Below are 56,272 nucleotides of genomic sequence, written 5' to 3' on the forward strand. Positions count from 1 at the left end.
CGTCACGACGAGCGCGATGAAGAAGATGGCCATCACCACGGGGGGCAGAAGCGCGGAAACGTAGTCCATACCGACAGGGTAGCGAGGGACGCCCGGCGGGTCGGGGCCGGGTGGGCCGCGACCCGCCGGGCACCCTCGGCCTCAGCCCGCTCGCCGTTCCTCGGCCGGGGGCTCGGGCCGGCGGCGCGGCGGGAAGACCTCGGAGGGCTTGGGTACGGGCCGCTCGGGCGCGGGCGCCGGTCGGGCCGGGGTGCCCGGCCGCGGCTCGGCCGACCCGTCGCCGCCGGCCGCGCCTCCGCCGACCAGGGTCAGGAGCCTGCCGCGCCGGTCGGGCGCCGCGACCGCGCGGCCGGCCAGCCGGGCCCGCACCGAACGCTCGGCGATCCGCCGGCAGCGCTCCAGGAGGGCTTCGCACACCGGGTCCGAGCGCAGCGCCCGCAGCGCGGCCAGATCGTCGGGTCCGGGCTGGTAGCCGGCCGCCAGGGCGTCCTGGAGCAGCTCGGTGTAGCCGGGCAGCGAGCCGGGGAGCGCGTCACGGTAGCGGTCGAGGTCGGCGAGCAGGAAGGCGCGCAGCCGCTCCCCCTCGCGGACGGCCTCGTCCACGGAGTCGGCCAGGCGCAGGCAGTCCCGGATGTCCTCATCCTGGACGGCGCTGGGGTGGAGGGCGATGGCGAGGGCGCGTCGGAGCACACGCAGCTCGTCCGCACCGAACGCCATGCCGCCGCGGGATCCGTATGGCGTGGGCATGCGGTGACGATACGTCCTAAAGGGACAAAATCCGTTTAACAGGCCGATGTCGGGCGCGTTGACGGGACCTGCGGGTCCCGCACGCCCGGCACCGGCCGGAGTCCTCGGGAATTCGGGGACTCAGGAGCGCGCCACGTTGCGCTCGTACACCAGGCGCAGGCCGATCAGGGTCAGCCACGGCTCGTGCTCGTCGATCTCCTCGGCCTCGCCGAGGACCGTGGGGGCCAGGCCGCCGGTCGCGATGACCGTCACGTCGTCCGGATCGCCGTCGGGGCCGACCAGTTCGCGCTTCATGCGCCGCACGACGCCGTCGACCTGGCCCGCGAACCCGTACACGATGCCGGCCTGCATCGCCTCGACGGTGTTCTTGCCGATCACCGAGCGGGGCCGGGCCACCTCGATCTTGCGGAGCTGGGCGCCCCGGATGCCGAGGGCGTCGACGGAGATCTCGATGCCGGGGGCGATGACGCCGCCGACGTACTCGCCGCGCGCGCTGACCGCGTCGAAGGTCGTGCCCGTGCCGAAGTCGACGACGATCGCGGGGCCGCCGTAGAGGTCGACGGCGGCGACCGAGTTGACGATGCGGTCGGCGCCGACCTCCTTGGGGTTGTCGGTCAGGACCGGCACGCCCGTCTTGATGCCCGGCTCCACCAGGACCGCCGGGACGTCGCCGTAGTAGCGGCGGGTCACCTCGCGCAGCTCGTGCAGGACCGAGGGGACGGTCGCGCAGATCGCGATGCCCTCGATGCCGTCGCCGAGTTCCGCGCCGAGCAGCGGGTGGGTGCCCATCAGGCCGTTGAGCAGCACGGCCAGCTCGTCCGCGGTGCGGCGGGCGTCGGTGGAGATCCGCCAGTGCTCGACGACCTCCTCGCCGTCGAACAGGCCGAGGACGGTGTGGGTGTTGCCGACGTCGATGGTGAGCAGCATCAGGCCGAGCCCTCTCGGCCGGCCTCGCGCAGGTCGAGGCCGATGTCCAGGATCGGCGAGGAGTGCGTGAGGGCGCCCACCGCCAGGTAGTCGACACCCGTCGCCGCGTACTCGGCGGCGTTCGCCAGGGTGAGGCGGCCGGAGGATTCGAGCATCGCGCGGCCCGCGACCAGGGCGACCGCCTCGGCCGTCTCGGCCGGCGTGAAGTTGTCGAGCAGGATCAGGTCGGCCCCGGCGTCCAGGACCTCGGTGACCTGGTCCAGGGTGTCGACCTCGACCTCGACGGCGAGGTCGGGGAAGCGGTCGCGCACCGCCTTGAAGGCCTCGGCCACCCCGCCGGCCGCGATCACGTGGTTGTCCTTGACCAGGGCCGCGTCCGACAGGGACATGCGGTGGTTGACGCCCCCGCCGCAGCGCACCGCGTACTTCTCCAGGGCGCGCAGGCCCGGGGTGGTCTTGCGGGTGTCGCGGACCTTGGCGCCGGTGCCTTCGAGGGCGTCCGCCCAGGCGCGGGTGGCGGTGGCGATGCCGGACAGGCGGCAGAGCAGGTTGAGCGCGCTGCGCTCGCCGGTCAGCAGGTCGCGGGTGCGGGTGGTGACGCTGAGCAGCTTCTGGCCCGCGGCCACCCGGTCGCCGTCGGCGACGTGCCGCTCGACCTCGAACTCCTCGGTGCACACGATGGACAGGATCGCCTCGGCGACCCGCAGACCCGCGACCGTGCCGGCCTCGCGGGCGGTGAAGTCGCCGGTGGCGACGGCGTCCTGGGGGACGGTGGCGGCCGATGTGACGTCGAAGCCGCCGTCCAGGTCCTCCTCGATGGCGAGGTGGGCGATGTCCTCGACCTGGACGGGGTCGAGGCCGGACTCGGCGAGCAGCGCGGCGAGCGCGGGGTCGAGCCCGCACTCGTACACCTCCTCGCCGCCGCAGCCGCAGTCGTCGCCGCAGCCGCCGCCCTGGACGGGCGCACCGATCTGGATCAGGGGGACGTCCACCGGCTGGGGACGGAGTTCCTCGGGCGTGCTCACGGTTACGGCTCCAGGGGGGTGGCTGCGACGGTCGGGGGGAAGGTGGCGCTGGTGGTGGGGCGGATGTCCAGGGACCGCCCGGGGGTGATGCGGACGACGAGGTGGCGGCGCCAGGCCGCGTCGTCGCGGTCCGGCCGGTCCTCGCGCCAGTGGCAGCCGCGGGTCTCCTCGCGGGCGGCCGCCGCGGCGACCAGGACCCGGGCGACCAGCAGCAGATTGGTGGTCTCCCACGCCTCGACGCCCGGCACGGCGGCCTTGCGCTCGTCGGCGTGGATCTCCTCCAGGCGCGCGGCCGCCTCGGCGAGGCTCGCGGCCGATCGCAGCACCCCGGCGCCGTTGGTCATGATCCGCTGGATCCGGATCCGGGCCGCCGGGTCGAGCAGCGGTACGGGACCGTCGAGCAGGTCGGCCGCAACAGCCTTGCCCTGTACGGGAGTTGGGGTGGGCCCGCCCGGGTCCGCCAGGATGTCCGCCGCGATGTTCTCGGCGAAGACCAAGCCCTCCAGAAGGGAGTTGGAGGCGAGCCGGTTGGCGCCGTGCACCCCGGTGCAGGCGACCTCGCCGCACGCGTACAGGCCCGGCACGGTGGTGCGGCCGCGCAGGTCGGTGCGGATGCCGCCGGAGGCGTAGTGCGCGGCGGGGGCGACCGGGATCGGCTCGGTCACCGGGTCGATGCCGTGCGAGCGGCAGGCGGCCAGGATCGTCGGGAAGCGCTGCTCCCACATCCCGGCGCCGAAGTGCCGGGCGTCCAGGTACATGTGCTCGGCGCCCTGTGCCTGCATCTGGCGGGTGATGGCCTTGGCGACGATGTCGCGCGGGGCGAGCTCGGCCAGCTCGTGCTGCCCGAGCATGAAACGGGTGCCGGCCGCGTCCACCAGGTGGGCGCCCTCTCCGCGCACCGCCTCGGAGACCAGCGGCTGCTGGCCCTCCGAGTCGGCGCCGAGGAAGAGGACCGTGGGGTGGAACTGGACGAATTCGAGGTCGGAGATCTCGGCACCGGCGCGCAGCGCGAGGGCCACGCCGTCGCCGGTGGACACCGACGGGTTGGTGGTCGCCGAGAACACCTGGCCCATGCCGCCGGTCGCGAGGACCACCGCGGGGGCGTGGACCGCGCCGACGCCGTCGTGCTGGCCCTCGCCCATGACGTGCAGGGTGATGCCGGCGGTGCGGCCGTGCCCGTCCTTGAGGAGGTCGAGGACCAGGGCGTTCTCGATGGTGCGCACCGCCTGGGTGCGGACCGCCTCGACGAGCGCGCGGGAGATCTCGGCGCCCGTCGCGTCGCCGCCCGCGTGCGCGATGCGCCGGCGGTGGTGGCCGCCCTCGCGGGTCAGCGAGATCGCGCCCGAGTCGTCGGTGTCGAAGTGGGCGCCGGTGGCGATCAACCGCCGTACCGCGTCCGGGCCTTCGGTGACCAGGAGGCGTACCGCGTCCTCGTCGCACAGGCCCGCGCCGGCGACCAGGGTGTCGTCCAGGTGCTGTTCGGGGGTGTCGCCCTCGCCGAGGGCGGCCGCTATGCCGCCCTGCGCCCAGCGCGTGGAGCCGTCGTCCAGGCGGGCCTTGGTGACGACGACCGTGGCCAGGCCGGCCGCGGTGCAGCGCAGCGCGGCGGTCAGACCCGCGACGCCGGAGCCGACGACCACGACGTCCGCGTCGATGGCCCAGCCCGGGGCGGGGGCGTCGAGTCGTATTCCGGTTCCGGTACTGGTCATTCCGGTGCTCCGAACGTGAGCGGGATGTTGTCGATGAGGCGGGTGGTGCCGACGCGGGCGGCGACCGCGAGGATCGCGGTGCCGTCGAAGCCCCCGGGCGCCTCCCGGCCGTGCCCTCCCGGGGGACGCTCCCCGGACCCGTCCTCGTCGGGGCGGCCGATCTCCTGGAACGTCGCCGGGTCGACGAGCGCCAAGTAGTCGACCACGACCGGCGGTTCGGCCTTCGCGGCGGCGTCGAGCACGCCTTGGGCGACGGCCTTGATGGCGGCGGGCGACGGCGCGGCCGCCGCGACCGCGTGCGCGTCGGCGGCGGCGCGGGCCTCGCCGATCGCGGTGAGCGCGTCGGCCCGGCCGGCGGCCGCGCCCCCGGCGGTGGCCCGCGCGTGCAGGGCGTGCTCGGCGGCCAGCCGGTCGCGGGCCGCGAACAGGGCGCGCGACAGGGCACGGGCCGCGGTCCGTTCGGCCGGTTCGAGGTAGCGGTTGCGGCTGGACAGGGCGAGCCCGTCGTCCTCGCGGACCGTCGGTACGCCGACGATCTCGACCGGGAAGTTCAGATCGCGCACCATGCGCCGGATCAGCGCCAGCTGCTGGGCGTCCTTCTGCCCGTACAGGGCGACGTCCGGCGCGCTGAGGTGGAGCAGCTTGGCGACGACGGTCAGCATGCCGTCGAAGTGCCCTGGCCGGGCCGCGCCTTCGAGGAGCTCGCCCATGGGGCCCGCGGTGACGCGCACCTGGGGCTCTCCGCCGGGGTAGACCTCGTCCACGGAGGGCGCGAACACGGCGTCGGCGCCGGCCCGTTCGGCGATCGCGCGGTCCGCGTCCAGGGTGCGCGGATAGCGGTCCAGGTCCTCGCCCGCGCCGAACTGGAGGGGGTTGACGAAGACGGTGACCACGACCTGCCCCTCGGGCCCGGCCAGCTCGCGCGCGGTGCGGATCAACGTGGCGTGGCCCTCGTGCAGCGCGCCCATGGTCATCACGACGGCACGGCGGCCGGTGTGCTCCAGGGCCGCGAGCTCGGCGGCCGTACGCACCAGGGCGGTCATCGTTCGTCTCCTTCGGCGAGCACCCCGAGCAGGTCCTCGGCAAGCTCGGGCTTGAGCAGGCCGTGGGCGAGCGCCCGGTCCGCGGTCGTACGGGCCATCGCGAGGTATCCGGCGACCGTGCCCGGCGCGTGCTTGCGCAGCTCGGCCACGTGGGCGGCGACCGTGCCCGCGTCGCCGCGCGCGACCGGGCCGGTCAGGGCCGCGTCGCCCGAGCGCAGGGCGTTGTCGAGAGCCGCGCCGAGCAGCGGGCCGAGCATCCGGTCGGGGTGGGCGACACCGGCCCGGCCGAGCAGCTCCATCGACTGGGCGACCAGCGTGACCAGGTGGTTCGCGCCGAGCGCGAGGGCCGCGTGGTAGAGCGGGCGGTCGCCCTCCGCGATCCACTCGGGCTCGCCGCCCATCTCGATGACCAGGGCCTCCGCGGCGAGCCGCAGCTCCTCGGGGGCGGTCACACCGAACGAGCAGCCCGCGAGCCGCTGGACGTCCACGGCCGTGCCGGTGAACGTCATCGCCGGGTGCAGGGCGAGCGGCAGCGCGCCGGCCCGCCTGGCCGGGTCGAGGACGGCCGTTCCGTACCGCCCGGAGGTGTGCACCAGGAGCTGGCCGGGGCGGATCGCGCCCGTCTCGGCGAGGCCCTCGACCAGGCCCGGCAGGGCGTCGTCGGGGACGGTCAGGAGGACGAGCTCGGCGCGCGCGAAGACCTCGGCCGGCGGCACGAGCGGCACGTCGGGCAGCAGGGCGGCGGCCCTGCGCACCGAGGCGTCGGAGACGCCGGAGACCGCGACCGGGCGGTGTCCGGCCAGCTGGAGGGCCGCGGCGAGGGCGGGGCCGACCCGGCCCGCGCCGACGACGCCCACGGCGAGGCGGGCGGGGCGGTCCGCCGGGCTGTGTTCGTGGCGGTGCTCTGATGGTGCGTTCACGCGGTGGGGCCTTCCGTTCCAGTCCGCGAGGGGTACCGGACGCCGAACCAAATCAAACGGCCCGCTCATGCTACGCCCCGGCCCCGGAAACCCCTTTGGTTGTCCACAGGGTGTGGGCGATCATCGGCCCATGCCAGACACCGAGCCGAATCCCCGCCCCGACTCCCCTTCCCCGGCCCCCGGAGCGGGGCCGGAGGAAACCCCGGAACAGGCCCAGCAGCACCGCCTGGCCGTCTTCAGGAGCGCCGGGCGGACCCTGGCGCACCACACGGTCGACCACACCATGGCGGAACGACTGACGGCCCTCCTCGCGGACGGGGCCGAGGTCTACGACCTGGACGCGTTCGCCGACATCTACGGCGACGGCCCGGTCGCCGAGCTGGAGCGGCGCACCGCCGAGGAGCTCGGCTTCCCGGCGGCCGTCTTCTTCCCCACCGGCACGATGGCTCAGCAGGTCGCGCTGCGCTGCTGGGCCGCGCGCACCGGCGACACGACGGTCGCCCTGCACCCGCTCGCCCACCCCGAGGTGCACGAGCGCCAGGCCTTCGGACAGCTCAGCGGCCTGCGCACGGTCCACCCGACCGCCGAGCCCCGGCTGCCCACCGCCGATGAGGTGCGCGACTTCGAGGAGCCCTTCGGCACCCTGATGCTGGAGCTTCCGCTGCGCGACGCGGGCTATGTGCTGCCGACCTGGGACGAGCTGGTCGCCGTGGTGGAGGCCGCCCGTGAGCGGGACGCGGTGGTGCACTTCGACGGGGCCAGGCTGTGGGAGACCACCGCCCACTTCGGCCGCCCGCTGCGGGAGATCGCGGGCCTCGCGGACAGCGTGTACGTGTCCTTCTACAAGACCCTCGGCGGCCTCTCGGGCGCGGTCCTGGTGGGCCCGGAGTCGCTGATCGCGCAGGCCCGCGCCTGGCGGCACCGCTACGGCGGCCAGCTCTTCCAGCAGTTCCCCGCCGCCCTCTCCGGCCTGCTCGGCCTGCGCCGCGAGCTGCCCGGGCTGCCGTCGTACGTGGCCCATGCCAAGGTCGTGGCGGGTGCGATCGCGGCCGGCCTGGCCGAGGCGGGCGTGCCGTGGTTCCGGGTGCACCCCGAGCCGCCGCACACCCACCAGTTCCAGGTGTGGCTGCCCTACGACGCCGAGGTGCTCAGCGCCGCGGCCCTCCGGCAGGCCGAGGCGGGCACATGCCTGTTCCGGCGCTGGTTCGCGAGCCCCTCGGGCCCGGCGGGCCTCGCCGTCACCGAGGTCACCGTCAACGCGCCGGGCCTCGCGTGGACCGCCGCGGACGTACGGGCCGCGGTGGCCGACTTCGTACGGCTGCTGCCGTAGCCCCTGCCGCCCCGCACGGCCTCACGGGCAGGCGGGCGGGCGGCGGCCGTGCCGCGGGGCGTGCAGGTGGGCCAGGGCCGCCCGCAGCCGGCCGGTGGCGAGGCGGCCCGCGAGAACCGCCTCGAAGCGGCGGTAGTCCCGTATCGCGCGCACGGTCGCCACGTCGTGGGTGCCGGGTACCGGAGGCGCGGGCTCGCCGAGGCGGGCCGCGCGGTAGCTGTCGATCATGTGCTGCTGCATCGCGTCCATGCCTCCACGGTGAGCCCGTTCGGGCGCCGCGTCGCGCCGATTGACGAGCCGCGTCAAATGGCGCCCGACCAGCGCCGTCGATTGACCGGGACCGTCAATCGACGGCCGCTGTGCCGGTGCGCCGGTGCACCATGGGCGCATGAGCGTGACCATCGACATCACGGGCCTGCCGCCCGAGCGCATCGGCTTCGCCGTCTCCCCGCTGGCGGAGCTCGGCCTGGTCCTGCACGCGCTCTCCGAGCCGGGGCACCACCCGGGCCTGCACGGCTGGGCGACGGCGACCGCGGCGGCCCTCAAGCCCGACCTGGCCGACCGGCTGCACGAGGCAGAGTTCCTGTGGCGCAACACCTTCTCCGATGTGTTCATGCCGTTCGCCGGCATACCCGGCCACGACGGCACCCCCGGCGCCACGCTCGCCGAGGACCTCGACCTGCTCGACCGGCTCACCGACGAGCGCTTCACCTCCGCCGCCCTGGAGTTCACCTGCTCCAGCCTGTACGGGGTCAAGACGCTCTCCGCGCTGCACGATCCGGCGATGCGGATGCGCGCCCTCGAGATGGCGGCCACCCGCGGACCCCACCAAGTGGACTTCACCAAGCGCCTGTTGGACGATCCCGCGTCCGTACGGGCCTGGCTGCGGCGCCTCTTGGAGGACTGCGAGCAGGCCTTCTTCGCGGACACCTGGCAGCGGGTCCGGGTCCAACTGGCCGCCGACGCACGGCACAAGGCGGAGCTGCTGCGCCGCAAGGGCCTCGACGAGGCGATCGGTGCGGTCTCGGCCGCGCTCGGCGTCGACAGGGGCGGCACCCGGATCAGCATCGACAAGCTGACCGAGGGCCGCACCACCGCCACCGACCCGGAGCCCGGCGCCGGGCTCACCTTCGTGCCCACCTCGTTCGGCTGGCCGCACCTGATGGTGCTGCACGCGCCGGGCTGGCGGCCGGTGATCCACTACCCGGTGCACGGCCCCGAACTGCCCTCGCCCGCCTCGGTGGAGACGCTCAAGCTGCGCATGGAGGCGCTGGCCCACCCGATGCGGATGCGCCTGTGCCGCAATCTGGCCCGCTCCCCGTACACCACGAGCGAGCTCGCCGACGCGCACGGGATCACCGCGCCGGAGGTCTCCCGCCATCTGGCCCTCCTGAAGAAGGCCGGGCTCATCACCACCCGGCGCCGCGGCCGGTACGTACTGCACCAGCTGGACCTCACGGTGGTGGCCCGCCTCGGCAGCGACTTCCTGGAGGGCGTGCTGCGCTGAGCCTGCGGGCGCGCTTCCCCGGTCGGCCGGGCGCCGACGGCCGGGTCAGCCCGCGCCGGGCGCCGACGGCCGGGTCAGCCCGCGCCGCCCGCCCGCACCAGGCCGGTCTCGTACGCCAGGACCACCACCTGGACCCGGTCGCGCAGCTCCAGCTTGGTCAGGATGCGGCCCACATGGGTCTTCACCGTGGCTTCCGACAGGACGAGCCGGGCCGCGATCTCGCCGTTGGACAGGCCCTGCGCGACCAGCAGCATGACCTCGCGCTCGCGCTCGGTCAGCCGCTCCAGTTGCTTGTGCTCGGGCTCCTTGCCGCTGGTCGGGAGCATCGGGGCGAACCGGTCGAGCAGCCGCCGGGTCGTCGAGGGCGCCACCACCGCGTCACCGCTGTGGACCGAGCGGATCGCGGCGAGCAGCTCGCCCGGCGGCACGTCCTTCAGCATGAAGCCGCTGGCCCCCGCCTTCAGGCCGGAGAAGGCGTACTCGTCCAGGTCGAAGGTGGTCAGGATCAGCACCTTCGGCGGATTCGGCGCCTCGCAGATGCGCCGGGTCGCCTCCACCCCGTCCAGCCTCGGCATGCGCACATCCATCAGGACCACGTCGACGGCGGTCGCGCGCAGGATGTCGATCGCCTCCGCGCCGTCGCCCGCCTCCGCGACGACCTCCATGTCCGGCTGGGCGGCGAGCACCATCCGGAAGCCGGTGCGCAGCAGCACCTGGTCGTCGACGAGCATCACGCGGATCGTCATCGTTCCCTCTCCATCACGCCGTACAAGCCGGCACACGAGCACGTACAGGACATCAGTGGGCCGGCTTGAGCGGCAGCAGGGCGCTGATGCGGAAGCCGCCGCCGGGGCGCGGCCCCGCGTCAAGCGTGCCCCCGACCATGCCGATCCGCTCCCGCATGCCGATCAGGCCGTGGCCCTGGCCGTCCGCGCCGCCGTCCTCGTACATCTCGTGGGCGGCGCCCCGGCCGTCGTCCTCGACGAGCAGGCCGAGGCCGTCGTCGAAGTACACGAGCCGCACGCTCGCCCCCGCGTCCGGCCCGCCGTGCTTGCGCGTGTTGGTGAGGGCTTCCTGCACGATGCGGTACGCCGTTAGCTCGACGCCGCTGGGCAGCGGGCGCGGGGTGCCCTCGACCTTGAAGTCGACGGTGAGACCCGCCCCGCGGACCGTCTCCACCAGGTCCTCGATCTGCTGGACGTCGGGCTGCGGGACGTACTCCCCCGCCTCCTGGTGCTCGCCGGTGCGCAGTACGCCGAGCAGCCGGCGCATCTCGGCGAGCGCCTGACGGCCCGTCATGGAGATGGTCTCCAGGGCTGTCCTCGCCTGGTCCGGCGAGGTGTCCATGACATAGGCGGCGCCGTCGGCCTGGACCACCATCACCGAGACGTTGTGCGCCACCACGTCGTGCAGCTCGCGGGCGATCCGGGCCCGCTCGGCCGCGACCGCCACCTTGGCCTGCGCCTCGCGCTCCCGCTCCAGGCGCGAGGCCCGCTCCTCCAGCTGCGCGAAGTACGCCTTGCGGGTACGCATCGAGTCGCCGAGCACCCAGGCGAGCAGGAACGGGACCGTCATGATGACAACGAAGAAGGCCGTCTGCTGCCCGCTGCTCTCCGCTCCCGCCGCCGTCCAGCGCACCTGGGCGAGGGGGGCCGCGAGCAGGCTGCCGACCAGGGCGACCCGCGAGGCCCAGCGCTCGCCCGCGGAGGCCACGGTGTAGACGAGGACCAGCATCGCGAAGTCCTGGACCTCCGGCCGGACGTTCAGGGCCAGCTGCGCCAGGCCCACGGCGATGACGAGGAGCAGCATCCGCTCGGGCATCCGGCGGCGCAGCGCCACGGCCACGCCCATCCCGAGCGAGACCAGGACCTGGAGGCTCCAGGCCGGCTCCTCCGCGTGGTGCGGCCCCGACAGGATCTGCAGGCAGGAGAACCCGAACAGGACGACGGCCCAGAAGGCGTCGACCCCGGTCGGGTTCCTGCGGATGAAGTCGTAGAGGCGCTGCACGTAACCCAGCGTAGGGAAAGCGGACAGGTGCAGGGGTCAGCCGCCGGGGCGATCCTGATCCCGGCGGCATACTCCGCAAGGTGGAGACTTGGGCGCGTGACGGATGAGACGTGTCAGCACTCCGGCGACGACAGCCGGCCGGGACCGGCGGATCCGGCGGGGCGGGGTGCGCTCCTCGGGTGGCGTGCGGCCACCGAGCGGGCGCTGTACGGGGACGGCGGGTTCTATCTCCGACCCGAGGGGCCGGCCGGGCATTTCCGCACGTCGGTGCATGCCTCGCCGCTCTTCGCGGGGGCCGTCGCCCGCCTCCTGACCGAGGTCGCGGCGGGGCTCGGCCCCGGGCCCTTCGACCTCGTGGACGTCGGTGCCGGGCGCGGGGAGCTGCTCACCGGGGTGCTCGCCGCGCTGCCCCCGGACTTTCCGGTCCGGGCGTACGCCGTCGAGCGCGCGGCCCGCCCGGCCGGGCTCGACGAGCGGATCGTCTGGCGGGATTCGGTGCCGCGGGGCGTCCGGGGGCTGCTCTTCGCGAACGAATGGCTGGACAACGTGCCGGTGGAGGTCGCGGAGGTCGACGCGGAGGGGGTTGCCCGGCTCGTCCTCGTCGGGCCCGACGGCACCGAGACCCTGGGTGCGCCGGTGTCGGGCGCGGACGCGGCGTGGCTCGCGCGGTGGTGGCCGCTGGGCGAGCCGGGGGCCCGGGCCGAGATCGGGTGGCCGCGCGACGAGGCCTGGGCGAACGCGGTCGGCTCGCTCTCGGCGGGGCTCGCGGTGGCCGTGGACTACGCGCACGTACGGGGTGCCCGGCCGCCCTTCGGAACGCTGGCCGGGTTCCGGGGCGGGCGCGAGGTGGTGCCGGTGCCGGACGGGTCCTGCGACATCACCGCGCATGTCGCCCTCGACGCGTGCGCGCTGCCCGGCGCGGAGCTGCTCCCCCAGCGCGAGGCCCTGGCCCGCCTCGGGGTCTCGGGGGCCCGGCCCCCCTTGGCCCTGGCGTCCTCGGACCCCGCGGCGTACGTCCGGGCGCTGGCGGCGGCGGGGGCGGCGGCCGAGCTCACCGCGCGGGGTGCCCTCGGCGACTTCCTCTGGCTGCTCCAGCGGGCCTAGCCCCGGTTCTGGCCCCGGGGGGGTTTGCCCACCCTCCCGCCCGTTGCCCGGGGTTGGTAGGTTCCGGGTCCCCCTGGGGCTCCGCCCCAGACCCCGATCGCGCCTGAAGGGCGCTCGTCCTCAAACGCCGGACGGGCTGAGGATGCCCGATGCGGGCCAGCACCGAGGCATTCGGGCCGCCCCCCTACGGAGACGCCGGGCTGCACTACGTGCGCGCCCCCGCCCCGACGAGCGCAACCGGAGGTGCTGGGCCGCTTAAGGGGCGCGAGGAACGGCGCGAGCAACCGACCACGGTCCGCGGACGAAGGCGGGTTTCAGGGGGCGCGAGGAACGGCGCGAACGACCTCCCACGGCCCGCGGACAAAGGCAGGTCCCAAGGGGCGCGAGGAACGGCGCGCGCAATCAGCCACGGCCCGCGGACAAAGGCAGGTCCCAAGGGGCGCGAGGAACGGCGCGAGCAACCGACCACGGCCCGCAACCGAAAACGGGTCAGGGGGCGCGAGGAACGGCGCGAACGACCTCGCACGGCCCGCGGACAAAGGCAGGTCCCAAGGGGCGCGAGGAACGGCGCGCGTAATCAGCCACGGCCCGCAACCCAAAGCGGGTCAGGGGCGCGGGGAACTGCGCGAGCGACCAGCCACTACCCGCAGACGACAACCCGGCTTCGAGGGGCGCGGGGAACTGCGCAACCAGCCGGGCACTTGAAGCGCCCTCCCCCTGCCCCCCCGGAGGGACTCGGTAGGGGTGGGGCCAGGGGCCGCGCGCCCCGGGGGATACTGGCCAGCATGACGGAGACGACGGTCGGGATCGGGGGCGGGGCGGAGAGCACCGACATGGTGCTCAACATCGGCCCCCAGCACCCCTCCACCCACGGAGTGCTACGCCTCAAGCTCGTGCTCGACGGCGAACGCATTCAACAGGCCGAGCCGGTCATCGGCTACATGCACCGCGGCGCGGAAAAGCTCTTCGAGGCCCGCGACTACCGCCAGATCGTGATGCTGGCCAACCGCCACGACTGGCTCTCCGCGTTCTCCAACGAGCTCGGCGTCGTCATGGCCGTGGAGCGGATGCTCGGCATGGAAGTGCCCGAGCGCGCCGTCTGGACCCGCACCCTGCTCGCCGAGCTGAACCGCGTCCTCAACCACCTGATGTTCCTCGGCTCGTACCCGCTGGAGCTCGGCGGCATCACCCCCGTCTTCCACGCCTTCCGCGAGCGCGAGGAACTCCAGGCCGTGATGGAGGAGGTCTCCGGCGGCCGTATGCACTACATGTTCAACCGGGTCGGCGGCCTCAAGGAGGACCTGCCGCTCGGCTGGCTCGGCCGGGTCCGGCACGCCGTCGCCTCGGTGCGCTCGCGCATGGACGTGTACGACGGCCTCGTCCTCGGCAACGAGATCTTCCGGGCCCGCACCCGGAACGTCGGCGTCCTGTCCGCCGAGGCCGTGCACGCGTACGGCGTGAGCGGCCCGATCGCCCGTGCCTCCGGCGTCGACTTCGACCTGCGGCGCGACGAGCCCTACCTGGCGTACGGGGAGCTCCAGGACACCCTGAAGGTCGTCACCCGCGCCGAGGGCGACTGCCTCGGCCGCTTCGAGTGCCTCCTGGAGCAGACCCACAACGCGCTCGACCTCGCCGACGCCTGCCTCGACAAGATGGCCGGCCTCGCGCCGGGACCGATCAACCAGCGGCTGCCCAAGGTCCTCAAGGCGCCCGAGGGCCACACCTACGCCTGGACCGAGAACCCCCTCGGCGTCAACGGCTACTACCTGGTCAGCAAGGGTGAGAAGACCCCGTACCGGCTGAAGCTGCGCTCCGCCTCGTTCAACAACATCCAGGCTCTCGCCGTGCTGCTGCCCGGAACGCTGGTCGCCGACATGGTCGCGATCCTGGGGTCGCTGTTCTTCGTCGTCGGCGACATCGACAAGTAGCGCGCCGCCCCGGCCGGTTCGGGGCGGCGGCAGCACCCCGTGTCCTACGAGATCGCGGTCCTCAGCACCGCCACGTCCAGCTGCTCGGTCTCGTCGTGGGCGGTCAGGTCGATGACCTCGCCAACCACCTTGTCGGGGCCCTGGTGGGCCCGGTTCGCGAGGACTTCCTCGCCCACCACGTCGGCGAGGTCCTCGTCCTGGACGGCCTCGATCGCGGCCGCCTTGTGATCCACGTCCGCGTCCGCGGTCGTGACCGGCTGCGCGCCACCCGTAGCGCCCGCGCCCCCCGTGCCGAAGAAGTCGAAGCTTCCCTCCGGGCGCACCGCGCGGCGCGCGAGGTAGGGGACCACCGCGGCGGCGACCGGCGCGGGAGCCGCGGGCAGTTCGGCGTGGCGGGGCTTGGCGGTGAGGGCGGCCGACGGGCGGGTGTGCTCTCCGCTGCCGAGGACCGCCGCGGGCTTCCCCTGCGGCTCCTCCGCCTCCCTGGCCTCGCGTATGCGCGAGGCCTCGGCACGCGCCTTCGCCTGCCGTTCGGCACTGAGCGAGAGGGACTCCAGGGCGCGGGCCGCCGCGAGGTAGGAGGCCGGCGTCGGCGTACTTCCCGACGCCGTAAGGGCCTTGGGCCCGGCGGACTCAAGCGCCAGCTGACGCCGGCCCTCCAGGGCGCTGGCCCGCTCGGTCTCCGCGTTGGCGTAGCGCCGCAGCAGGGCCGCGTGTTCGCCGCGCAGCCCGGCCAGCTCCATGCGCTTGGTGCGCAGCTTGGCGTCGAGGCGGCCGCGCAGCTCGCGCGACTCCTCCAACTCCGTCTCCAGCTCGGCGATCCGCTCCTCGGTGCGCCACTGGTCGGCGGCGCGCGAGCGGGTCAGCTCGGCGACCCGGCGGCCCGCCGCCCGGTCCCAGGCGCGCATGAGCACCGAGCCGGTGACACAGGCCGCCGCCGCGGCGGCGGCCAACGCTCTCAGTGCCGTTGGCTGATCGAAGAGCCAGGCGCCGCCGGCGCACAGGACGGAGACGCCTGCGACGGCCGACGGCTGAAGAAGCCGGTGCAGCGGAGGGGAATGACGGTGGCGTCCACGTGGCATGGCCTGAAATTTACCGTGCGTAGCCCGCACATGGACCCCCACCCGTCAATCTGTTCCCCTGTAGTTACTCCGATCGCCCAATTCGGCTACTTCTTGATCAGTCCCTTGGACTGGAGATACGCCTTGGCGACATCGGCCGGCTTGGCGCGCTCGGCGTCGACCTTGCGGTTGAGATCCACGAGATCGTCGGTCGTCAGCGCCTTGGTGAGCTTGCCGAGCGCATCGGCTATCTCCTGGGCGCCCGCTTCCTTCGCATTGACGACCGGCAGGACGTTGTCCGCGTTCTGCAACTTCTTGTCGTCCTGGAGCAGGACGAGGCCGTAGGTGTCCAGCGTCGCGTCGGTGGTGGTGGTCAGCACCAGCTGGTCCACCCCGTCCTTGACGGCCTGCTTGGCCTGCGGGGTGCCGACGCCCTTGGGGTCGATGCCGGTCACGTCGATGCCGTACTTCGACGTGAGACCCGGCGCGCAGAATGGCCGGACCTTGCACTCGTCACCGGCGGCGATCTTCACCTTGGCCTTTGAAGTCCCCAGGTCGGAAAGGGTCTTGAGGTTGTTCTTGGCGGCGAATTCCTTGGTCACCGCGAACGCGTTCTGATCCACCGCCGCACCGGCCGGCAGAACCTTCAGTCCGCGCGGCCCGGCCAGCTTGGACAGTTCGGCGACGGTGGCCGTCACATCGCTGGACGCGATCGGCTTCGCGTTGGCACCGTTGGCCTTGGCATTGAGGAATTCGGTGAGCGTGGCCGCGTATTCGGGGACGACGTCGATCTCGCCCTTCTCCAGGGCCGGCTCGTACAGTTCGCGGTTCTTCACGGTGGTGACCGAGGTCGAGTACCCGGCGTCCGCGAGGACCTGCGAGTACAGCTCCGCGAGCACCGCGGACTCGGTGAAGCCGGCCGCGCCGATCACCAGCGAGCCCTTCTTCCCACCGCCCGTACTGCTGGAGCCGCCCGAGGCGCTCGCACTGCTCTTGTCCTTGCTCTTTTCCAGGCTGTCGCCGCCGCACGCGGCGAGCGTGCCGGCCAGGGCCAGCGTGCCGAGCACCGCACCGGTCGTGCGCAGGATCTTGCTCATGAGGGTTTCACCGTCCAGGAGATGTCACGAAATCAAGGGAGTCGAGGGGTGACGAGGTAGCGGGTAACAGGCGGTGCGGCGAGGCGGGCACGGCAGGAGGTACGCGGCGGCGGCGCGGGCTCACGAACGCTTGCGCAGCGGGCTGAAGAGGCGGTCGACCGTCACCAGAGCGCCCTCCACCAGCAGGGCGAGCGCCGCCACGAGCATCGCCCCCGCCACCACCTGGGGGGTGTTGTACACCGCGAAGCCCTCCGTGACTATGCGTCCGAGCCCGCCGAGGCCCGCCATCGCGGCGATCGTCGCCGTCGCGATGATCTGCACCGCCGCCGAGCGGAGCCCCGTCATGATCAGCGGGTAGGCGAGCGGCAGTTCGACCTGGAGGAAGAGCTGGCGCCCCGACATGCCCATGCCCCGGGCCGCCTCCACCGCCGCCGGGTCCACCTCGCGCATCCCGACATAGGCGTTGGTCAGCAGCGGCGGCACCGCGAAGAGCACCAGGGCGATCACGGTGGGCAGATAGCCCGCGTTGCGCAGCGGCGTCACCATGAACAGGGCGAGCACCGCGAAGACGGGTATCGCACGGCCGACGTTGGAGATGTTGACCGCGAGGGCGCCGCCCTTGCCGATGTGGCCGAGCCACAGCGCGAGCGGCAGCGCGACCAGGCAGGACACCACGAGGGCGAGCGCGCTGACGTACACGTGCTCACCGAGGCGGTGCCAGGCCCCGTCGTCCCCGGACCAGTTGGCGCCGGTCGTCAGCCACGTCCAGGCCTGTGGGAAGACCTCCATCGCTCAGACCGCCTTCGCCGTACGGATGCGGGTCCACGGCGTGAGCAGCCACTGGATCCCGAGGAGCAGCAGGTCGGCGGTGATCGCGAGCACCACGCACAGCACGGACGCGGTGAGGATCTGCGCCTTGAAGAAGGTGGGCAGGCCCTGCTCGATCAGGTTGCCCAGGCCGCCGTGGTCGACGAGCGAGCCGATCGTGGTCAGCGCGACCGTGGCCACCGTGGCGATCCTGAGCCCGGCCATCAGGGCCGGCAGCGCCAGCGGCAGCTCGACCTCGAACAGCAGCCGTATGCGCCCGTATCCCATGCCGCGGGCCGCCTCCAGGGCGTCCGCGGGCACCGATTCGAGGCCGGCCAGGATGTTCCGCACCAGGATGGTCAGCGAGTAGAGCACCAGGCCCGTGATCACCAGGCCGGCCGAGAGGCCGAGCAGCGGGAGCAGCAAGGCGAACATCGCGAGCGAGGGCACGGTGTAGAGCACGGTCGTGAAGCCGAGCACGGTGGCCGCGACGCCCTTGCGCCCGCGTGCGAGCAGCGCGAGGGGGAAGGCGATGAGGAGGCCGATCAGCACCGAGACGGCCGTGATCCAGATGTGCTGGACCGTCGCGTCGGTGAGCTCCTGGCTCCGGGAGCTGACGTACTCCCAGCAGATCCAGTCGTTCGCCGCCAGGCAGTTCTGCGCCACTCCCCCACCTCCCCTGACACCTCGCCGGTGCCCCGAACGTACGTGCCAAAACCCTATCGCCGCCCACTGACAATCGACCTGCGCCTTTGCAGTACAGCAACATGGGCTTCACACAAGCGCGTCCGCCAGCCTTCACAATGGGGAACCATGATCCGGTTCGAGCACGTCACCAAGCGGTACGCCGACGGCACCATCGCCGTGGACGACCTGTCCTTCGAGGTGGCCGAGGGTGAACTGGTCACCCTGGTCGGCCCGTCGGGGTGCGGCAAGACCACCACGATGAAAATGGTCAACCGGCTCATCGAGCCGACCGGCGGGCGGATATTCCTGGACGGTGAGGACATATCGACCGTCGACCCCGTCCAACTGCGGCGCCGCATCGGCTATGTGATCCAGCAGGTCGGGCTCTTCCCGCACAAGACGGTCCTGGAGAACACCGCGACCGTCCCGCACCTGCTCGGCGTGAAGAAGTCCGTCGCGCGGCAGCGCGCGGCCGAACTGCTCGATCTGGTCGGGCTCGACCCGAAGACGTACGGCGCGCGTTACCCGGAGCAGCTCTCCGGCGGTCAGCGCCAACGGGTGGGCGTGGCAAGGGCGTTGGCGGCCGACCCGCCCGTCCTGCTGATGGACGAGCCGTTCGGCGCGGTCGACCCGGTGGTGCGCGAGCGGCTCCAGAACGAGTTCCTGCGGCTCCAGTCGCAGGTGCGCAAGACCGTCCTGTTCGTCACCCACGACATCGAGGAGGCGGTCCGCCTCGGCGACCGCATCGCGGTCTACGGGCAGGGCGCCATCGAGCAGTTCGACGCCCCGGCCGCCGTGCTCGGCGCCCCCGCCACCGACTACGTCGCGGACTTCGTGGGCGCCGACCGCGGCCTCAAGCGCCTCTCGGTGACGCCCATCGAGGAGAGCGACCTCGACCAGCCGCCCGTGGTCCACCTCGACGACCGGCTGCCGGCCGACATCGCGCGCTGGGCGGTCGTCCTGGACGGCGAGGACAACCTGCACGGCTGGATCTCCGGCGAGCAGGCCCGGCTCGGCAAGGGCACCGTCCGCGAGCACGCCCGGCGCATGGAGGCCTGGCTGCCGGTCGGCGCCTCCCTCAAGCAGGCCTTCGCCACGATGCTCCAGCACGACGCGGGCTGGATCGCGGTCATCGACCGCGAGGAGCGGGGCCGCTTCCTGGGCGTGCTCACCCCGGCCCGGCTGCACGAGGCGCTGCGCCGCTCCATCGACGCGGACGCGCAGGCGGTGCCCCGCACCGAGGTGACGGTCGAATCGGTGGCCTCGGTCAGCTCGCGCTGAGCCGCCCGCTGATCCACTCCAGGGTCGGCGGGATCTCGCGGCGCCAGGTGTTGAAGTTGTGGCCGCCGCTGTCCAGCGTGATCGAGGAGACCCGGCCCGGCGCCTTCACCTTCTTGATGAAGGCCTGGGTCGGCTTGTAGTTGTCCTCGCCCGACAGCGAGCTGGTGACCAGGAACGACGACTTGCCGGCCGGCAGGTGGTCCAGGCTCCACAGCAGGTTGGCGCGGTTCTCCTCGTGCTTGTTGCCGTGGAAGAGGTCACCGGTCGTCGGGTCGTCCGCGGCCTTGTAGTACGCCGAGAGGCCCGCGCTCGCCGCGAACCGCTCGGGGTGCTGCATGCCGATCTTCAGGGCGCAGTAGCCGCCGGTCGAGTTGCCGATGAAGCCCCAGTTCTGCGGCTTCTTGCCGACCCGGTAGGTCGCCGAGATCGCGTCCGGCACGTCCTTCGCGAAGAACGTCTCGGTCTGCGGGCCGCCCGGTATGTTCACGCACTCGGTGTCCCGCTGGCCCGCCACCGTCGGGCGCATCATGATCAGGATCATCGGCTGCATCTTCTTCTGCTTGGCCTGCGCCCAGGCCGTCTTCGGGTATCTGAGGCCCTTGAGCAGGTTCTCGGCGGTGCCCGGATATCCGGTCAGTACGACCGAGGCCGGAAACGTCTTGTTCTCGTACGCCTTCTGGAAGTACTCGGGGGGCAGATAGACGTAGGCCGGGCTGGTGATCTTGGACTGCTCGCCGGCCAGGACGATCTTCTGTATCTCGCCGCCCAGCTGCGGCTTGCCCGCGCCCGGGGTGTCAGGCTTCTGCTTGGCGACGACCTGGATGTTCTTGCCGCCGGCCGAGTGGTTGACGACCGTGCCCATGTCCTGCTCCTGCCCGAACAGGTCCGCCCAGGACCCGTAGAACAGGAACGAATTGTTGGCGGCCAGACCGACCGAGGCGAAGATCGCCAGCTGGGTCGCGAGCAGCAGCCCGATCCGGCCCGTCACGGCCTTCCAGCTGCGACGCGCCAGGCGCGGCCACAACCAGATGGTGACCGCGAACAGCACCACCGCCAGGAACACGGCGAGTGCCAGGACCTTGTTGCTCGTGAGACCCATGAGTCGATGAAACTTTCTGGCTGAGATTTTCCTGAGACCGAGGGAACCCGCCCCCCACAAGTCCCGTCCTAGAGGGCGCAAATTGTCCGGCTGGACGGTGCGGACGCCGTCCCCCGGCCAACTGAATCTCTCGCGGAGTCACGGGAAGCGATGTCTGTCAGGATAGATGGGGACAAAAACGGTTCGGTTCCGACTCGTGTACGAAAGGTCCTCCGCGGGCCGCGCCCCGAGTCGGTGCCCAAGCTGGTCGGTACGGCCTGCACGATCGTGGGCCTCCTGGACGTCGCGGCCGGAGTCTTCGATCGCGTCCGGCACAGTCGGTTCCACACGGTCAGCGAGGTGCTGCCGGGCACCTTCGGCCCCTTCGCGGCGGCCGTGGCACTCAGCGCGGGCATCCTGCTGCTGCTCCTCGCCCACGGCCTGAAGCGCCGCAAGCGCCGGGCCTGGCGGGCCGCCGTGGTGCTGCTGCCGATCGGGGCGGTGGCCCAGTTCTGGTACCGGCACTCCGTCGTCGGGGTGCTGATCTCATTGGTACTTCTCACGCTGCTGGTCCGCCACCGGAGCGAGTTCAACGCCCTGCCCGACCCGCGCAGCCGCTGGAAGGCGGTGGCGAACTTCTTCCTGATGGGAGCGGGGTCGCTGGGTCTTGGCCTGGTCATCGTGAGCGTCCACCCCAACCGCACGGTCGGCAATCCGAGCATCGTGGACCGCATCCAGCACGTGATGTTCGGTCTGTTCGGCGTCGAGGGGCCGGTCGAGTACCAGGGCAAGACCAGCTGGACGGTCGGCTACTCGCTCGGCGCACTGGGTCTGCTCACCGCGATCACCACGATCTACCTGGCCTTCCGCCCCGAGCACCCGGCGGCCCGGCTCACCGAGGACGACGAGCACAAGCTGCGCGAACTGCTCGCCAAGCACGGCGCCCGCGACTCGCTCGGCCACTTCGCGCTGCGCCGCGACAAGGCCGTCGTCTTCTCCCCCAGCGGCAAGGCCGCCGTCACCTACCGCGTGGTCTCCGGCGTGATGCTCGCGTCGGGCGACCCGATCGGCGATGTCGAGGCCTGGCCCGGCGCCATCGAGCGCTTCATGGACGAGGCCAAGGCGCACTCCTGGACGCCGGCGGTCGTCGGCTGCTCGGAGACCGGCGGCGAGGTCTGGACCCGCGAGACCGGCCTGGACGCGCTGGAACTGGGTGACGAGGCGGTGGTGGACGTCGCGGATTTCTCCCTCGCCGGACGCGCCATGCGGAACGTACGCCAGATGGTCAAGCGCATCGAGCGCAATGGCTACGAAACCCGCGTACGGCGCGTTCGTGACCTCTCCGACGGGGAGCTCGAACGCGTCCGCCGGGCCGCCGAGGACTGGCGCGGCACGGACACCGAGCGCGGCTTCTCGATGGCGCTCGGCCGCATCGGCGACCCGAACGACGGGGACTGCGTGATCGCGACGGCCCACAAGGCCGACGAGGAGGGCGCCGCCCCCTCCCCCTACGGCGACCTGAAAGCCATCCTTCACTTCGTGCCCTGGGGCAAGGACGGCATGTCCCTGGAGATGATGCGCCGCGACCGTGCGGCCGACCCCGGCATGAACGAGCTGCTGATCGTGGCCTCGCTCCAGGCCTGCGAGAAGATCGGCGTACGCCAGGTCTCGCTGAACTTCGCGATGTTCCGCTCGGCGCTGGCGCGCGGCGAGAAGATCGGTGCGGGGCCCGTACTGCGGATGTGGCGGGGGCTGCTGGTCTTCCTCTCCCGCTGGTTCCAGATCGAATCCCTCTACAAGTTCAACGCGAAGTTCCAGCCTCGGTGGGAGCCGCGCTTCATGGTGTACCGGGCCCACGCCGACCTCCCTCGCATCGGCTTCGCCGTGATGCAGGCGGAGGGCTTCGTGAACCTGGGCCTTCCCGGCCCCCTGGCCCGCCTCACCCGGGCGGCCCGCCGGGACCGTGCGTGCACGCACGTCCCCCCGAGCAAGCAGGGCGCGACGGCGGCGTAGCCGCGCCCCCTCGAACCCCGGTTCCGGCTCCCCCTGCGGGGGCCTGGGCCGGGGTTCCGCGTTTTGGCTGCGCCGCGTTTTGGCTGCACCGCGTTTTGGCTGCGCCGCGTTTTGGCTGCGCTGCGGGTGGGTCGCGGGCGGGCGGGTCTGCCCTCCCCCGGGGGGGTGCGTCAGGTGCGGGTCGTGCGTGGCTGATCGCGCAGTTCCCCGCGCCCCCAAAACCCGTTCCCGGCCGCGGACCGTGCCCGCTTCTCGCGCAGTTCCCCGCGCCCCCAACCCCGTTCCCGGCCGTCCACCGTGCGCGGCTGATCGCGCCGTTCCCCGCGCCCCCAAAACCCGTTTCCGTCCGCGGACCGTGCCCGCTTCTCGCGCCGTTCCCCGCGCCCCTAACCCCGTTCCCGGCCGTCCACCGTGCGCGGCTGATCGCGCCGTTCCCCGCGCCCCTAAAGGCCCGGTGCCGGCCGGCACCGGGCCTTTCAGCCCGTCCGGTTGATCGGTGCTGGCCCGCATCGGGCATCCTCAGCCCGTCCGGCGTTTGAGGACGAGCGCCCTTCAGGCGCGAACGGGGTCTGGGGCGGAGCCCCAGGGGGACCCGGAACCTACCAACCCCGGGCAACGGGCGGGCGGGTGGGCAAACCCCCCGGGCGGAGCCCAGGGGGCGCGGGGGCCGGCACCCGGGGGGTCAGGCCTGCTGGAGCTCGGGCTCCGGGGTCGGGTCCGGGGTCGCCGAGGACGCGGCAACCCGCCGCCCACGCAACCCGTCGGAGGACAACCCCACCAGAGCCACCCCCACCACGAGCACGAACGCGATCCCGGCCAGCGCGAAGCTGAGCGTGAACTGGCTCTCCGCCGGCAGCGGAGGCACCCCGGCCGGCAGGCCGGACAGCACCTTCGAGGCGAGCAGCGACGTGATCACCGCGCTGGCGATCGCGGAACCGACCGACCGCGAGATCGAGTTGATCCCGTTCGCGATCCCCGTCTGGTGGTGCGGGACACTCGCCACGATGAGCGCCGGCATCGCCGCGTACCCGAAGCTGATCGCCGCCCCGATGAGCATGCCCGCCATGATCACGGACGACGTCGAGTCGTGCGCCCCGGTCAGCCAGGCGAAGCCGAGCACACCGAAGGCCGCACCCGCGGCGAGCGTGAAGCGCGCCCCGATCCGTCCGACCAGCTGCCCGCCCAGCGGCGCCGCGACCAGCGAGACCAGCGTGGTCGGCAGCAGGTACTCGACGGAGGCCCGCAGCACCGAGGCGGAGAAGCCGTACCCGGTGAGCCGGTCCGGCATCTGCACCAGGTACGAGACGCCGATGAACTGGGAGAACATCGCGAAGCCGAGGAGCAGCCCGGCCAGGTTCGTGAAGAGCACCGGCCGGTGCGCGAACATCCGCATGTCGACCATGGGCGCCGCGACCTTGCGCTCGACCAGGACCCACACCCCGGCCATCGCGACCGCGCCGACGAAGAGCCCGATCGTCCGGCCGGAGGACCAGCCCCACTCGTGGCCCTGCGAGATGGGCAGCAGGAGCAGCACGAGGAAGGCGGCCAGGGTGGCCGCGCCGAGCCAGTCGGTGCGTCCGCCCGTCTTGTTGCGAGAGGCCGGCACGACCACGATGACCGCGACGAGGGCGAGGACCGCGAGGATCACGGCGAGCCAGAACACCCGGTGGTAGTCGGGGTTCGAGCCCTGCGTGAGCAGCCCGGCACCGACGAGCGCGAGCCCGCTGCCGAACGCGAGCGTGCCGCTGACCAGGGCCATCGCGCCGTGCAGCTTCTGCGGCGGTATCTCCTCGCGCAGCACGGAGAGCGCCAGCGGGAAGATCGCGGTGGCCGCGCCCTGGAGCACCCGGCCGATGATCAGCAGGACGAGGGAGCTGGTGGTGGCGGCGAGCACGGAGCCCACGACCATGACCACGAGCACCCCGATCAGCGTCGGCTTCTTGCCGTGCATGTCGCCGAAGCGGCCGAGCAGCGGGGTGAAGACGGCCGCGGAGAGCAGGGTCGCGGTGGTGACCCAGCTGACGCCCGAGGTGGTGGTGCCGAGGTCGTTTTGGATGATCCCGAGGATCGGCACGACCAGGGTCTGCATCATCGAGACGACCATGGCGGCAAGGCCGAGGACCAGGACGAGCCCGGTACCGCCGCTGGGGCGTTGGTTAGTGGTCACTTCTTCTTCCGTACGGCAGGAGCGAGCGCTCCCGAGCACTCAGGAGCAGGTACTTGAACACATGGAAGCTTGATTACCTCAAGCAACTGAATGAAGGTAAACATCGAAGGTTGAGGTAGTCAAGTTTCGCTCGGTCCGCGGGTACAGTGGAGCGCATGCCAGGAACCAGCCGCCCGACCGCGGTCAGCAAAGCCGTCAGCAACGCCGCGCTCATGGACGCCATCTGGGACTCCCTGGCCGGCTTCTACGGCGACTTCACCTCGGCCGCCGCCGACGAGGGCCTCACCTCCAGCCAGGCCAAGACCCTGACCGTGCTGCGCAGGGGCCCCGCCTCCATGCGCTCGCTCGCCACCACGCTGCACTGCGACGCCTCCAACGTGACCGGAATCATCGACCGCCTGGAGGCCCGTGACCTCGTGCGCCGCGAGCCGAGCCCCACCGACCGCCGCGTCAAGAACGTCGTCCTGACCGACGCGGGCGTACGCACCGTGGAGACCGTCCGCACCGGCATGCTGGCCACCCACTCCGCCCTGGACGGGCTCCCCGACGCCGACCGGGTCGCCCTGCACGATCTCCTCCAGCGGCTTTTCGCCACCTCCGAGCGTGGTCCTGGAATGTCCGGCTGACGCCTAGGCTTGACGTATGAGTAAGTGGAACGGGCGGGGGTCCGTCGAAGGCCTGCCCGAGTGGGACCGCTGCGCGGTCATGGGCGTGGTCAATGTGACGCCCGACTCCTTCTCCGACGGCGGCAGGTGGTTCGACACCTCCACCGCGGTCAAGCACGGCCTCGACCTCGTCACGGCCGGCGCCGACCTCGTCGACGTCGGGGGCGAGTCCACCCGCCCCGGCGCCTCCCGCGTGGACGAGAGCGAGGAGCTGCGCCGCGTCATCCCCGTCGTGCGGGGCCTGGCCGCCGAGGGCGTCACCGTCTCCGTGGACACCATGCGCGCCCGCGTCGCCGAGCAGGCGATCGCCGCCGGCGCGGTCCTGGTCAACGACGTCAGCGGCGGCCTCGCCGACCCCGCGATGATCCCCGCCGTCGCCGCCACCGGCGCCCCCTTCGTGGTCATGCACTGGCGCGGCTTCAGCCAGGACATGAACGCCCGCGCGGTGTACGCCGATGTGGTGACCGAGGTCGTCACGGAACTCCGGGCCCGCACGGAGGCCGTCATCGAGGGCGGCATCGCCCCCGAGCGGCTCGTCATCGACCCCGGCCTCGGCTTCGCCAAGCAGGCCGACCACGACCTCGCGCTCGTCGCCCACCTCGGCGAACTGCGCGCGCTCGGCCGCCCGGTCCTGGTCGCCGCCTCCCGCAAGCGCTTCCTCGGCCGCGTCCTGGCCGGACACGAGGGCGCCCCGCCGCCCGCCCGCGAGCGCGACGCGGCCACCGCCGCCGTCTCCGCCATCGCCGCCCACGAGGGCGCCTGGGCGGTCCGCGTCCACGAGGTGCGGGCCACCGCCGACGCCGTCCGCGTGGCGCGTGCCGTCGAGGGAGCCCGGTGAGCCCGCGCACCGAGAGCGAGGCGGTCGAGCGCGCCAACACCGCGTTCTACGAGACCCTGGAGCGGGGCGACTTCGACGAGCTGTCCGCCCTGTGGCTGGACGCCACCGAGGCCGGCGACACCGGGATCTCCTGCGTCCACCCGGGCTGGCCGGTGCTCTCCGGGCGCGGCGAGGTGCTCCGCTCGTACGCCCTGATCATGGCGAACACGGAGTACATCCAGTTCTTCCTGACCGACGTCAAGGTCGTCATCCTCGGTGAGACCGCGCTGGTCACCTGCACCGAGAACATCCTCAGCGGCGGCCCCGCCGAGGAGAGCGGCGAGCTGGGCCCGCTCGTGGGCCAGCTCGTGGTCGCCACCAATGTGTTCCGCCGCACATCCGAGGGCTGGCGGCTGTGGTCCCACCACGGCTCGCCGGTACTGGCCGAATCGGGCGACGACGAGCCGGAAGAGGACTGAAACCGGGCAGGTTTGGGGACTTCGGAGGGTTGAACCCGATGTCTCGGGGGATTGAACCCGAAGCCATCGGGTAGGGGCGGCTACCAGGCCTGTCTGGATCTGTCCATAGCCCCCGTGGGCGAGCAGTGTCAGTGCCCGCAGGTAGATTCGATTGTGGGCACCGTGCCGCCCGCACGCGGCCGCATGCCCGTCTGACCAACGACAGCAGGAGTGATTCGCGTGGATCGTGTCGCGCTGCGCGGCCTCAAGGCCCGTGGGCACCATGGCGTCTTCCCCCGGGAACGCGAAGAGGGCCAGACCTTCATCGTGGACCTGGTGCTCGGCCTCGACACCCGCCTCGCGGCGGCCGACGACGACCTGGCGAAGACCGTGCACTACGGCGTGGTGGCCGAGGAGGTCGTGGACGTCGTCCAGGGCGAGCCCGTCGACCTGATCGAGACGCTCGCCGAGCGGATCGCCCAGCAGTGCCTCAAGCACGAAGGGGTCCAGGAGGTGGAGGTGGTCGTCCACAAGCCCGACGCGCCGATCACCGTCCCGTTCGACGACGTGACCATCACGATCACCCGGAGCCGAGTATGACCGTGTTCTCGCAGGGGGCCGCGCAGAGCGACCCGACCGTTCAGCCGGTACCCGCCTCCGTGGTCGAGCAGGTGGACGCGGCGGACGTCACGCTCTCCAACCCGCGCCGCGCGGTCATCGCCCTCGGGTCCAACCTGGGCAACCGCCTGGAGACGCTCCAGGGCGCCATCGACGCCCTGGAGGACACCCCGGGCCTGCGCGTCAAAGCGGTCTCGCCGGTGTACGAGACCGAGCCCTGGGGCGTCGACCCCGGCTCCCAGCCCTCGTACTTCAACGCGGTCGTCGTCGTGAAGACGACCCTGCCCCCGGCCTCGCTCCTGGAGCGCGGCCACGCCATCGAAGAGGCCTACGACCGGGTCCGCGACGAGCGCTGGGGCCCGCGCACCATCGACGTCGACATCGTCGCGTACGCCGACGTCGTCTCCGACGACCCGGTCCTCACCCTGCCCCACCCCCGCGCCCACGAGCGCGCCTTCGTGCTCGCCCCGTGGTTCGACGTGGACCCCGAGGCCCAGCTGCCCGGCCACGGCGCGATCGCCGACCTGCTGACCGGCGTCGGCCGCATCGGCGTACAGCCGCGCGCCGATCTGGAACTCCGCCTGCCCGAGTAGTCGTTACGCTTCTGAGGTCGATCACTCAAGACGCGAAGGGCCCTACTCCGTGAAGCAACTGCGCCTGGGCGTGCTGGCCGGGTTGTTCGTCGTCGCCGGGGTGCTCTCCTGGGCGGGCGCCCGGCTGTGGGACTCGGTCTCCACCCTGCCGAGCGTGCCGCTCGCGGCACCCATCGTGCTCGGCGTGATCGCCGTCGTCCTGCTGGCGACCGGCCTGTCCATCCGGGCCAGGCTGCGGGCCCAGCGCGAGCGCCGCCCGGGCGCCAAGGGCGTGGAGCCCCTGATGGCGGCCCGCGCGGTGGTCTTCGGCCAGGCCAGCGCCCTGGTCGCGGCCCTGGTCTGCGGGATGTACGGCGGCACGGGCGTCTATCTGCTCAGCTACCTCGACGTCCCGGCCCGCCGCGACCAGGCGATCTACGCCGGTTTCTCGGTCCTCGCCGGCATCGCGGTGGTGGCCGCCGCGCTGTTCCTGGAGCGCGTCTGCAAGCTGCCCGACGACGAGGACGACACCACCGCCCCGGTCACCTGAGACACCGCCACCTGACACACCGTCAGTAATCTGACGCACCGTCACCACGCAACGCCGGACGGCCCCGTACCCCTGCTGCGGCAGTGGGTGCGGGGCCGTCGGATGTCAGCCGGACCAGCGGTACGCCGTCACACGGCTCAGCGCGCCATGATCAGGCTCATCGCCTCGCTGCGCGTCGCCGGGTGGCGGAGCTGGCCGCGGACCGCCGACGTCGTCGTCTTCGCGCCGGGCTTGCGTATGCCGCGCACCGACATGCACATGTGCTCGGCCTCGATCACCACGATGGCGCCGCGCGCGTCGAGAATGCGCATCAGCGAGTCCGCCACCTGGGTCGTGAGGCGCTCCTGCACCTGGGGCCTGCGGGCGAACACGTCCACCAGGCGGGCCAGCTTCGACAGACCGGTGATCTTGCCGGACTCGGCGGGGATGTAGCCGACGTGGGCCACCCCGTGGAACGGGAGCAGATGGTGCTCGCACAGGGAGACGATCTCGATGTCCTTCACCAGGACCATCTCGTCGTGCCCGAGGTCGAAGGTCGTCGTCAGGACCTCCTCGGGCGTCTGCCGCAGACCCGCCAGGATCTCCCGGTAGGCCCGCGCGACACGCGCCGGCGTCTCCTGGAGGCCCTCGCGGTCCGGGTCCTCGCCGACGGCTATGAGGAGCTCGCGCACCGCGTTCTCGGCCCGCTTCTCGTCGAACTCACCGATCTTGGCCTCGCCGTCCAGCGTCACCGGGTCGGTCATCTGTGCCTCGTTCCTCGACTGTCAATCCATGCGCGTGGCCGGAAAACACCCGCGCCCCCACAGGCTAGAACCTGGGGGGCGCGGGATGCATTCCGGGGCCGGGGCGGCCCCCGGTGCTCAGCTCTCGGGACGGTCCTCGGGGGCCGGGATGGCCTCCGTGGGCGTCTCCAGGGGCGTGGAGCCGTTGGTGCTGGTGGTGGCGCCGTTGGTGAGCGCCAGCTCCTTGGGGGAGAGCACCGGCGGCCTCGTCGACGGCGTACGCCGCGAGGAGCCGGTCCAGGCCGGACGGGCCGGACGCTTGACGATGCCGGAGAAGACCTCGGCGATCTGCTCCTTGCCCAGCGTCTCCTTCTCCAGGAGCTGGAGGACCAGGTTGTCGAGGATGTCGCGGTTCTCGACCAGGATCTCCCAGGCCTCGTTGTGCGCCGTCTCGATGAGCTTCTTGACCTCTTCGTCGACGAGCGCCGCGACCTCTTCCGAGTAGTCGCGCTGGTGCGCCATCTCACGGCCCAGGAACGGCTCGGTGTTGTCGCCACCGAACTTGATCGCGCCCAGACGCTCGGTCATGCCGTACTGCGTGACCATCGCTCGCGCGGTGGCCGTGGCCTTCTCGATGTCGTTGGCCGCGCCCGTCGTCGGGTCGTGGAAGACGAGCTCCTCGGCCGCGCGCCCGCCCAGCATGTACGCCAGCTGGTCGAGCATCTCGTTGCGCGTCGTCGAGTACTTGTCCTCGTCCGGCAGAACCATGGTGTAACCCAGGGCCCGGCCGCGCGACAGGATGGTGATCTTGTGGACCGGGTCCGAGTTGGGGGAAGCCGCGGCGACCAGGGCGTGACCGCCCTCGTGGTACGCGGTGATCTTCTTTTCCTTCTCGGACATGATCCGCGTCCGCTTCTGCGGACCCGCCACGACGCGGTCGATCGCCTCGTCCAGCGCGTGGTTGTCGACCAGCTTCTTGTCGCTGCGCGCCGTCAGGAGCGCCGCTTCGTTCAGCACGTTCGCCAGGTCGGCGCCGGTGAAGCCGGGGGTGCGGCGGGCGACGGCCGACAGGTCGACGTCCGGGGCGACCGGCTTGCCCTTCTGGTGGACCTTGAGGATCTCCAGACGGCCCTGCATGTCCGGGCGGTCGACCGCGATCTGGCGGTCGAAGCGGCCGGGGCGCAGCAGCGCCGGGTCCAGGATGTCGGGCCGGTTGGTGGCGGCGATCAGGATGACGCCGCCCTTCACGTCGAAGCCGTCCATCTCGACGAGCAGCTGGTTGAGCGTCTGCTCGCGCTCGTCGTGACCGCCGCCGAGACCCGCACCGCGGTGCCGGCCGACGGCGTCGATCTCGTCGACGAAGACGATCGCCGGGGCGTTCGCCTTGGCCTGCTCGAAGAGGTCGCGCACACGCGAGGCGCCGACACCGACGAACATCTCGACGAAGTCGGAGCCCGAGATCGAGTAGAAGGGAACGCCGGCCTCACCCGCGACGGCGCGGGCGAGCAGCGTCTTGCCCGTACCGGGCGGGCCGTAGAGCAGCACACCCTTGGGGATCTTGGCGCCGACGGCCTGGAACTTCGCCGGCTCCTGGAGGAACTCCTTGATCTCGTGGAGTTCCTCGACGGCCTCGTCGGACCCCGCCACATCGGCGAAGGTCGTCTTCGGGGTGTCCTTGGTGATGAGCTTGGCCTTGGACTTCCCGAAGTTCATGACCCGGGAGCCGCCGCCCTGCATCTGATTCATCAGGAACAGGAACACCACGACGATGAGGACGAAGGGCAGCAGGGACAGCAGGATCCCGAGGAACGGGTTCTGCTTGTCGGGCGAGACGGTGTACCCCTTCGGGATGTCACCGCCCTTCACTCCGGTCTGCAACTGGTTGGCCATGTCGGTCGCCTGGGCGTCACCGATGTAGTTGGCCTGAACCTTGCTGCTGCCCTTGACCTTCTGGCCGTCCTTCAGGTCGATCTTGATGACCTGGCTGTCACCAGTGGTGATCTTGGCCTGTTCGACCTGCTTGTTGTTGATCGCCTGTACGACATCGGATGTGTCGACCGTCTTGTAGCCGCCCGACGAGCCGACGACCTGCATCAACACGACCACGGCGAGGACGGCCAGCACGATCCACATGACCGGCCCACGGAAGTATCGCTTCACGTCCATCCATACGGAGCGAGAACGCCCCGTCCCTCCTGCCCGTAGGTAAATGCTGCTGTGAGTGTGACTAAGACTGTGTGTAAAGACTGTTCTTCGGACGGTACCCCAGCATTGTCACCCGTGGTCGCACGGTACGGATGAAAGGGTCCTTCCCCTGCTCCAACGGCGGGAGGCGGGCTGTGGTTCCCCGAACGGCCCGGGCCCTCGTCAGCCGCCGTACACGTGCGGCGCGAGCGTGCCGACAAAGGGGAGATTGCGGTACTTCTCGGCGTAGTCGAGGCCGTAACCGACGACGAATTCATTCGGAATGTCGAAACCGATCCACTTCACGTCGATCGCGACCTTTGCGGCATCCGGCTTACGGAGCAGCGTGCAGACCTCCAGGGAGGCGGGCTCGCGCGATCCGAGGTTGGAAAGAAGCCACGACAGCGTCAGACCCGAGTCGATGATGTCCTCGACGATCAGGACGTGCTTGCCCTTGATGTCGGTGTCCAGGTCCTTGAGGATCCGCACGACGCCGGAGGACTGGGTGCCCGCACCGTACGAGGAGACGGCCATCCAGTCCATGGTGACCGGGGTGGACAGCGCGCGGGCCAGATCCGCCATGACCATGACGGCGCCCTTGAGGACACCGACGATGAGCAGGTCCTTGCCCGCGTAGTCCGCGTCGATCTTCCCGGCCAGCTCCGCCAGCTTCGCGTCGATCTCTTCCTTGGTGATGAGCACCGACTGGAGGTCGGTGCCCATGTCCTTCTCGTTCACCCGGGCCGCTTTCTTGGGGGGTTCGGTTGGTCCGTGCGGGAGCCGAGTTACGTGCGTGAGCTCAGCTCTGCCGAATGACCAGTCTGCCACCCTGCCGACGGGCGACGACGCGGCCCGGGAGATTGATGGCCCGCTGGCCGCGCCAGCTGGTGATCAGCTTGTCGACCTCCTCCACATGGCGGGCGAAGAGCGAACCGGCGGGCGCACCCGCCTCGATGACCTCCCGGCGCACGATGCGGCGGCGCACGGCGGGCGGCAGCGCGTAGAGCTTCGCGCACTCCAGGAGCCCGGTGTCGTCCCGCACGGTCGCCTCGGCCTGGAGGGCCCAGGCGTCCAGGGCGTCGGCGTCGTCGCGGGAGAGCTGGGCGGTGCGGGCCAGGGCCTCGACGACGCCCTTGCCGAGCGCCTTCTCCAGCGCGGGCAGCCCCTCCTGGCGCAGCCGGGAGCGGGTGTAGGCGGGGTCGGCGTTGTGCGGGTCGTCCCAGACCGGCAGGGACTGCACCATGCAGGCCTTGCGGGCGGTCTGGCGGTCGATCTCCAGGAAGGGGCGCCGGTAGCGGCCCGCCGCCCCCGAGACGGCGGCCATGCCGGACAGGGAGCGCGTGCCGGAGCCGCGGGCGAGGCCGAGGAGCACGGTCTCGGCCTGGTCGTCGCGGGTGTGGCCGAGCAGGATCGCGGCGGCGCCGTGGCGCTCGGCGGCATCGTCCAGGGCGGCGTAGCGGGCGTCCCGGGCGGCGGCCTCGGGCCCGCCCTCGCGGCCCACCTGCACGGCGACGGCCTCGGCGGGGTCCAGGCCCAGGCCGGTCATGCGGGAGACGACCTCGGCGGCGCGCAGATCGGAGCCGTGCTGGAGGCCGTGGTCGACGGTGATGCCGCCGGCGCGCAGCGATAGCTTGCGGGATTCGAAGGCGAGGGCGGAGGCGAGCGCCATGGAATCGGCGCCGCCCGAGCAGGCCACGAGCACGAGGGGCTCGGGCGCGGTGCTGCGGCCGCCGGTCCCGGGACCGGCGGGGGCCCCCGCGGTCACGGCGGTGGCGACGGCCTCGTGGTCGCGGGAGTGTTCGTTCAGTACGTCGTGGAGTACGCGGCGAACCGCCAGGCGTATCGCTGCGACCGCAGGATGGGGACCCATGTCCGGTGCCCTTCGGTGAAGTTGGGGGGTGCCTCGGCGCGGAGAGGAAGCGGGGGGATCGGAGGAGCGGGGTGACGACCGGGGCTGTTCAGTCACACAGAGTGCGTAGATGGTGACAGAACAGAGCCGTTACCCGAGCATTGCACGCCTACCCATGCCCCACGGTCCCTCGGATGGGTGATTCCCGCGTTGACACCCGCCCACCGGCGGCTTTCGGGTCAGGACTCGGCGCGGCGGTGGACCCGGGCGACCCAGTCCGCGGGCGCCGCGATCTCGGACTTCGTCGGAAGCGTGTTCGGCGAGGTCCACACCCGGTTGAAGCCGTCCATGCCCACCTCCTCCACCACGGCCCGCACGAAACGCTCGCCGTCGCGGTACTGGCGCAGCTTCGCGTCGAGGCCGAGGAGCTTGCGCAGCGCCATGTCGAGCCGGGACGCGCCCTTGGCCCTGCGCTGCTGGAACTTCTCCCGGATCTCCCCCACCGAGGGCACGACCTGCGGCCCGACCCCGTCCATGACGTAGTCGGCGTGCCCCTCCAGAAGGGACATCACGGCGGTCAGCCGGCCGAGGATCTCGCGCTGGGCCGGCGTCTGCACCAGCTCGACCAGGGAGCGGCCCTCGTCCTCCTCGCCCTCCGGACGGCCGCCCGCGAGCGACTGGGCGGCCTCGCGCAGCCGCTCCAGGACGGTCATCGGGTCGACCTCGGTCTGGTCGAGGAATGACTGGATCTCGCTCTCCAGGTGGTCGCGCAGCCAGGGCACGGCCGTGAACTGGGTGCGGTGGGTCTCCTCGTGGAGGCACACCCAGAGCCTGAAGTCGTGCGGGGCGACGTCGAGTTCGCGCTCCACGTGGACGATGTTGGGCGCGACGAGCAGCAGCCGCCCGCCACCGCCGGGGGCCGAGGGCAGGTCGCGGCTCGGGGGCGCGAACGTCTCGTACTGGCCGAGGACCCGCGAGGACAGGAAGCTGAGCAGCGCGCCCAGCTCGACGCCGGTGACCTTGCCGCCGACCGCGCCGAGCACGGCCCCGCCGGGGCTGCTGCCGCGGCGCTCCTGCATCTTGTCGAGCAGCGGCCGCAGCACCTCGCGGAAGCCGGCCACGTTGGCCTTGACCCAGCCGGCCCGGTCCACGACCAGGACCGGGGTGTCCTCGGGCTCCACGCCCTCCGGGATCATCCGGGTGAACGCCCGTACGTGTTCTTCGGCGGCCTTGGCGTGCCGACGGAGTTCGGCGACGATCTCACGTGCCTCGTCGCGGCTCACGTCGGGGCCCGGCCGCACCAGTCGGGTCGCGGTCGCGACCGCGAGGTTCCAGTCGACCATCCCAGAGGTACCTGCACCGCCGATGCCAGTCATGCGTCAACCGTACGTTGTCGACACCGTGAGGGAACCCGGTCGGCGTCCTTCAGTGCGACGGGCCGGGTGGCGCGGTCCTTCAGTGCGCGGTGAGCCGGGTGGCGAGCCGGTCCAGGGCCCGCTGCGCGGGGGCCGGGTCGGCGCCCGGCGTCCCGGCGGACAGGAAGGCGAACGCCAGAAGGCGGCCGCCCGGGTCCACGACCGTGCCGGCCAGGGTGTTGACCCCGGCGCCGCCCAGGGTGCCGGTCTTCGCCCGGACCAGGCCGGTCGCGGCGGAGGCGGAGCCGTAGCGGGCGCTGAGGGTGCCGGTGAACCCGGCGACCGGCAGGCCGGTGAGGATCGGGCGCAGTTCGGGGCGGGCCGGGTCGGCAGCCTTCGCGAGCAGTCGCGTGAGCAGCCCGGCGGTGACCTTGTCGGCGCGGTTGAGCCCGCTGCCGTCCGTGAACGCGCTTCCGGTGAGCGGGAGTTGGAGCTTGCCGAGCCGGTCGGCCACGGCCTCGGCGCCCCCGTCGAAGCTCGCGGGCCTGCCGGTGGCGATCGCCGTCTGGCGGTTCAGGGCCTCGGCGATGTCGTTGTCGCTGTTGGTCAGCATCCGCTCGACGACGTCGGGCAGCGGCGCCGACAGCGTGCTCGCCAGTTCCTCGGCGCCGGCGGGCCTGGTGCCGGCCACCGGGTCGTCGACCCGCATCCCGCGGTCCCGCAGCAGCCGGGCGAAGGCCCGGGCGGTGTCGCCGGCCGGGTCCGCGGTGCGCGCGGCGGGCCCGCCGTCCGAGGCGCCCGCCGCCCCGACGCGCCCCTCGTCCGTCATGAGGGCGACGACCGGCGCCAGGTTCTCGTTGGGCCCGATCGGATGCACCGAGGGCCCGCTGAACAGCGAGGCGTCGTACGCCAGTTGTACGTGGTCGAGGGAGCGGGCCCGCAGCGCGCGGGCGGTGCCGTCGGCGAGCGCGGTCAGCCGGGCCGTGTCCAGGGTGGGGTCGCCGCCCCCGACGAGCGTGAGCGCGCTGCCCCGCTGGGGGGCGACCACGGTGGTCGCGAAGCGGCGGTCGGCCGGGAGCGCGGTGAGGGCCGCGGCCGCGGTGGCGATCTTGATGGTGGAGGCCGGTGTCATGGCCGCGTCCGGGCGCGAGGCGTACAGCTCCTGGCCGGTCGCGGTGTCGACGACCGAGGCCGCGGGCTGCGCCCCGAGCGCCGGGTCGCCGAGCAGCGGAGCGAGGTCCGCGGGCAGGGCCGCCGGGACGGGGGCGCCGCCGGGGACACCGAGGGCCGCGAGAACACCGGGCGCGCTCGGGGCCGGAGCGGGAGCGTCCGGATCCGTGCGGCGCTGGTGATGTGCGCCACCCCCGGCCGCCCCCGATGCGGCCCTTGCCCGCTCGGCCGTACGCTGGCCTGAGTCCCACGGTCCGGCGAGGGCCACGGCTCCGGCCGAGAGTGCCAGGCCGACCGCCGCCGCACCAGCTGTGAGCTGCCATGTCCTGGGTCCCGGCACCGGAGACCAGCCCCTTTCGCGATCACACTCCTGCGTGAGGGACACTTAATCACCAGAACTGCGTCCGGCCGGGAACCCGGCGGCGACGCAGCCCCGTCCGATGCATGTGCTGATCATGGAGGAGAGCCACCCGTGGAGTTCGACGTCACCATCGAGATCCCGAAGGGATCGCGGAACAAGTACGAGGTCGACCACGAGACCGGCCGGATCCGCCTGGACCGTCGACTCTTCACCTCGACCAGCTACCCGGCCGACTACGGCTTCGTCGAGAACACCCTCGGCGAGGACGGCGACCCGCTGGACGCCCTGGTCCTGCTCGACGAGCCGACCTTCCCGGGCTGCGTCATCAAGTGCCGCGCGATCGGCATGTTCCGGATGACCGACGAGGCCGGCGGCGACGACAAGCTGCTGTGCGTCCCGGCGTCCGACCCGCGTGTCGAGCACCTGCGCGACATCCACCACGTCTCCGAGTTCGACCGCCTGGAGATCCAGCACTTCTTCGAGGTCTACAAGGACCTGGAGCCCGGCAAGTCCGTCGAGGGCGCCGACTGGGTCGGCCGCGTCGAGGCCGAGGCCGAGGTCGAGGCGTCCTACAAGCGCCTTGAGGCGCAGGGTGGCGCGCACTGACGCGCGTCCTTCCGTAACGACTGCGGGCGGCTCACCTCCGGGTGGGCCGCCCGCAGTCGTATCAGGTGATGACGGCCCACATACTGGGCAGGCGCACGCAAGCGGCCGGAGGGAGGCGAGGGACCAGTGGGGTTCGAGCAGCACGATGTGATGGAGGATCGCAAACCGCAGTCCGACGAAGCCCGCAGTGCCTTCACCCCTCCCGAGGGCGTGGAGCAGCCGCAGGTGCCCGAGGAGGAGTCGCCGACCTCCGAGTTCGCGCTGCCCGCCGGGCTCGCCACCCCGGTGGCCGAGCCGCCCGCCGACCAGCCCGCCTCCGCGTTCACCACCCCCAGCGGCTACACCGCGCGCGAGCCGAACCCGATGGCCACCACCGGGTCCATGCCGCTCGTGCGGCTGTCCAAGGACGCCCCCTGGCAGGACCGGATGCGCACCATGCTGCGCATGCCGGTCGGCGACCGGCCGGTGGCCGAGCCGATCCAGAAGCACGACGACACCGGGCCCGCGGTGCCCCGCGTCCTCGACCTGGTGCTGCGTATCGGTGAGCTGCTGCTCGCGGGCGGCGAGGGCGCCGAGGACGTCGAGGCCGCGATGTTCGCGATCTGCCGCAGCTACGGCCTGGACCGCTGCGAGCCGACGGTCACCTTCACCATGCTGGCCGTCACCCACCAGCCCTCGCTCGTGGACGACCCGGTGACGGCCAACCGCACCGTGCGCCGCCGCGGCACCGACTACACCCGTCTGGCGGCCGTGCACCGGCTCGTCACCGACATGACCAGCGAGGACCACGAGGTCTCCCTGGAAGAGGCCTACCGGCGCCTCGCCGAGATCCGCCGCAACCGCCACCCCTACCCGGGCTGGGCCCTCACCACCGCCTGCGGGCTCCTCGCCGGCGCGGCCTCCGTGCTGCTCGGCGGCGGCATCACGGTCTTCCTGGTGGCGGCGGTCGGTGCGGTGCTCGGCGACCGGCTCGCCTGGCTGTGCGCGTCCCGCGGGCTGCCGGAGTTCTACCAGTTCGCCGTGGCCGCGATGCCGCCCGCCGCGATGGGCGTGGCCCTCACCCTGCTCCACTGGGAACTCAATTCGTCCGCGGTCATCACCGGTGGCCTGTTCGCCCTGATCCCCGGACGGGCCCTGGTGGCGGCCGTCCAGGACGGCCTGACCGGTTTCTACGTCACCGCGGCGGCCCGGCTGCTCGAAGTCGGGTACTTCTTCGTCGCGATCGTCGTCGGCGTCCTGACGGTCCTGTACGGCGGGCTCCAGTTCCACGCCAAGCTCAATCCCGAGGGCACCTTCCAGCCCATCGACCGGCCGATCCTTCAGACCCTCGCGTCGATCCTGCTCTGTCTGACCTTCGCGGTCCTGCTCCAGCAGGACCGTTCCACGGTGCTGATCGTGGCCGCGAACGGCGGGGTCGCGTGGGTGGTGTACGCCTCGATCGCGATCACCGCGGGGGGCTCACCGATCATGGCGACGGCCGTCGCGGCCGGCCTGGTCGGCCTGTTCGGGCAGCTGCTCTCGCGGTACTGGAACACCTCGGCGCTGCTGTACGTGACCGCCGCGATCGGCCCGCTGCTGCCCGGTAGCGCCACCTATTTCGGTGTCCTCGCGATCGCCCAGAACCATCTCAACCAGGGCTTCACCTCGCTCGCCAAGGCGGCGGCACTGGCCCTGGCCATCGCGATCGGCGTGAACCTCGGAAACGAGATCGCCCGGCTCTTCCTGCGGGCCCCGGGCGCCGGCCGAGCGGCCGCGAAGCGCACCAGGGGCTTCTGAGCCCCGCCCCGCGAGGGCGCGACCGGGCGCTGGGCCGCCTACCAGGGGGCGCGGAGCGCTCAGCGCTTGGCGTGGCGGCCGCCGCGCTGCGGGGACTGGCCGGGGCCGCCCGGGCCCTCGGCAGACGGGTTCTTCTTCGCCTTGGAACGGGCCCGCAGGAACTCGATGGCGATCGGGACGACCGAGATCAGCACGATCGCGACCAGGATCAGCTCGATGTTCTTGTGTACGAACTCGACGTTGCCGAGCGCGGCGCCGAGCAGCGTGACGCCCGCGCCCCAGAGCGTGCCGCCGATGATGTTGAAGGTGACGAACGAGCGGTAGTTCATGCCGCTGACGCCCGCGATGATCGGCGTGAACGTCCGCACGATCGGCACGAAGCGGGCCAGGACCAGCGACTTGGGTCCGTACTTCTCGAAGAACTCGTGGGCCTTCTCCACGTTCTCCTGCTTGAAGAGCTTCGAGTCGGGCCGGCTGAACAGCGAGGGGCCGACCTTCTTGCCGAACAGATAGCCCACCTGGTCACCGAGGACCGCGGCGAACACCACCAGGACGCACATCAGCCACAGCGGCATGTCGAGCTTGCCCGTGGTGATCAGCAGGCCGGTGGTGAACAGGAGCGAGTCGCCCGGCAGGAAGAAGCCGATGAGCAGGCCGGACTCGGCGAACACGATGACCAGCAGGCCGATCGGGCCGAAGGTCTGCAACAGATAGTCGGGGTCCAGCCAGCTCGGTCCGAGGGCAAGGGTGGTCACGGGTACCGGGCTCCTGGTGTGGGTGTCGGGCGGGCTGTCTGCCGTCGGCAGCCAAAGTTATCAACGTAACGCGCGAAAGCGAGGTTCCAGGGGCAGGCTGGAAGGGGCGACAAGCGCTACCGAAGGGGAACCGATGGGCATCGAGGAATACGGCGGCGGCCAGACTCCGCAGTCGGACGTACTGGTGGTCACCACGAACGACGTGCCCGGGTACACCGTGCAACAGGTCATCGGGGAGGTCTTCGGCCTGACCGTACGCTCGCGCCACCTGGGCAGCCAGATCGGCGCCGGCCTCAAGTCCATGATCGGCGGCGAGCTGAAGGGCCTGACCAAGACGCTGGTCGAGACCCGCAACCAGGCGATGGAGCGGCTGGTGGCCCAGGCCAAAGCGCGGGGCGCGAACGCGGTCCTGATGATGCGGTTCGACGTGACCGAGGCGGCGGACGTGGGCACCGAGGTGTGCGCGTACGGAACCGCGGTGGTCCTGGCCCGCAACTGACAGCGGCACCCCCAACTCCCGTCCCCCGAAAGGTGGTTGACCGTCCATGGCACTGCACCGAGGCGGCAGCGACAAGGACCGCACCGACGAGAAGGAGTACGGGCGGCTCGCCCTGAACCCCTTCTTCGGGGAGGCCGACCCGGTCGGCTCGATGACCTCCGCGCCGCCCCGGCACCGGCTGCCCGACCGGCCGCTGGCCCCCGCGACCGCGTACCAGGTGGTGCACGACGAGCTGATGCTCGACGGGAACGCCCGGCTCAACCTGGCGACCTTCGTCACCACCTGGATGGAGCCGCAGGCCGGGGTGCTCATGGCGGAGTGCCGGGACAAGAACATGATCGACAAGGACGAGTACCCGCGCACCGCCGAGCTGGAGCGGCGGTGCGTGGCGATGCTCGCCGACCTGTGGCACGCCCCGGACCCGAGCACCACGGTCGGCTGCTCGACCACCGGGTCCAGCGAGGCGTGCATGCTGGCCGGGATGGCGCTCAAGCGGCGCTGGATGAAGCGCAACGCGGACCGCTACCCCTCGCGCGACGCCCGCCCGAATCTGGTCATGGGTGTGAACGTGCAGGTGTGCTGGGAGAAGTTCTGCACGTTCTGGGAGGTCGAGCCGCGGCAGGTCCCCATGGAAGGGGACCGCTTCCACCTCGACCCCGAGGCCGCCGCGACCCTCTGCGACGAGAACACGATCGGCGTCATCGGAATCCTCGGCTCGACCTTCGACGGGTCCTACGAGCCGATCGCCGAATTGTGCTCGGCGCTCGACGATTTGCAGGAGCGTACGGGCCTGGACATCCCCGTCCATGTCGACGGGGCGTCCGGGGCGATGGTCGCGCCCTTCCTCGACGAGGACCTGGTGTGGGACTTCCGGCTGCCGCGGGTGTCCTCCATCAACACCTCGGGCCACAAGTACGGGCTCGTCTACCCCGGGGTCGGCTGGGCGCTGTGGCGCACGGCGGCCGAACTCCCCGAGGAGCTGGTCTTCCGGGTGAACTACCTCGGCGGCGACATGCCCACGTTCGCGCTCAACTTCTCGCGGCCCGGGGCGCAGGTGGTGGCCCAGTACTACACGTTCCTGCGGCTCGGCCGCGAGGGGTACCGGGCGGTGCAGCAGACCACGCGGGACGTGGCGCGCGGGCTCGCGGAGCGGATCGAGGCGCTCGGGGACTTCCACCTCCTCACCCGGGGTGACGAGTTGCCGGTGTTCGCCTTCACCACGGCGCCGGAGGTGCGGAGTTACGACGTGTTCGACGTGTCGCGGCGGCTGCGGGAGCGGGGGTGGCTGGTGCCGGCCTACACCTTTCCGGCGAACCGGGAGGACCTGTCGGTGCTGCGGGTGGTGTGCCGCAACGGGTTCTCCTCGGATCTCGGGGCGCTGCTCCTGGAGGACCTGGGGCGGTTGCTGCCGGAGCTCCGCCGCCAGGCCGCTCCGCTGGGCCGCTCCGAATCCGAAGCCACGGCTTTCCACCACTGACCCCCTGGCCCTTGAGGCGCGAACGGGGGGTCTCGGGGCGGAGCCCCCGGGCTCAAGGGGCGCGGGACTGTGACATGTGCGGCTCCGCCGCGTGGGCGCGACCAGCCACGCACGGTCCGCAGCCGATGAACTCTCCCCCGGAGGGTCTAGGGAAGGGGCGGGGAGGGGCCATCCCCCAGCACCCCCGCAAGCGGCTCGCCCTCGCCGGCGAAGACGTACGCCCCGCCCTCGATCCGGGCGATCAGCCCCTGCGTCCACCCCGCCTCCGCATCCGCGGAGTGCACCCACATGTTCATGATCTCGCCGATGTGGCCGAGCTGGGCCGGGCCGCCCTCGGGGGCGTAGTACTCCGTCACCGAGCCGCGCCACGCCGCCAGCTTCGCCAGCCGGTCCCGCAGCAGCGCGATCACCTCCGCGCGCGGCAGGTCGACCATGAAGCCGATCGCCGCCGACAGGACGTCCATCTTCTGGTCGTAGGACGCGAGCGCCTCGCGCAGCAGGCGGAAGTACTCCACCCGCCCCGCCTCCGTCAGCTCGTACTCGGTGCGCGGCGGCCCGCCCGCCGTACTGGGCGCCACCTCGTGCGCGAGGAGCACGTCCTGCTTCGCCATGTGCTTGAGCGCGTGGTAGATCGAGCCCGGCTTGGCGTTGGACCACTCGTGGGCACCCCAGTACTCCAGGTCGTTGCGCACCTGATAGCCGTGCGCCCGGCCGTGCTGACGTACCGAACCGAGGACAAGGAGTCGGATGGCTGACATGACCGCAAGAATATGACCCCGGCCCTCCCGGGCAGACGTCAGCCGTTTGCGAGCGCCACCAGCTCGAACGCCGTCTTCCCGTCGAGCGACTCGCGGATGATGTCCGCGTGCCCGGCGTGCCGGGCCGTCTCCTCGACGAGGTGCATCATCAGCCAGCGCATCGAGACCCGGCCCTCCTTCGGGAACCACGGCGCCTCGGGCAGCGGGAACGTGTCGTCGAGGGAGGGCACCTTGCGGATGAACTCCTCGGTCTCGACGGCCACTTCGGCCCAGAAGGCCAGCACGCCCTCGACGGTCTCGTCCCCGGTCAGCACGAAGCTCTCGTGCCAGTTGGACTGGTCCCGCTGCTTCTCGTTGGGCCGCTGCTGTGCCATCCGCAGCCAGTTCAGCTCGGTCTCGGCAACGTGCTTGACCAGCCCGGACAGCGACAGCTCGCTCGCGCTGGGGCGACTCGCGGCCTGCTCGTCGGTGAGCCCGATGAGCGCTCGGCGCAGCCCGCCGCGCTGGGCCTCCACGAAGTTGATGAGGGCGCCGCGCTCGTCGCCGTACGTCTCCGAGGGAACGTGAGTAACCATGATCCAACCGCCTTCTTTCGCGCCTGCCCTGTGCCGACAAGAGACACGGTAGGAGTCAAAGAGGTCAGCTGCTGTCCTCTATCGCGAGTGTCGGAACGGCCGGACAACTCCCGTACCGCGCGGGCCGGTCAGAACGGGAACGGGCTGCGCTCGTGCTGCACCGAGATCCACTTCTGGGTCGTGAACGCCTCGACCGTGGAGTCACCGTTCAGCCGCCCGAGCCCCGAGTACTTCTCGCCGCCGAAGGCGACCAGCGGCTCGTCCTGGATCGTCGAGTCGTTGACGTGCATCATCCCGGTGTCGATCCGCCTGGCGAACCGCACCCCGCGCTCCACATTGGCGGTGTGCACGGCCCCGCTGAGCCCGTACGGGCTGTCGTTCGCGATGCGTACGGCCTCCTCCTCCCCGTCGAAGGGGATGAGCAGGGCGACCGGGCCGAAGATCTCCTGGCGCAGCACCGGAGAGTCGGCGGGCAGGCCCGTCAGGACGGTGGGCTCCACCAGGTTGCCGCGCGTGCGGCCCCGCACGAGGGCGGTGGCGCCCTCGGCGAGGGCCTGCTCGACCAGTGAAGTCAGCGCCTCCGCCTGGAAGTTGTTGATGACGGGACCGATGTCGGTGGCCGGGTCGGCCGGGTCACCCGTTCTGAGCGAGGCCACCTTGGCGAGGAACTTGCCCGTGAACGCCTCCTCCACCGACCGGTCGACCAGGATCCGGTTGGCGGCCATGCAGACCTGGCCCTGGTAGACGAAACGGCTGAAAACCGCCGCGTCCACCGCGTAGTCGAGGTCCGCGTCGTCGAGGACGACCAGCGCGCTGTTGCCGCTCAGCTCCAGGATGACGCGTTTGAAGTGGCTGCCGGCGACCGAGGCGACATGGCGTCCGGTGCGGTCCGAGCCGGCGAACGAGATCACCTTGGGGACGGGGTGCTCGATCAGCGCGTCCCCGATCTCGGCGATGTCGGTGACCAGGACGTTCAGCAGACCCGCGGGCAGCCCCGCGTCCTGGAAGATCTTCGCTATCAGGCCGCCGCCGACCACCGGCGCGTTCTGATTCGGCTTGATGACGACGGCATTGCCCAACGCCAGTGCCGGGGCTATGGACTTGATGGTCACCAGGAACGGGAAGTTGAAGGGGCTGATCACCCCGATCACCCCGACCGGGAGCCGGTAGACCCGGTTCTCCTTGCCGTCGACCGGGGACGGCAGGATGCGGCCCTCGGGGCGCAGCGCCAGCTGGATCGCCTCGCGCAGGAACTCCTTGGCCAGGTGGACCTCGTACACCGCCTTGAGCCGGGTGCCCCCCAGCTCGCTGATGATGGCCTCGATGATCTCGGCCTCGCGCTCCTCGGTGATGCGCAGGGCGCGCTCGAAGACGAGCCGTCGGGTGTAGGGGTTGGTGTCGGCCCACTGCCGCTGGGCCCGTGCGGCCGCGCGATAGGCCTCGTCGACCTCCTCGACGGTGGCCACGGTGATGGTGGCGAGCTTCTCCCCGTTGTACGGATCGAAGTCGATGATGTCCCACGACCCGCTGCCGGTGCGCCACTGGCCGTCTATGAACTGGTGGGCGAGGTCGGTGAAGAAGGACATGCCATCCCCTACTGCTGTGTCCGCCGGCTCCGCGCGGTCAATCGCGTCACTGGCCTGATGTGACGTCATCCTACTGATGAGTCAGCTGAGTTGGAGGAGTCCGCGCAGAAGATCGCGGCTCTCTTCCGGGCCGGGACTGTCCTGTTGCAGCCGGGCCATGGCCCGCTCGTACTGCGCGACCTCTTCGGGCTTGTCCAAATACAGTGCGGAGGTGAGCTGTTCGAGATACACGATGTCCGACAGGTCGGACTCGGGGAACCGCAGCATCGTGAAGGCGCCGCTCTCGCCCGCGTGCCCGCCGAAGCTGAACGGCATCACCTGGAGGTTGATGTTGGGCTGCTCCGACATCTCGATGAGGTGCTTCAACTGGCCGCGCATGACGTCCCGTTCCCCGTACGGGCGGCGCAGCGCCGCCTCGTCGAGCACCGCGTGGAACTGGGGTGCCCGCTCCGACACCAGGGCCTTCTGGCGTTCGAGCCGCAGCGCGACGCGCTTGTCGATCTCGGCGGCCGGTGCACCGTGCATGCCCCGCGAGACCACCGCGTGGGCGTACGCCTCGGTCTGCAACAGGCCGTGTACGAACTGGACTTCATAGATGCGGATGAGCGAGGCCGCGCCCTCCAGGCCGATGTACGTCTGGAACCAGCCCGGCAGCACATCGCCGAAACTGTGCCACCAGCCCGCGATGTTGGCCTCTTTGGCGAGGCCGAGGAGCGACATGCGCTCCGCTTCGTCGCCGACGCCGTAGAGCGTGAGCAGGTCCTCGACATCCCTGGCCTTGAAGCTCACCCGCCCCAACTCCATACGACTGATCTTGGACTCGGACGCCCGGATCGAATAGCCGGCCGCTTCCCGGGTTATGCCGCGCGACTCGCGCAGGCGCCTCAGCTGAGAGCCCAGCAGAATGCGCCGGACCACCGAACCTCCGCCGGCCTCGACTGCACTCGGCCGGGGGGATCCCCATGCCTCCCCTGCGGTCACTTCGCCGTCCTCCCCATCCAATGGTGGTGGGCAGTCTGCCATCAAAACGCTTCACCCCGTACCCGCGTGATTACGGAAATGGTCAAGGAGTGAAATCGGCCTGAGGAACTTCTGAGGAAGAAAAGAGCAAGAAACGGCACGGGCAGGGACAGGTCGGTCGCGTGCACGTGCATCTGCCCTTGCATCGGGCCGAAGCATTGGGAACCATGGTCCTCGCGCACCTGCGTGCTCAACTGCGTCTAGTCGCTTGCGTCCTGTACCGCCACGGCCGCGAACCCGGGAGTGCCTCGCATGGGGACGAATGGATCGACCATGCTGGAGCCTTACGACCCGTTAAGGCAGGCGCTTCCCCCCTTCGACCCCTCGACCGTGGCGGGTTCCGCGTCCTGCGCGCTGCCCGCGCGCTATGAAGCGGTGCGCGGGGCAAGGAAGTTCACCGGTTCGACGCTCACGCAGTGGGGCCTCGGCGAGCGCTTCGACGATGTCGCCCTGGTCGTCTCGGAACTCGTCACCAATGCGCTGCGGCACGCCTTGCCCGCCGACATCCCGCGCGAGACCGAGGTCCCGGTGCGGCTGCATCTGATGCGCTGGACCACCCGCCTGGTGTGCGCGGTGCGCGACCCCAGCGACGAGAGCCCGATCGAGCGGGCGGGCGACGACTTCGGCGCCGAGTCGGGCCGTGGCCTGTTCCTGGTGGAGTCCTTCGCCGACAGCTGGGGCTGGCACCCGCTGTCCGGGGCGATCAGCGGCAAGGTCGTCTGGGCGCTGTTCCGGCTGCACCCCTCGGACTGACCGGCCGACCCGGCCCGCTCCCGGCGGCCCCCGCGGCCCGGCTGACACCTGTCAATGCGCGGCCGCGAGCGGACCCCCCGCCCTCCGGCCATTCTCCGCCAACCGCCGTCAGTCGGCTATCAGATGGTCGAACTCGCCGTCCTTGATCCCGAGCAGCATGGCCTCGATCTCGGCTCTCGTATAGACGAGGGCGGGCCCGTCGGGGTGACGCGAGTTGCGTACCGCCACCCCGCCGCCCGGAAGTTTGGCGAATTCCACGCAGGACCCCTGCGAGTTGCTGTGCCGGCTCTTCTGCCACGCGGCACCCTGGAGCTCCGCTGCGGCCATGCCGTTGTACGCGTGGTGCAAGGTCGCTCCCGGGATGTGCAGACGTGCAACTGTGAATGGTCAACTGCCCCGGATCATAGCTGTGTTCATGTGCGCCTGCATGGGAAGATGCACGTGCACGCGGGGTGCCCGAGCGGTTACAGCCGCTCGCCGCACCTCGCGCCACGACATCCGCGCCGGGCCGTCCCCTGGAACTCCGCGTGCACGAACAAGAGACGCACTCCGGCGCCTCCTGGTTCAGACTTTCCGCCACCGTCCCGTCGCGGACGCCGGCGAATGCCCTGCGGTCGGGGCGCTGCGCCGCTTCCTGCCGGTCACATACGTGGATCCAGTACCGGCAGTGGACCGGGGCAGTCGTCTGCCCCCGCCGTCACGCGACCGACGCCCGCCCGACCCGGGCTGCGACCCAACGAGCTTACGGTTTGGGCGAGTTGGGGACCGTGAGTGCGTCCGTCAGATCATCGAGGCAGTGCAGGACCAGACCGGCGCCCCGCCGCACCACGCGGTCGGGCACGCCCTCGCCGTCCCAGGCCTCCAGGGCCTGCTCGACCTCGTCCCACCTCGGGACGCGCCGCTCGCGCACCGCCTTCGCACCCTCTTCGGTGGCCTCGCGCAGCGCCTCGGCGAGCTTCGCGGCGGCCGGCACCGGCATCGCGTCCCGGTCCGGCAGATGCGCCTCCATCAGCATCGCCGTACGCCCCAACTGGCTGAGCGCGTGCGCCGATTCCTCGGCCGCCAGGTGCGAGAGGCCCCGGTGGCGGACCGGCTCGTGCGTGGCCTTGTCGAGCGCCTCCTGCCAGGCGATACGTGCCTCGCGCGTATCGAGCAGCGCCTGGCGCAGCTCGCCCGTGCCGCGGTCCGGATCGGCGTAGTGGAGGACGACGGCGGAGGCGTAACGGCCGTTCGCGGCAAGCCAGTCGGCGAGGCGGGTGCGCAGGCGGGGCGTCTCCCAGGCCGGGTAGACGGCGTACGACACCATCGCGAGCGCGCCGCCGATCAGCGTCAGGAACACCCGGTCGGGCACGGTCTGGGTCCACTGGAGTCCGCCCATGCCCAGCAGGAAGACGACATACGCCGAGACGCACCCGCTCAGTACCGCGTAGCCGGTACGCATCAGCAAGTACGCCAGGAACGCGCAGGTCACCGCGATGGCGGCGGACAGGCCGGTATCGGGGTGGGCGAGCTGGACGACGCCGGTGGCGAGGGCGACGCCGACGAGGGTGCCGCCGAAGCGGGCGACCGCGCGCGCGTAGGTGAGCGTGAAGTCCGGGCGCATCACCATCACGGCGGCCATCGGGGCCCAGTAGCCGTGGCCGAACGGCAGGACGTAGCCGAGCAGATAGCCCACCGTCGCCACCACGCAGACCCGTACCGCATGCCGGAACACCGGCGAGCGGCGCCGGCCGAGTTCGGCGCGCATGGTGCGCAGGGCGGCCGGGAGCAGACGCGGCAGGGTGGGGCGCAGCAGGGGTTCCGCGCCCTGCCCGGTGCCGCTGCCCCGGGCGGTTTCGACGACGTCGGCGAGCAGGGTGGTGAGCCGTCCCGCGGCGCGGCGGGCGGGCCCGGTGAGGATGGCGCCGGTGTCGGGGGTGGCGAGCGCGGCCCGGGCGGCGGGCGGGATGACGGGGGCCTCACCGTGCCGCACGGCCCGGGCGGCGGCGTCCAGGACGGTGCCCGCGGCGGCGAGCAACTCCCTGACCCGGTGGCGTTCCTCGCCCTCCTCCGGCACGCCGAGCGCGGGGTCGGCGAGCGAGGCGAGCACCGGTCGGATCCGCTCGGCGACGCCCCGGGCGCCGTGCAGTTCCGCGGGGCGGCGGCGGGCCTCGCGCGGGGTGACGGCCGCGGCGAGCCGGGCGGTCATGAGGGGCTCGGGGTCGAAGGGGGCGACCGGGTCGTGCCGCAGCCTGCGCGCGTAGTCGGCGACCGCGGCCAGGGCGTCCGCGAGCGCGTCGCGCTGGGCACCCCAGCGGCGGATGGGGAACAGGACGACGAGCGCGGCCTGGACGACCCCGCCGACCGCGATCATCCCCGCGTGCCCGGCGGCCTCGGCAAGGGTGCTGGGGAGGGTGACGGTGACCAGCATGATCGCCACGTTCGAGGAGGCGATCACCCCGACGGTCGGGCCGACCGCCCAGGCGAGGCCGGCCACGAACGTCCACAGGGCGAGCAGCAACAGGAAGAACGGGGAGTGGGTGCCGACGAGGTAGCCGAGGAAGGTGGAGATCGCGAGGGAGAGGCCGGAGGCGAGGGCGAGTACGGGCCGGGGGCGCCAGCTGCGCTGGTAGGTGGCGATGGCGCCCTGGAACGCGCCGAATGCCGAGCTGGCGGCGACGGAGGGGCCGAAGAAGGTGAGGCTGATGCCGACGACGATGGCGAGGCCGGCCGCGCCGCGCAGGGCGACGAGGGGTTCGAGCCGGCGCCGCTCGACCTTCAGCCCCGAGCGGGCGGTCTCCTTCAGCGCCCGGACCCATCCCATGATCCCGAGGCTACCGGGTCGCCTGCGGCGTGGCTTCGGGGTAAGGGTGCGGCCGGTCGAAGTGCGCTGGGGCTCCGCCCCAGGCCCCGGGGTCTTTGCCCCGCTCCGCACCTTCCCGCAACCCTCCGGGGTGGAAGTGGGGTGGGTGGGCTTCCGGGGCTGCGCCCCGGGCCCCCCTGTTGTCGGCTGCGGACCATGCTCGCTTCTCGCGCAGTTCCCCGCGCCCCTAAAGGCCTTGGTGCTGGCCCGCATCGGCATCCTCAGCCCGTCATGGGGGTCCCCCCTGGCCCTCAAGGCCTTGGGGGAGATTGAGGACGAGCGCCCTTGAGGCGCGAACGGGGGTCTGGGGGCGGAGCCCCCAGGGGCCCAGGGTCGCTTCAACCCCCGGAGGGTTGCGGGAAGGGGCGGGGAGGGGCGACTCCCGGGGTCTGGGGCGGAGCCCCAGGGGGCTCGGCCTACCCCCCCTAACCCTCCAGGCCGCGCATGCGACCCCGGTGGGCCCGGTCCGCCGCCGCCCGCCCGTCCCGCCAGCCCGAGTCGTCCGAAACCCCCCGAACCCGCGTCGACACCGTCCGGGGAAACATCTCCTCCGCCCGCCCCGCAACCGCCACCGCCCGCGACGCGAGCACCGGAAGCAGCTCGCCCCCGAACTCCGCCTCCACCCCGCGCGCCGTCTCGGCGAGCAGATCGCCGAGCCTCCCGGCGTACGCCAGCAGGAACGACTGCCGGAACGTCTTCGTGCGCTTGCGCCCACCCGCTCGCTGCGCCGCCTCCGCCGCCGTCATCGCCGCCGTGCCCTGCACCAGGAGCGAGGTGTGGAGGAGCTCCACCGCCTCCAGGTCACCCTCGAACCCGACGACCGTCGAGAAGCCGAGCTCGGCGTTCCACACCGCCCGGCAGTGGTTGGCGGAGGCGACCGCGTCCAGGAGGATCGCCTTCGCCGTCTCGTACGGCGCGTCCACCCCGATCCGGCAGGCCCCCGGCACCTCCCCGCCCGCCCCGCGCTCCGCGAGCAGCGCGTCGTCCACGCTGTGCCGCGCCATCAGCTCCTGCGCCTTCGCGGTGAGCGCCTCCGCCTCCTCCGGGAACCCCGTCGCCTCGGCCTTGGCGAGCAGCGCCCGGATGCGGGCCAGCGTCTTCGGCTCGCCGTGCACCGGCGGCCCGAGCACCGAGGCACCGGGCGCGGGCCCGGCCGGCTCGATCGCGGGGAGGGCGAGCAGCACCCGGTACAGCTCAAGCACGGCCGTGGCGTACGAGAAGCGGTCCGCCCGCCACGCCTCGCGCGGCAGCTCCTCGACCTGCCCCTGCCAGCGCGCGGGCAGCCGCTCGTAACGGGACAGCTCCTCGCGCACCAGCCCGGCCAGAATGCGTACCTGCGGCTCGTCCAGGTCACGCCGTACGATCCGTACGACATCGGCGGGCTGCCAGCCCCGGCCCCAGGCGCGGCGTACGAACTCCCGCCCCCGCAGGGCGAGTTCGGCGTCGGCGGCCGGTGCGGCGGCGAGCAGCGAGGCACCGGTGTCCAGGGCCGCGTCACCCTCGACGTACAGCGCCGCCGCGAACGCGCGGTCCACGGCGTCCATCACCGCACCGCCCCGCGGGCGCGCGACCGACTCGTCGCGCTGGGCCACACCGACATGGAAGTCTCTCCTCAACGAATCCTCGCGTCCCGGACCCCACAATCGTCCCAGCTGTCGAACGGAACCACGAAACGCGGGCCGCCCCACCGGCCCCCAGGAACCGGGCCGCCCCAACGAAAGGATCGCCGTGTTGCCTCCGCGCACCTCCCCCCTGACCGCGATCGTCTCCCTCGCCGCCGGCCTGACCCTGACCCTGACCGCCTGCGGCGGCAACGGCGGCGGCTCCGACAGCCCGAACGGCACCACCGGCGCCCCGGACAGCAGCGGCACCGGCACCGCGACCGCCACCGTCACCGGCTCCCCCGGAGCCGACGGCGGCCGGAGCATGGCCCCCTCCGGCGGCAGCACGGGTGGCGGCACCAACGCGGGACCCGGCACCGGTACGGGCGCCGACGGCACCCGCTGCCGGACCGCTCAGCTCGCCTTCGCCGTCGCCCCGGGCAGTGGAGCCCAGTCGAAGGGCGCGCAGGGCGCGGTCACCGTCACGCTCACCAACAAGGGTGCCAAGTCCTGTGTGATGAAGGGCTATCCGGGCGTCGACCTCGTCGGGGGCCCGACCCGGTGGTCGCTGACCCGCCAGACCTCGGAGTCCCCCTCGACGGTCACCGTACGGCCCGGCGCGACGACCACCTTCGTCATCTTCTATCTGCCGTTCGACAAGGGTGACGGACAGGAGTTCCGGCCGAAGTCGATCGTGATCACCCCGCCGGACGAGACCCACTCCCACTCCCTGCCCTGGACCTACTCCTCGGTGCTGCTCCAGGACGGCGCGACCCGCCCCGGCACGTACGTCGGTCCGGTCGGCTCGAAGTGACCACCCGACCGAACCCCTGATGAGGCCTACCTCTTGCCTTGAGCACGCTCGAAGACGTTGGCTGGTCTCCCATGAAGTACACGCAGCTCGGACGCACGGGTCTCCAGGTGAGCAGGATCGTCCTGGGGACGATGAACTTCGGACCGCAGACCGACGAGGCGGCAAGCCACGCCATCATGGATGCCGCGCAGGGCGCCGGCATCAACTTCTTCGACACGGCCAACGTCTACGGCTGGGGCGAGAACAAGGGCCGTACCGAGGAGATCATCGGCAGCTGGTTCGCCCAGGGCGGCGACCGGCGCGACAAGACCGTCCTCGCCACCAAGCTCAACGGAAACATGGCCGCGGGCGAGCCCTGGCCCAACCACCACAAGCTGTCGGCGGTCAACATCCGCCGGTCCGTCGAGGCCTCCCTCAAGCGCCTGCGAACGGACTACATCGACCTCTACCAGTTCCACCACATCGACCGCCTGACCCCCTTCGAGGAGATCTGGCAGGCCATCGACGTCCTGATCACGCAGGGCAAGATCCTGTACGCCGGCTCGTCCAACTTCCCCGGCTACAAGATCGCCCAGGCCAACGAGATCGCCACCCGCACCGGACGCCTCGGCCTGGTCAGCGAGCAGTGCCTCTACAACCTCGCCGAACGCCGCGCCGAGATGGAGATCGTCCCGGCCGCCCAGGAATACGGCCTCGGCGTCATCCCCTGGTCGCCGCTGCACGGCGGCATGCTCGGCGGCATCCTGCGCAAGGAGCGCGAGGGCGCGACCGGGCGCTCGCAGGGCGGCCTCGCGGCCCAGGCCCTCACGGACCCGGCGGTGCGAGCGCAGGTGCAGGCGTACGAAGACCTCGCCGCCAAGCACGACCTCGACCCCGCCGAGGTGGGCCTGGCCTGGCTGCTCACCCGGCCCGGAGTGGCGGGCCCGATCGTGGGACCGCGCACGGCCGAACAGCTGGACTCGGCGCTGCGGGCGGTCGAACTCGACCTGCCCGAGGGGTTCCTGACCGCGCTCGACGACATCTTCCCCGGCCCGGGACCGTCCCCCGAGGCCTTCGCCTGGTAGGCGCCGCCGCCGGCGCGGCCCGTGACCGCGATGCGGGCGCGGTCCGGGTCGGCCGCCAGGTCATGCCGGAGGCCTTGGGCCGGCTGGGGGTGCGGAGAGGCGGGCGCGGTCAGCCGACGGCGGCCGCCACCGCCACGACGACGAACATCAGCACGAGCACACCGGCCATGATCCGGTTCCTGGTCTTGGGGTCCACCCCTTGAGCCTAACCGTCCCGGCCGAGCGGCCAGCGGGCGACCGCCTCGTAGCGGGGCCGCTCCCCGGCGACGCCCGAGCGCGGCAGGCTGCTGCGGATCAGCGCCAACTCGGTGACCTGCCAGGGACTTCCCTCGAAGGCGGCGAGCCCGCCGACGTAGGGCCCGAGGTCCCGGGGCGTGCGCGAGCGGGCCAGGGTGAGGTGCGGCACATAGCGGCGGTGCCGGTCCATCGGGACGCCGGAGCGGCGGGCGGCGGCGTCGGCCCGTTCGGCGAGCAGCCGCAGCTCGTCGAGGCCGCCCGCGACTCCGGCCCACAGCGCGCGCCCGTCGAAGCGGCCGCCGCCGTGCAGGCGCAGCGCGAACGGGTCGGTGCGACGGGCCGCCCGGCGCAGCCGCTCGTGCAGCTCGTCCAGGACTGCCTCTTCGACCTCGCCCAGGAACGCGAGGGTGAGGTGCCAGCCCTCGCGCCCGGTCCAGCGCAGCCCGTTCGCACCGGGGAGTTCGGTCAACTCCCTGACCGCGAGCCCTAGTTCGTCCACGGCCCAGGCAGGGGGCAGTACGGCGGCGAAGAGGCGCATGGGGACAGTCAACCAAGATCGCCCCCGGCTGTCGCGACGCGCGCCGGGTCCGGGCACCCGCCCCGGACGCACGGCGGCCCTGCCCACCGGCCCGTACGGAGCCCGCACCGAGCCCGTACGGAAACGGCCCGGCCCCCGCAGTGCGGGGGCCGGGCCGAGCCGTGGGACGTCCGGTGATTCTGCGCGCGGGTCCGGTCGTCAGGCGGCGGCCACGAGCGCCGGGTTCCTCGGTACGAATGCGAGGTGGCGGTGGCCGGGGCGAACGTCGACCTTCAGGCGCAGATTGGCCGCGCGGGCCAGCATCAGACCGACCCCGATCGCCGCCGCGCCGCAGATGAGGCCGCCGAGCGCGAGGCTGACGCGGACGCCGTACACATCGGTCAGCCAGCCGAAGAGCGGGCCGCCGAGCGGGGTGCCGCCGGTGAAGACCATCATGAACAGGCTCATCACCCGGCCCCGCATCTCGGGGTCCGTGGCCATCTGCACCGAGGCGTTGGCGGTCACGTTGACCGTGAGGCCCAGGATGCCGACGGGGATGAGCAGCGCCATGAACAGACCGAGGTCGGGGGCGCCGGAGGCCGCGAGTTCGAGCACCGCGAACAGCACCGCCGCGAGCACCAGCATCCGCAGCCGCGTACTGGAGCGACGGGCCGCGAGCAGCGCGCCGACCAGCGAGCCGATCGCCATCAGGCTGTTGAACACGCCGTACATGCCGGAGCCGCCGTGGAAGACGTCGGAGGCGAACGCGCTCAGCCAGATCGGGAAGTTGAACCCGAAGGTGCCGACGAAGCCGACGAGCACGATGGGCCAGATCAGCTCGGGCCGCTCGGAGACATAAGCGAGCCCCTCCCTCAACTGGCCCTTGCCGCGCGGGGCCAGGCGGGTCGGCTGGAGCTCCTTGGTCCGCATCAGCGACAGCATGATCAGCGGGGCGGTGAAGGACAGGCCGTTGGCGAGGAACGCCCAGCCGGGGCCGACGGCCGCCATCACGACACCGGCGACGGCGGGGCCGACGAGCCGGGCGGACTGGAAGTTCGCCGAGTTGAGGCTGACCGCGTTGCGCACCCGGTCGGGTCCGACCATCTCGGAGACGAAGGACTGCCGGGTCGGGTTGTCGACGACGGTGACCAGACCGGTGAAGAAGGCCGTGAGATAGACGTGCCACACCTGGACGTGCCCGGACAGGGTCATCACGGCGAGGAACAGGCCGCCGAGGCCCATCGCCGCCTGCGTCACGAACAGGATGTTCCGCTTGGCGAAGCGGTCGGCTATGACGCCGCCGTACAGGCCGAACAGGAGCATCGGCAGGAACTGCATGGCGGTGGTGATGCCCACCGCCACGGAGGAGCCGGTGATCGTCAGGACCAGCCAGTCCTGGGTGATCCGGGCCATCCAGGTGCCGATGTTGGACACGATGGCGCCGGAGAAGAACAGTCGGTAATTGCGTACCGCAAGCGAGGAGAACGTCCCCCCGCCACGCTTGTTGTAGGTGGGGTCAGGTGCGGGGGCGGAGTCTGCTCCGGATCCCGTACTCAAAAGGGCTCGCCTCCTAGTGATGCGCGTTTACAGATGTGCGAGCTTCTCCAGAACGGGGGCGGCCGCGCGCAGCTTCGCCCATTCGTCCTCGTCCAGACCTTCCACGAGGGCAGCCAGCCAGACGTTGCGCTTGCGGCGGCTCTCTTCGAGCATCGCCTCGGCCTCTTCGGTCTGGCTGACCACCTTCTGGCGGCGGTCGTCGGGGTGCGGCTCCAGCCTGACCAGGCCCTTCGCCTCCAGCAGTGCGACGATTCGGGTCATCGACGGCGGCTGTACGTGCTCTTTGCGAGCCAGCTCACCGGGGGTGGCCGAACCGCAGCGGGCAAGGGTGCCGAGCACCGACATCTCGGTCGGGCTGAGCGATTCGTCGACGCGCTGGTGCTTGAGGCGCCGGCCCAGCCGCATGACGGCCGAGCGCAAGGAGTTCACGGCGGCGGCGTCCTCGCCACTGCCGTGGGACAGGTCAGACATGTTCGTTAGCATAACTCATTACTCTGGCTAAATACCACCGGGTTAAGTCCAGGTGTCGAGCGCCACACCGGCGTCATGGGCCCCCTTGCGGCACACATCACCCGAACGAGTGAGTTGGCTGGGAAAAGTGACGCGCGAGGCCCTGGCGGGCGGCGACCCTCGCTCCATGGGGACCAGCGTGCTCAGCCTGCGCATAGACGGTGAGCTGCTCGACCGGCTCAAGCACCACGCCGCGAAACGCGGAATGAGCGTCCAGGACTATGTGGTCCGGACGCTCGTTCGCGACGACTTCGACGAGCGCTTCAAGGCGGCGGTCGACGAGACGGAGAGGTTCTACGGGGCGGCGTAGCTCCGCTGGGGGCTCGTTTGCGAGGCTACCCCCGGTGCGGGGGCCGGGCCGGGCCGTTCCGCGGGGCTTTCGGGCGGCGCCGGGGCCTGTCCGCGCAGTTCCCCGCGCCCCTGAACCCCGTTCTCGTCCGCGGACCGTGCGGGGCCGGTCGCGCAGTTCCCCGCGCCCCTAAAGGCTCGGTGCTGGCCCGCATCGACATCCTCAGCCCGTCCGGCGATTGAGGACGAGCGCCCTTAAGGCGCGACGGGGGTGCAGGGGGCGGAGCCCCCTGCGGGGGTCCGAGGGGCGCAGCCCCTCAGGGGGTCTGGGGCGCAGCCCCAGGGGCCGAGCCCTTCGACCCGCCGCACGGGCGGGTGGGTGGGCAAGATGCCCGGGGTCTGGGGCGGAGCCCCAGGGGGACCCGGAGCCCACCAACCCCGGGTAACGGGCGGGCGGGTGGGCAAACCCCCCGGGTCAGGTCAGACCCAGCGCCGGCATCAGGTAGTAGAAGCCGAACACCGCCGACACGACGTACATCGCGACGGGGATCTCGCGAGCCCGCCCCGCCACCAGCCGCAGGACCGTAAACGTGATGAACCCCATCCCAATGCCGTTGGTGATCGAGTACGTGAACGGCATCATCAGCATCGTCACGAAGGCCGGGATGGCGATCGTCCAGTCCGCCCAGTCGATCTCCCGGATCGAGCCGGACAGGATCAGGAAGCCGACCGCGAGCAGCGCGGGGGTGGCGGCCTGCGAGGGCACCATCGTGGCGAGCGGGGTCAGGAAGAGCGCCACGGTGAACAGGCCGCCGGTGACCACGTTGGCCAGCCCCGTACGGGCCCCCTCGCCGACACCCGCCGTGGACTCCACGAAGCAGGTGGTGGCCGACGAGGACGACGCGCCGCCCACCGCGACCGCGATGCCGTCGACGAACAGGACCTTGTTCATGCCGGGCATGTTGCCCTGGGCGTCGGTCAGCCCCGCCTCGTCACTGATGCCCATGATCGTGCCCATCGCGTCGAAGAAGCACGAGAGCAGCACGGTGAAGACGAAGAGGATGCCGGTCAGAACGCCGACCTTGGAGAAGCCGCCGAACAGGCTGACCTGGCCGACCAGACCGAAGTCCGGGGTGTCGACGGGGTTGCCCGGCCACTTCGGGGTGGTCAGGCCCCAGGACGGCACGGTCGCCACCGCGTTGATGATCATCGCGACGACGGTCATGGCGACGATGGAGATCAGGATCGCGCCCGGCACCTTGCGGACCATCAGCGCGA

General features: G+C 71.8%; 53 protein-coding genes (1 of these 53 only partly in view). 20 read left to right on the top strand and 33 right to left on the bottom strand.

The genetic code is table 11. From position 1 onward, the window contains the following. Positions 1-141: 141 nt before the first annotated feature. The 6 genes from CG740_RS25840 to CG740_RS25865 form a co-directional block, all read right to left on the bottom strand. Complete coding sequence (locus CG740_RS25840) at positions 142-717, bottom strand: hypothetical protein (protein ID WP_100577673.1); 576 nt, start codon at positions 715-717, stop codon at positions 142-144. A 150-nt stretch (positions 718-867) separates the two neighbouring features. After that, positions 868-1,674 carry a type III pantothenate kinase gene (locus CG740_RS25845; protein WP_100577674.1) on the bottom strand — a complete coding sequence of 269 codons (807 nt, stop codon included), beginning with the start codon at positions 1,672-1,674 and terminating at the stop codon, positions 868-870. Beyond that, entirely contained in the window at positions 1,674-2,699 is a 1,026-nt protein-coding gene (gene nadC, locus CG740_RS25850; RefSeq protein ID WP_100577675.1) for a carboxylating nicotinate-nucleotide diphosphorylase, read from the bottom strand. The genes CG740_RS25845 and nadC overlap by 1 nt, the downstream gene beginning before the upstream one ends. 2 nt (positions 2,700-2,701) lie before the next feature. Then, on the bottom strand, positions 2,702-4,408 hold the full coding sequence (locus CG740_RS25855) for an L-aspartate oxidase (protein ID WP_100577676.1): 1,707 nt from the start codon (positions 4,406-4,408) through the stop codon (positions 2,702-2,704). Continuing rightward, positions 4,405-5,451: a pantoate--beta-alanine ligase gene (gene panC, locus CG740_RS25860; protein ID WP_100577677.1), complete on the bottom strand. Its 1,047-nt coding sequence runs from the start codon at positions 5,449-5,451 to the stop codon at positions 4,405-4,407. The genes CG740_RS25855 and panC overlap by 4 nt, the downstream gene beginning before the upstream one ends. Further along, complete coding sequence (locus tag CG740_RS25865) at positions 5,448-6,371, bottom strand: Rossmann-like and DUF2520 domain-containing protein (protein ID WP_100577678.1); 924 nt, start codon at positions 6,369-6,371, stop codon at positions 5,448-5,450. The genes panC and CG740_RS25865 overlap by 4 nt, the downstream gene beginning before the upstream one ends. Positions 6,372-6,501: 130 nt before the next feature. On the opposite strand from CG740_RS25865, the gene CG740_RS25870 reads away from it, so the two are divergent. After that, the gene (locus tag CG740_RS25870; RefSeq protein WP_100577844.1) at positions 6,502-7,701 is read left to right on the top strand and encodes a threonine aldolase family protein; all 1,200 of its coding nucleotides are present in this window, start codon (positions 6,502-6,504) and stop codon (positions 7,699-7,701) included. 21 nt (positions 7,702-7,722) lie between these two features. Here CG740_RS25870 and CG740_RS25875 read toward each other — a convergent pair whose 3' ends face one another. Beyond that, positions 7,723-7,950, bottom strand: coding sequence for a hypothetical protein (locus tag CG740_RS25875; protein ID WP_100577679.1), 228 nt, complete (start codon positions 7,948-7,950; stop codon positions 7,723-7,725). 145 nt (positions 7,951-8,095) lie between these two features. Here CG740_RS25875 and CG740_RS25880 point away from each other — a divergent pair, with 145 nt between their 5' ends. Beyond that, entirely contained in the window at positions 8,096-9,208 is a 1,113-nt protein-coding gene (locus CG740_RS25880; RefSeq protein ID WP_100577680.1) for a DUF5937 family protein, read from the top strand. A gap of 74 nt (positions 9,209-9,282) precedes the next feature. On the opposite strand, the gene CG740_RS25885 is transcribed toward CG740_RS25880, so the two are convergent. Both CG740_RS25885 and CG740_RS25890 read right to left on the bottom strand, forming a co-directional pair. Then, entirely contained in the window at positions 9,283-9,954 is a 672-nt protein-coding gene (locus CG740_RS25885) for a response regulator (protein WP_100577681.1), read from the bottom strand. Between the two features lie 52 nt (positions 9,955-10,006). Further along, a complete protein-coding gene (locus CG740_RS25890; protein WP_100577682.1) occupies positions 10,007-11,215 on the bottom strand; it encodes a sensor histidine kinase in 1,209 nt (402 codons plus the stop codon). 204 nt (positions 11,216-11,419) lie between these two features. Between CG740_RS25890 and CG740_RS25895 the strand changes: the two genes are divergently transcribed. Beyond that, complete coding sequence (locus tag CG740_RS25895) at positions 11,420-12,319, top strand: SAM-dependent methyltransferase (protein WP_234376503.1); 900 nt, start codon at positions 11,420-11,422, stop codon at positions 12,317-12,319. Positions 12,320-13,104: 785 nt separating this feature from the next. Beyond that, positions 13,105-14,247 (top strand): NADH-quinone oxidoreductase subunit D, encoded by a 1,143-nt coding sequence (locus CG740_RS25900; protein WP_100577684.1) that lies wholly within the window; start codon positions 13,105-13,107, stop codon positions 14,245-14,247. Between the two features lie 44 nt (positions 14,248-14,291). Here the strand turns inward: CG740_RS25900 and CG740_RS25905 are convergent, their stop codons facing one another. The 4 genes from CG740_RS25905 to CG740_RS25920 form a co-directional block, all read right to left on the bottom strand. Next, on the bottom strand, positions 14,292-15,329 hold the full coding sequence (locus CG740_RS25905; RefSeq protein WP_199846573.1) for a hypothetical protein: 1,038 nt from the start codon (positions 15,327-15,329) through the stop codon (positions 14,292-14,294). Positions 15,330-15,415: 86 nt separating this feature from the next. Next, a complete protein-coding gene (locus tag CG740_RS25910; protein ID WP_100577685.1) occupies positions 15,416-16,405 on the bottom strand; it encodes an ABC transporter substrate-binding protein in 990 nt (329 codons plus the stop codon). 120 nt (positions 16,406-16,525) lie between these two features. After that, positions 16,526-17,194, bottom strand: coding sequence for an ABC transporter permease (locus tag CG740_RS25915; RefSeq protein ID WP_100577686.1), 669 nt, complete (start codon positions 17,192-17,194; stop codon positions 16,526-16,528). A gap of 3 nt (positions 17,195-17,197) precedes the next feature. Beyond that, complete coding sequence (locus tag CG740_RS25920; RefSeq protein ID WP_100577687.1) at positions 17,198-17,878, bottom strand: ABC transporter permease; 681 nt, start codon at positions 17,876-17,878, stop codon at positions 17,198-17,200. Positions 17,879-18,025: 147 nt separating this feature from the next. On the opposite strand from CG740_RS25920, the gene CG740_RS25925 reads away from it, so the two are divergent. Then, positions 18,026-19,180 carry an ABC transporter ATP-binding protein gene (locus CG740_RS25925; protein WP_100577688.1) on the top strand — a complete coding sequence of 385 codons (1,155 nt, stop codon included), beginning with the start codon at positions 18,026-18,028 and terminating at the stop codon, positions 19,178-19,180. Here the strand turns inward: CG740_RS25925 and CG740_RS25930 are convergent. Next, a complete protein-coding gene (locus CG740_RS25930; RefSeq protein ID WP_100577689.1) occupies positions 19,167-20,279 on the bottom strand; it encodes an alpha/beta hydrolase in 1,113 nt (370 codons plus the stop codon). The genes CG740_RS25925 and CG740_RS25930 overlap by 14 nt on opposite strands. 150 nt (positions 20,280-20,429) lie before the next feature. On the opposite strand from CG740_RS25930, the gene CG740_RS25935 reads away from it, so the two are divergent. Beyond that, a complete protein-coding gene (locus tag CG740_RS25935) occupies positions 20,430-22,271 on the top strand; it encodes a phosphatidylglycerol lysyltransferase domain-containing protein (RefSeq protein WP_100577690.1) in 1,842 nt (613 codons plus the stop codon). Between the two features lie 682 nt (positions 22,272-22,953). On the opposite strand, the gene CG740_RS25940 is transcribed toward CG740_RS25935, so the two are convergent. Continuing rightward, positions 22,954-24,438: an MFS transporter gene (locus tag CG740_RS25940; protein WP_234376490.1), complete on the bottom strand. Its 1,485-nt coding sequence runs from the start codon at positions 24,436-24,438 to the stop codon at positions 22,954-22,956. Between the two features lie 155 nt (positions 24,439-24,593). On the opposite strand from CG740_RS25940, the gene CG740_RS25945 reads away from it, so the two are divergent. The 6 genes from CG740_RS25945 (at position 24,594) to CG740_RS25970 (ending at position 28,118) form a co-directional block, all read left to right on the top strand. Continuing rightward, positions 24,594-25,064 carry a MarR family winged helix-turn-helix transcriptional regulator gene (locus tag CG740_RS25945; protein WP_376213842.1) on the top strand — a complete coding sequence of 157 codons (471 nt, stop codon included), beginning with the start codon at positions 24,594-24,596 and terminating at the stop codon, positions 25,062-25,064. A gap of 16 nt (positions 25,065-25,080) precedes the next feature. Further along, a complete protein-coding gene (gene folP / locus CG740_RS25950) occupies positions 25,081-25,941 on the top strand; it encodes a dihydropteroate synthase (RefSeq protein ID WP_100577691.1) in 861 nt (286 codons plus the stop codon). Continuing rightward, positions 25,938-26,399, top strand: a complete 462-nt coding sequence (locus CG740_RS25955) for a nuclear transport factor 2 family protein (RefSeq protein WP_100577692.1) — start codon at positions 25,938-25,940, stop codon at positions 26,397-26,399. The genes folP and CG740_RS25955 overlap by 4 nt, the downstream gene beginning before the upstream one ends. Before the next feature lie 219 nt (positions 26,400-26,618). After that, a complete protein-coding gene (folB, locus tag CG740_RS25960) occupies positions 26,619-26,978 on the top strand; it encodes a dihydroneopterin aldolase (protein WP_053731208.1) in 360 nt (119 codons plus the stop codon). Further along, positions 26,975-27,589, top strand: a complete 615-nt coding sequence (gene folK / locus CG740_RS25965) for a 2-amino-4-hydroxy-6-hydroxymethyldihydropteridine diphosphokinase (protein ID WP_100577693.1) — start codon at positions 26,975-26,977, stop codon at positions 27,587-27,589. The genes folB and folK overlap by 4 nt, the downstream gene beginning before the upstream one ends. A 49-nt stretch (positions 27,590-27,638) precedes the next feature. Further along, positions 27,639-28,118 (top strand): DUF3180 domain-containing protein, encoded by a 480-nt coding sequence (locus CG740_RS25970; protein WP_100577694.1) that lies wholly within the window; start codon positions 27,639-27,641, stop codon positions 28,116-28,118. A 137-nt stretch (positions 28,119-28,255) separates the two neighbouring features. Here the strand turns inward: CG740_RS25970 and folE are convergent, their stop codons facing one another. From folE to dacB, 6 genes are all read right to left on the bottom strand, one after another. Next, positions 28,256-28,861, bottom strand: a complete 606-nt coding sequence (gene folE / locus CG740_RS25975) for a GTP cyclohydrolase I FolE (RefSeq protein ID WP_100577695.1) — start codon at positions 28,859-28,861, stop codon at positions 28,256-28,258. 117 nt (positions 28,862-28,978) lie between these two features. Then, positions 28,979-31,006, bottom strand: a complete 2,028-nt coding sequence (ftsH, locus tag CG740_RS25980) for an ATP-dependent zinc metalloprotease FtsH (protein ID WP_100577696.1) — start codon at positions 31,004-31,006, stop codon at positions 28,979-28,981. Between the two features lie 201 nt (positions 31,007-31,207). After that, positions 31,208-31,747: a hypoxanthine phosphoribosyltransferase gene (hpt, locus tag CG740_RS25985; protein ID WP_100577848.1), complete on the bottom strand. Its 540-nt coding sequence runs from the start codon at positions 31,745-31,747 to the stop codon at positions 31,208-31,210. A 76-nt stretch (positions 31,748-31,823) separates the two neighbouring features. After that, on the bottom strand, positions 31,824-32,894 hold the full coding sequence (tilS, locus tag CG740_RS25990; protein ID WP_100577697.1) for a tRNA lysidine(34) synthetase TilS: 1,071 nt from the start codon (positions 32,892-32,894) through the stop codon (positions 31,824-31,826). A gap of 218 nt (positions 32,895-33,112) precedes the next feature. Further along, the gene (locus CG740_RS25995) at positions 33,113-34,249 is read right to left on the bottom strand and encodes a zinc-dependent metalloprotease (protein WP_100577698.1); all 1,137 of its coding nucleotides are present in this window, start codon (positions 34,247-34,249) and stop codon (positions 33,113-33,115) included. Positions 34,250-34,328: 79 nt separating this feature from the next. Beyond that, positions 34,329-35,738 carry a D-alanyl-D-alanine carboxypeptidase/D-alanyl-D-alanine endopeptidase gene (gene dacB / locus CG740_RS26000; RefSeq protein ID WP_100577699.1) on the bottom strand — a complete coding sequence of 470 codons (1,410 nt, stop codon included), beginning with the start codon at positions 35,736-35,738 and terminating at the stop codon, positions 34,329-34,331. 132 nt (positions 35,739-35,870) lie between these two features. On the opposite strand from dacB, the gene CG740_RS26005 reads away from it, so the two are divergent. Then, positions 35,871-36,365, top strand: coding sequence for an inorganic diphosphatase (locus tag CG740_RS26005; protein WP_100577700.1), 495 nt, complete (start codon positions 35,871-35,873; stop codon positions 36,363-36,365). A gap of 150 nt (positions 36,366-36,515) precedes the next feature. Then, positions 36,516-38,141, top strand: coding sequence for a threonine/serine ThrE exporter family protein (locus tag CG740_RS26010; protein ID WP_100577849.1), 1,626 nt, complete (start codon positions 36,516-36,518; stop codon positions 38,139-38,141). Positions 38,142-38,200: 59 nt separating this feature from the next. Here the strand turns inward: CG740_RS26010 and CG740_RS26015 are convergent, their stop codons facing one another. Beyond that, positions 38,201-38,896: a DedA family protein gene (locus tag CG740_RS26015; RefSeq protein ID WP_100577701.1), complete on the bottom strand. Its 696-nt coding sequence runs from the start codon at positions 38,894-38,896 to the stop codon at positions 38,201-38,203. A gap of 133 nt (positions 38,897-39,029) precedes the next feature. Here CG740_RS26015 and CG740_RS26020 point away from each other — a divergent pair, with 133 nt between their 5' ends. Both CG740_RS26020 and CG740_RS26025 read left to right on the top strand, forming a co-directional pair. Beyond that, positions 39,030-39,395, top strand: coding sequence for a YbjQ family protein (locus tag CG740_RS26020; protein ID WP_100577702.1), 366 nt, complete (start codon positions 39,030-39,032; stop codon positions 39,393-39,395). 46 nt (positions 39,396-39,441) lie between these two features. Then, a complete protein-coding gene (locus CG740_RS26025) occupies positions 39,442-40,872 on the top strand; it encodes a glutamate decarboxylase (protein ID WP_100577703.1) in 1,431 nt (476 codons plus the stop codon). A gap of 146 nt (positions 40,873-41,018) precedes the next feature. Here CG740_RS26025 and CG740_RS26030 read toward each other — a convergent pair whose 3' ends face one another. The 4 genes from CG740_RS26030 to CG740_RS26045 form a co-directional block, all read right to left on the bottom strand. Continuing rightward, positions 41,019-41,630, bottom strand: coding sequence for a PadR family transcriptional regulator (locus CG740_RS26030; RefSeq protein ID WP_100577704.1), 612 nt, complete (start codon positions 41,628-41,630; stop codon positions 41,019-41,021). A 38-nt stretch (positions 41,631-41,668) separates the two neighbouring features. Beyond that, on the bottom strand, positions 41,669-42,205 hold the full coding sequence (locus CG740_RS26035; RefSeq protein WP_100577705.1) for a DinB family protein: 537 nt from the start codon (positions 42,203-42,205) through the stop codon (positions 41,669-41,671). Positions 42,206-42,333: 128 nt separating this feature from the next. Continuing rightward, positions 42,334-43,791 (bottom strand): aldehyde dehydrogenase family protein, encoded by a 1,458-nt coding sequence (locus CG740_RS26040; RefSeq protein ID WP_100577706.1) that lies wholly within the window; start codon positions 43,789-43,791, stop codon positions 42,334-42,336. An 81-nt stretch (positions 43,792-43,872) separates the two neighbouring features. Beyond that, positions 43,873-44,772 (bottom strand): helix-turn-helix domain-containing protein, encoded by a 900-nt coding sequence (locus CG740_RS26045; protein WP_100577707.1) that lies wholly within the window; start codon positions 44,770-44,772, stop codon positions 43,873-43,875. A 291-nt stretch (positions 44,773-45,063) separates the two neighbouring features. Between CG740_RS26045 and CG740_RS26050 the strand changes: the two genes are divergently transcribed. Next, positions 45,064-45,564, top strand: coding sequence for an ATP-binding protein (locus tag CG740_RS26050; RefSeq protein WP_100577708.1), 501 nt, complete (start codon positions 45,064-45,066; stop codon positions 45,562-45,564). Positions 45,565-45,672: 108 nt separating this feature from the next. Here the strand turns inward: CG740_RS26050 and CG740_RS26055 are convergent, their stop codons facing one another. The 3 genes from CG740_RS26055 to CG740_RS26065 all read right to left on the bottom strand — a co-directional run bounded on the left by CG740_RS26055 (position 45,673) and on the right by CG740_RS26065 (position 49,953). Next, positions 45,673-45,912 (bottom strand): DUF397 domain-containing protein, encoded by a 240-nt coding sequence (locus CG740_RS26055; protein WP_053724624.1) that lies wholly within the window; start codon positions 45,910-45,912, stop codon positions 45,673-45,675. Between the two features lie 394 nt (positions 45,913-46,306). Continuing rightward, complete coding sequence (locus CG740_RS26060) at positions 46,307-48,367, bottom strand: FUSC family protein (RefSeq protein ID WP_100577709.1); 2,061 nt, start codon at positions 48,365-48,367, stop codon at positions 46,307-46,309. Between the two features lie 464 nt (positions 48,368-48,831). Beyond that, the gene (locus CG740_RS26065) at positions 48,832-49,953 is read right to left on the bottom strand and encodes a DUF2786 domain-containing protein (RefSeq protein ID WP_100577850.1); all 1,122 of its coding nucleotides are present in this window, start codon (positions 49,951-49,953) and stop codon (positions 48,832-48,834) included. 184 nt (positions 49,954-50,137) lie between these two features. Between CG740_RS26065 and CG740_RS26070 the strand changes: the two genes are divergently transcribed. Together CG740_RS26070 and CG740_RS26075 are read left to right on the top strand one after the other, a co-directional pair. After that, positions 50,138-50,821 (top strand): DUF4232 domain-containing protein, encoded by a 684-nt coding sequence (locus tag CG740_RS26070; RefSeq protein ID WP_159030409.1) that lies wholly within the window; start codon positions 50,138-50,140, stop codon positions 50,819-50,821. Positions 50,822-50,892: 71 nt separating this feature from the next. After that, positions 50,893-51,885 (top strand): aldo/keto reductase, encoded by a 993-nt coding sequence (locus tag CG740_RS26075; RefSeq protein WP_100577711.1) that lies wholly within the window; start codon positions 50,893-50,895, stop codon positions 51,883-51,885. 205 nt (positions 51,886-52,090) lie between these two features. On the opposite strand, the gene thpR is transcribed toward CG740_RS26075, so the two are convergent. From thpR to CG740_RS26090, 3 genes are all read right to left on the bottom strand, one after another. Then, entirely contained in the window at positions 52,091-52,660 is a 570-nt protein-coding gene (thpR, locus tag CG740_RS26080; protein WP_100577712.1) for an RNA 2',3'-cyclic phosphodiesterase, read from the bottom strand. 198 nt (positions 52,661-52,858) lie between these two features. Then, entirely contained in the window at positions 52,859-54,196 is a 1,338-nt protein-coding gene (locus CG740_RS26085; RefSeq protein WP_100577713.1) for an MFS transporter, read from the bottom strand. A 27-nt stretch (positions 54,197-54,223) separates the two neighbouring features. Beyond that, positions 54,224-54,667 carry a MarR family winged helix-turn-helix transcriptional regulator gene (locus tag CG740_RS26090; RefSeq protein ID WP_100577714.1) on the bottom strand — a complete coding sequence of 148 codons (444 nt, stop codon included), beginning with the start codon at positions 54,665-54,667 and terminating at the stop codon, positions 54,224-54,226. Between the two features lie 166 nt (positions 54,668-54,833). Between CG740_RS26090 and CG740_RS26095 the strand changes: the two genes are divergently transcribed. Then, on the top strand, positions 54,834-55,016 hold the full coding sequence (locus CG740_RS26095; protein WP_100577851.1) for a ribbon-helix-helix protein, CopG family: 183 nt from the start codon (positions 54,834-54,836) through the stop codon (positions 55,014-55,016). Between the two features lie 453 nt (positions 55,017-55,469). Here the strand turns inward: CG740_RS26095 and CG740_RS26100 are convergent, their stop codons facing one another. Continuing rightward, a protein-coding gene (locus CG740_RS26100; RefSeq protein WP_100577715.1) for an NCS2 family permease crosses the window boundary here: on the bottom strand, positions 55,470-56,272 show its 3' portion. It continues 652 nt past the right edge of the window; the window shows 803 of its 1,455 coding nt (coding positions 653-1,455); the start codon falls outside the window, past its right edge; it ends in the stop codon at positions 55,470-55,472.

Source organism: Streptomyces sp. CB01201 (genome assembly GCF_002803085.1).
Classification (GTDB): domain Bacteria; phylum Actinomycetota; class Actinomycetes; order Streptomycetales; family Streptomycetaceae; genus Streptomyces; species Streptomyces hundungensis.

Bases quoted from the DNA above. Each gene is read 5' to 3' on its own strand.
- CG740_RS25930 (WP_100577689.1), bottom strand. From the start codon at position 20,279: ATGGGTCTCACGAGCAACAAGGTCCTGGCACTCGCCGTGTTCCTGGCG.
- CG740_RS25875 (WP_100577679.1), bottom strand. From the start codon at position 7,950: ATGGACGCGATGCAGCAGCACATGATCGACAGCTACCGCGCGGCCCGC.
- CG740_RS25905 (WP_199846573.1), bottom strand. From the start codon at position 15,329: ATGCCACGTGGACGCCACCGTCATTCCCCTCCGCTGCACCGGCTTCTT.
- CG740_RS26025 (WP_100577703.1), top strand. From the start codon at position 39,442: ATGGCACTGCACCGAGGCGGCAGCGACAAGGACCGCACCGACGAGAAG.
- hpt (WP_100577848.1), bottom strand. From the start codon at position 31,747: ATGGGCACCGACCTCCAGTCGGTGCTCATCACCAAGGAAGAGATCGAC.
- CG740_RS26030 (WP_100577704.1), bottom strand. From the start codon at position 41,630: ATGTCAGCCATCCGACTCCTTGTCCTCGGTTCGGTACGTCAGCACGGC.
- folP (WP_100577691.1), top strand. From the start codon at position 25,081: ATGAGTAAGTGGAACGGGCGGGGGTCCGTCGAAGGCCTGCCCGAGTGG.
- CG740_RS26020 (WP_100577702.1), top strand. From the start codon at position 39,030: ATGGGCATCGAGGAATACGGCGGCGGCCAGACTCCGCAGTCGGACGTA.
- thpR (WP_100577712.1), bottom strand. From the start codon at position 52,660: ATGCGCCTCTTCGCCGCCGTACTGCCCCCTGCCTGGGCCGTGGACGAA.
- CG740_RS26040 (WP_100577706.1), bottom strand. From the start codon at position 43,791: ATGTCCTTCTTCACCGACCTCGCCCACCAGTTCATAGACGGCCAGTGG.
- CG740_RS25910 (WP_100577685.1), bottom strand. From the start codon at position 16,405: ATGAGCAAGATCCTGCGCACGACCGGTGCGGTGCTCGGCACGCTGGCC.
- tilS (WP_100577697.1), bottom strand. From the start codon at position 32,894: ATGGGTCCCCATCCTGCGGTCGCAGCGATACGCCTGGCGGTTCGCCGC.
- CG740_RS25995 (WP_100577698.1), bottom strand. From the start codon at position 34,249: ATGACTGGCATCGGCGGTGCAGGTACCTCTGGGATGGTCGACTGGAAC.
- CG740_RS26050 (WP_100577708.1), top strand. From the start codon at position 45,064: ATGGGGACGAATGGATCGACCATGCTGGAGCCTTACGACCCGTTAAGG.
- CG740_RS25945 (WP_376213842.1), top strand. From the start codon at position 24,594: ATGCCAGGAACCAGCCGCCCGACCGCGGTCAGCAAAGCCGTCAGCAAC.
- ftsH (WP_100577696.1), bottom strand. From the start codon at position 31,006: ATGGACGTGAAGCGATACTTCCGTGGGCCGGTCATGTGGATCGTGCTG.
- CG740_RS25845 (WP_100577674.1), bottom strand. From the start codon at position 1,674: ATGCTGCTCACCATCGACGTCGGCAACACCCACACCGTCCTCGGCCTG.
- panC (WP_100577677.1), bottom strand. From the start codon at position 5,451: ATGACCGCCCTGGTGCGTACGGCCGCCGAGCTCGCGGCCCTGGAGCAC.
- CG740_RS25855 (WP_100577676.1), bottom strand. From the start codon at position 4,408: ATGACCAGTACCGGAACCGGAATACGACTCGACGCCCCCGCCCCGGGC.
- folE (WP_100577695.1), bottom strand. From the start codon at position 28,861: ATGACCGACCCGGTGACGCTGGACGGCGAGGCCAAGATCGGTGAGTTC.
- CG740_RS25935 (WP_100577690.1), top strand. From the start codon at position 20,430: ATGTCTGTCAGGATAGATGGGGACAAAAACGGTTCGGTTCCGACTCGT.
- CG740_RS25900 (WP_100577684.1), top strand. From the start codon at position 13,105: ATGACGGAGACGACGGTCGGGATCGGGGGCGGGGCGGAGAGCACCGAC.
- CG740_RS25915 (WP_100577686.1), bottom strand. From the start codon at position 17,194: ATGGAGGTCTTCCCACAGGCCTGGACGTGGCTGACGACCGGCGCCAAC.
- CG740_RS26035 (WP_100577705.1), bottom strand. From the start codon at position 42,205: ATGGTTACTCACGTTCCCTCGGAGACGTACGGCGACGAGCGCGGCGCC.
- CG740_RS26095 (WP_100577851.1), top strand. From the start codon at position 54,834: ATGGGGACCAGCGTGCTCAGCCTGCGCATAGACGGTGAGCTGCTCGAC.
- CG740_RS26075 (WP_100577711.1), top strand. From the start codon at position 50,893: ATGAAGTACACGCAGCTCGGACGCACGGGTCTCCAGGTGAGCAGGATC.
- CG740_RS26010 (WP_100577849.1), top strand. From the start codon at position 36,516: ATGGAGGATCGCAAACCGCAGTCCGACGAAGCCCGCAGTGCCTTCACC.
- CG740_RS25870 (WP_100577844.1), top strand. From the start codon at position 6,502: ATGCCAGACACCGAGCCGAATCCCCGCCCCGACTCCCCTTCCCCGGCC.
- folK (WP_100577693.1), top strand. From the start codon at position 26,975: ATGACCGTGTTCTCGCAGGGGGCCGCGCAGAGCGACCCGACCGTTCAG.
- CG740_RS25925 (WP_100577688.1), top strand. From the start codon at position 18,026: ATGATCCGGTTCGAGCACGTCACCAAGCGGTACGCCGACGGCACCATC.
- CG740_RS25885 (WP_100577681.1), bottom strand. From the start codon at position 9,954: ATGACGATCCGCGTGATGCTCGTCGACGACCAGGTGCTGCTGCGCACC.
- CG740_RS25840 (WP_100577673.1), bottom strand. From the start codon at position 717: ATGGCGTTCGGTGCGGACGAGCTGCGTGTGCTCCGACGCGCCCTCGCC.
- CG740_RS26090 (WP_100577714.1), bottom strand. From the start codon at position 54,667: ATGTCTGACCTGTCCCACGGCAGTGGCGAGGACGCCGCCGCCGTGAAC.
- CG740_RS26060 (WP_100577709.1), bottom strand. From the start codon at position 48,367: ATGGGATGGGTCCGGGCGCTGAAGGAGACCGCCCGCTCGGGGCTGAAG.